The following is a 57671-nucleotide window of genomic DNA, read 5'->3' as shown; positions in this document are numbered from 1 at the left end:
TGGTCGCCGCGACCGATCGGGGCGCGACCGTCGGATTCGCCGGCATCGTGCGCGACCACGATCACGGGCAGGCGGTCGCCGACCTCGAATACGTCGGGCATCCGAGTGCGCAGAACTTCTTGCGTGCCGCCGTCGCGGCCGTCGCGGCCGAGTATCCCGCCTGCGCGATCGTCGCCGCGCACCGCGTCGGGCGCCTGGCGATCGGTGATGTCGCACTGGTGGTCGCGGTCGGCGCGGCCCATCGGGTGGACGCCTTTGCCGGCTGCGCGGCCGCCGTCGACCGGATCAAGGCCGAGGTCCCGGTGTGGAAGCGGCAGACCTTCGTCGACGGCACGTCCGAATGGGTCGCCTGCGCGACGAGCGCGCCCGCGGCCTATTCGCGGTAGGCGTAGGCGGTCGCCACCTCGTTGACCACGTCGACCCCGTCGACGCTGATCACCAGGCCGGCCGGACCGATCCGGTAGCGGGTGCCGTCCGCCGGATTGACCACCTCGTAGACCCCGTTGCCCAGGGCGACCGGGTCGTTCAGCTGGATGTCCGCGCCGTCCGACAGACGCATGCCGTTGTAGTAGCGGGCGCCGTCCGCGTTCTGACAGATCAGGTACCGGGACGAGTCGGTGGTGCCGATCGCCTGCGCGAACTCCGAGCCGAGGCACAGCGGGCCGAGCCCGTCGGTGAATCCACGTTCGCCTGCGGCGGGTACCGCGGCGTTGAGCGGCGGCGGCTCGTTCACCGACGCGGCGGTGGTCGTGGACGTGGAGCCGGTGGTCGTGGACGATGTGGGCCCGGTGGTGTCGGCCGGGTCGATCGTCGCCGACGCCGCGGAGCCGACGTTGATGGTCGCGGCGATCGCCGTCGTCGTCCCGGTGCCGTTCGACCCGTCCGTCCCGATGATGCCGCCGGCCCAGAGCCCGGCACCCACCGCGACGGCGAGCACCGCGACGCCCCCCGCCCCGATCGCCACCGCGCGACCACTCGATCGCCGCGGTGGCGTCGGTGGTCCGCCGTACAACGACGAATAGCCCACCGTGGCCGGACCCGCGCCGTCGGACCCCGGGCCCATCGGTCGGCGGAGCGTCGCGCGCGCGGGTGTGCCGAGCGCTTCGCGGGCCGCACGGGCGAACGCCCCGGCGCTGGGATAGCGAGCCGCGGGGTCCTTGGCCATCGCCCGGGCGATCACGTCGTCCAGGCCGATCGGCAGCTGTGGGACCCGATCGGTCGGCCGCGGCGGCGGTTCGTAGATATGGGCCCGCAGCAGGGCCGGGGTGCTGTCCTGTGGAAACGCCGGCGCCCCGGTGAGGCATTCGACCAGCAGGCAGCCGAGCGAGTAGACGTCGGTCGCCGGGGTGGCCGGCCGATCGTCGAACCGCTCCGGGGCCATCGACGCGACCGAGCCGATCGCGCTGCCCACCGACGTCAGCCCGCCCCGGTCGGTCAGTTGCACGATCCCGAAGTCGACCAGATAGGCGAAGTCGTCGTCGGTGAGCAGGACGTTCTCCGGTTTGATGTCCCGGTGGATCAGGCCCTCCGCGTGGGCGGCGTCCAGGGCCGAAGCCACCTGGGTCACGATGGCGACCGCACGCTCGGGCAGCAGACGGTGCTCGTGGCGCAGCACCGAGCGGATATCCCGACCCCGGACCAGGCGCATGTCGATGTAGAGGGTGCCGTCGATCGCACCCCAGTCGTGGATCGGGATGACGTGCGGCTCGTTGAGTCGGGCCGCGGCGTGGGATTCGCGGCGGAACCGCTCCCGGAAGGCGGCGTCGGCGGCCAGTTGGGCGTCGAGCAGCTTCAGCGCGACCACCCGGTCCTTCTGCCGGTCGTACGCCTCGAAGACCTGGCCCATCCCGCCCTTGCCCAACGACGATCGCAGTTCGTAGGGACCGAAGACGTCGCCGACCGACCAGTGCCTGTCCATCCGCCGCACCACCTCTCCCGGGCGATCACGCTCCCGCCCCTGTCCCTGCATACCCGCGTGACACTGCATGTACGCGTGACACCGCATCCACGCCTCGCCGTCTGCCGACCCCGGTAGGAACCGTCAGCGGAGGCGTTCGGCGTCGCGGGCCAATTCCAGCAGGCTCTCGCACAACTCCGCGGTGTCGGTGATCGGCGCCCCCTCGAGCAGGGCGGACCGCACGTCCTCGGCGGCGCAGCGCACCAGATAGGCCCGATCGACCACCGCGGAAGCCTCGCCGGCCGACAACACGACGCTGCCCACCGGCAGCGCCGCGCTCTCCACCGCCGAACGGTGTTCGTAGGCGCGCTGACGGCAGGCCCGACGACAGTAGAGGCGGCGACGGCCCACCCCGGAGGAGCCGACGGGCCGCCCGCACCACAGGCAGGGCTGGTCGCGAACGTCGGGCACCGAATCAGCGTACGGGCCGGACCGATATCATCGTGCGCGGTGTCGCGATGACACGCGGTGGCGGCCGACCCGGGGCGGATGCTCGGGAACGAATCCCGGCTCGCCGCCGTTGAACCCATAGCGCGGTGATCCAGCGGTCGACGTCCGAGGACGCGGGCGCGCAGCGGGTCACCCGGTTCGCGACGTATGGAAGGTGGAGAGACGCGCCATGGCAGATCGAGTACTTCGGGGCAGCCGGCTCGGAGCGGTGAGTTACGAGACGGATCGTGACCACGACCTGGCTCCGCGGCGGATGGCGCGGTACCGCACCGACAACGGTGAGGAATTCGACGTGCCCTTCGCCGACGAGGCTGAGATCCCCGGTACGTGGCTGTGCCGCAACGGCCTCGAGGGCACGCTGATCGACGGAGCGGCGCCGGAGACCAAGAAGGTCAAGCCGCCGCGTACCCACTGGGACATGCTGCTCGAGCGCCGCTCGGTCGACGAGCTCGAGGAGCTGCTCAAGGAGCGCCTCGACCTGCTCAAGGCACGTCGGCGCGGCGCCGGGGTCTGACCCGGCAGCCACCCCCGGAACGCATATCGGGCCCGCTTCCCTTACGGGAGGCGGGCCCGAGGCGTATCCGCGGGTCGGGCGGTCAGCCCTGACGCACCGGGTTGCCGTCCTTGCGGTCGAGTCCCAGCCGGGACCGGAAACCCCACACGGTGACCTTCACCAGCGCCTCGCGCACGATGTCGCCGCTCATCTTGGACTCGCCGATCTGCCGCTCGACGAAGGTGATCGGCACCTCGCGCACGTCGAAGCCGGCGCGAACGGTCCGCCACTTGAGGTCGACCTGGAAGCAGTACCCCTGCGACTCGACACTGTCGATGTCGATCGTCTCGAGCGCCGTGCGACGGAAGGCGTTGTAGCCGCCGGTGATGTCGCGCAGGCTGCTGCCGAGCGCGAGGCGGGAGTAGATGTTGCCGCCTCGGGAGAGGATCTCGCGCCGCTTGGGCCAGTTGACCGTCGACCCGCCGGGCACATAGCGCGACCCGCAGACCAGGTCGGCGCCGTCGTTGAGCGCGTCGAGCAGGCGATGCAGCTGTTCGGGGGCGTGCGAGCCGTCGGCGTCCATCTCGACCAGCACGTCGTAGCCGTTGTCGAGACCCCAGTGGAAGCCCGCGATGTACGCGCCGCCCAGCCCGTTCTTCTCGGTGCGGTGCATCACGTGGATCCGGTCGGCGGCATCCTCGGCGGCCAGACGGTCGGCGATGTCACCGGTGCCGTCGGGGCTGTTGTCGTCGACCACCAGGACGTGCGCCTCCGGCTGCGCGGCCTGCAGCCGGGAGATGATCGTCGTGATGTTCTCCGCCTCGTTGTACGTCGGGATGATCACGAGTACGCGGAACGGGTACGACGGGTTGGTCATTCGGGTCCTTCCTCCCGGCCCGCTGTGGGCCGGTCGACGACGGCGGTCTCGCGGGGCGCGGCCGAGCGCCGTTGCCGACCCCCCACCACCAGGCCCGCGGCGACGGCGACCACCCCTGCGGCGATCAACACAACCTCGCCCGCGATACCAACGTGAGTTGCCAGAGTAGTACGTGTCGCGAGGGGAACCGATTCCACCAGCGTGGCGGTGGTGAAATAGTCCGATTCGGCGATGATCGAGCCGTCCGGGTCGATGATCGCGCTGCGACCGGCCGTCGCCGGGACCACGACCGTGCGACCGAACTCGACCGCCCGGACCTGCGACATCGCGATTTGCTGTTCGGACATCGCCACCCCGAAGGTGGCGGTATTGGCCGGTACGTAGATCAGCTGGGCGCCCTCGCGGACCGGCTCGGTCAACGCGCGGTCGAAGGCGACCTCGTAGCAGGTCGCCACGGCGATCGGCACCGAGCGACCGTCCGCGATGTCGGCGTGCACCAGTCCGAGCGTGTCGCCGGGGACGAAGCTGCCGGCCATACCGGCCAGCGGTGTCAGCGCCTCGAAGAAGCTCCGCCAGGGCAGGTACTCCCCGAACGGCTGCAGGATGCGCTTGTCGTAGCGCTCGACCGGGCCGCTACCGGCATCCCAGACCAGCGTCGCGTTCGACCCGGTCCCGTCGCCGTTGTTGACCACCGCTCCGAGCAGCAGCGGCGTGTCGATCGTCGCGGCGGCGCGGTCGATCGCCTCCGCCGCCGAGGCGGACCGGTAGGGGTCGATATCCGAGGCGTTCTCGGGCCAGAAGACGATGTCCGGGCGGGCGACGGAACCCGCCGCGACCTCGGCGGCCAGTCCGACCGTGGCGCGGGCGTGATTGTCCAGAACCGCCTGGCGTTGGGCGTTGAAGTCGAGGCCGAGGCGCGGCACATTGCCCTGAATCGCGGCGATGGTCACCGAGTCGTCGGCGGCGGGTCGCCCGACCGCACCGACGCCGACCGCCGCCACGACGACGCCCACCCAGACCGCCAGGACGCCGATCGCGGTACCGCGAACCCACCGACCGCGGCGAACGTCTCCCCCGCCGGCGGGATCGTCGGCTCCGGCGACCGCGGTGGCATCGTCCGGTTCGGCCGGGAGGCCGGTGCCCCGGCTGCCGGCGCCCCACCGGCTACCGGGGTTCACCAGGCGCACCACCAGGACGCCGAGGACCGCTCCGAGCAGGGCGACCGCGAAGGTCAAGCCCGGCGCGCCGATCAGCGATACCAGCGGCAGCAGCGGCGAGTCGGCCTGGCCGAACGCCAACCGCCCCCACGGGAAGCCGCCGAACGGGAAGGACGAGCGCAGCCACTCGACGGAGGTGAAGGCCGCCGCGATCCACAGTGCGGCGAGCGGCAGCCGGGCGACGATGCGCGCGCCGACGGCGAAGAGCCCGAAGAACAGCGCCTCGATCGCGCAGAGCGCGACCCACGGCACCGTCCCGACCGGGATACCCACCCACGACAGCAGGGGCAGCAGGAAGGCCATCCCGAACAGGAAGCCGAGCCCGAACGCGCCCCGGCCGCGCGGCGCCCGCACCGCCAGGGCGACGATCGCCGCGATGGCGATCGGGGCGAGCCACCAGCCGAGCGCGACCGGGGGGAACGACAGGTAGAGCACCAGCCCGGCGAGGATCGCGAGCGCGCTCGTGACCGCCAGGCGGATCAGACCCGATCGGGTCGGCAACGTCGGAAGGCTTCGGGTGCCGGGTACCGCCGCGGTGCCGGTCATCGGGAGTACACGACCTCGCCGCGGTGGACGGTCCGCAGGCAGACCGGCTCCGGGGCGTCCGCGTCGAGCTCCGGCAGGCCCGGCACCCGCGAGCGCGGGTCGGTCGACCACCGTTGGACCGAGTCGGCGGTCGCGGCGACCACCAGGTCTCCGACATCCCAGATCGCGTAGGAGGCGGGGGCGCCGGGGACCAGGGTGCCGGCGACGCCGTCGCGCACTCCCCCGGCCCGCCAGGCCCCGCGGGTGGCCGCTGCGAACGCCGCCCGCGGGGAGATCCCGAATCCGTCGGTGTGGTGATGGACCGCCGCGCGCACGATCCGCCACGGGTCCGGCGGGGTCACCGGGGCGTCCGAGCCGAAGGCCAACGAGACGCCGGCGGCCGCCATCCGGGCGAAGGGGTTCATCGTCGCGGCTCGTTCGGCGCCGAGGCGCTCGGCGTACATGCCGTCCGGTCCGCCCCACAGCTCGTCGAAGATCGGCTGCACGCTGGTGATGACCCCGAGCCGGGCGCAGAGCTCGATCGTCTCGGTGTCGAGCATCTCGGCGTGTTCGATGCGGTGCCCGAGGGCGGCGACCGCGGTGCCACCGAGCTCGTCGGCGACCGCGCGCAGCCCGGCGGCGACGGTGTCGAGGGCCTGGTCGCCGATCGCATGGAACCCGGCCTGGACGCCGGCGAGGGTGCAGGCCCGCAGGTGCGCGGTGACCGTGTCGACGTCGAGGAAGCGGATACCGCGGCCGCCGGCGCAGTAGTCGTCGCGCAGGGCGGCGGTGCGGGAGCCGATCGAGCCGTCGATGAACAGGTCGCCCGCCAGGGCGTGGGCGCCGAGGTCGGCGATCAGGGCGGTGGCGGCGTCGGCGGAGTCGACCGCCTCACCCCAGTTGAGTCGCCGCTCGACCCCGTGCTCGAGGGCGAGCAGTTCGAGGGCGTCGGTGCGGCCGCCGATCTGGGGGCCGCCGCATTCGTGCACCGCGACGATCCCGCGGGCGGCGAAGTCGTCGAGGGCCCGGCGGCGGGCCCGATCGCGTCCCGCGCGGCCGAGCCGCTCGCGGGCGATGGTCCGCACCAGGTGATGGTCGTCACCGATCACCGGCCCGTTGGGCTCCGCGAGACCGGCGTCCCGATAGAGCCCGGAGTCGGCGACCGCGGAGTGGGCGTCGATGCGGGCGAGGTAGATCGCCCGCCCGCCGCCGATCGCGTCGAGTTCGGCCGACGTCGGCGCGATCGGCTGCGGCCAGCCGGATTCGTCCCAGCCCTGACCCCAGACGATCGGGTCGTCGCTCGCCGCACAGGCGGCCCGGACCAGGTCGAGGCATTCCTCGCGGGTGCGGGCCAGGCTCAGGTCGAGCCCGAGCCGCGAGAGCCCGTGGTCGGTGGTGTGGACGTGGGCGTCGACGAAGGCGGGGGCGACGAAGGCGCCGTCCAGGTCGATCTCGCGGGCGGTGGGATGCAGGGCCCGACCGACCCGGTCGGAACCGATCCAGGTGACCAGGCCGTTCTCGACCACCATCGCGGTGGCATCGGGGGTGGTCGGTGAGTAGATCCGACCGGCGAGCAGCAAGTGCGGTCCGGGATCGCCGGCCGTCTCCAATTCTCCCACCCCACAAGTGTGATGACCGGCGGCGCAACCGTGGTATCCGGCCCCGGCGTCGCCACTTCCGGCGGGCGTCCGGGCACCCACCGGCGGACCGAACGGTGTGTTCGGACGCGGCCCGGGCGCCGGTTGCACGCCCCGTCCACTACCGGTCGACTAGGTTTGGTGTGGTGAACGACTCTGTGGACGGCCGAGGCCCGGAGAGCACGCGGGAGGTCGACGCAGACTTCCTCGCGCTCCCGCTCGCCGCCCTGGCCGACGCCGCGCTGTCGACCGCTCGCGGGGCGGGTGCCACGCACGCCGACCTGCGGGTCCATCGGCTGCGCTCCCAATCGCTGGCGCTGCAGGACGGCGCGGTGCAATCGTCGGTCGAGGGCGACGTGCTCGGCCTGGCCGTGCGGGTGCTCTACGACGACACCTGGGGGTTCGCCTCGACCCCGCAACTCGATCCCGGTGCGGCCGTCGCCGCCGCCCGGCGGGCGATCCAGGTCGCGGGGACCCTGCGTGAGCTCAATCGGGATCCGGTGCGGTTGGCCGACGAGGACGTCCACCCGAACGCCACCTGGGTCTCGCCGTACCGCATCGATCCGTTCGACGTACCGGCCGCCGAGCGGATCGAACTGCTCGCCGACCTGTCCGGGCGGCTGTTGGCGGCGCCGGGTATCGATCACGTGCGCGCCCACGTGGTCGCGGTCAAGGAGCAGACCTTCTACGCGGACACCGCCGGATCGTCGATCGTGCAGCAGCGCGTCCGGATCCAGCCCGCGTTCGAGGCGACCGCCGTCGATGCCGACGCCGGCAGCTTCGAAACGATGCGGACCCTCGCGCCGCCGGTCGGCCGCGGCTGGGAGTACCTGGTCGATCCGATCAGCGGCGCGCAGGGCGGTTGGGATTGGAACGACGAGATCGCCCGCATCCCCGACTGGTTGGCCGAGAAGATCGCCGCGCCGTCGGTGATCGCGGGCCCGACCGACCTGGTGATCGACCCGACCAACCTGTGGCTGACCATCCACGAGTCGATCGGCCACGCCACCGAATACGATCGGGCGATCGGCTACGAATCCGCCTACGCGGGAACGTCCTTCGCGACCCCGGACAAGCTCAACACGCTGCGTTACGGCACGCCGATCATGAACGTCACCGCCGACCGCACCGAGCCGAACGGCCTGGCCAGCGTCGGCTGGGACGACGAGGGGGTCGGCAGTACTCGGTGGGATCTGGTGCGCGACGGCATCCTGGTCGGCTACCAGCTCGATCGCTCGTTCGCTCCGAAGCTCGGCCTCGACCGCTCCAATGGCTGCGCCTACGCCGACTCGCCGCACCACGTGCCGCTGCAGCGGATGGCGAACGTCTCGCTGCAACCCGACCCGGAGTCGGACCGCACCACCGACGATCTGATCGCCCGGGTGGAGAGCGGCATCTACATCGTCGGCGACAAGTCCTGGTCGATCGATATGCAGCGCTACAACTTCCAGTTCACCGGCCAGCGGTTCTTCCGCATCGAGAACGGACGGCTGGTCGGGCAGGTGCGCGACGTGGCCTACCAGGCGACCACCACCGACTTCTGGGGGTCGATGGAGGCGGTCGGCGGGAAGTCGACCTGGCGTCTCGGTGGCGCCTTCAACTGCGGCAAGGCGCAACCCGGCCAGATCGCGGCGGTCAGTCACGGCAGCCCGTCCGCACTCTTCCGCGGCGTGCAGGTACTCAACACCCGATCGGAGGCCGGCCGGTGATCAGCGCGGACCGCGTGGTCGACATGGCGCTGCAGGCGCGGACCGTCGACGCGTTGATCGTCATCGTCACCGATCGCGGCGACGCCTCGCTGCGGTGGGCGGGAAACTCGATGACCACCAACGGTGTCACCCAATCGCGCGGGTGGTCGGTGATCGCGCTGATCGACGACGCCGAGGGCGTGCGCGTCGGGACGGTCGCGTCGTCGACGGTCGACGCGGATTCGATTCCCGATGTGGTGCGCGCCGCGGAGGAGGCCGCGAAGTCGGCGCCGCCCGCCCGCGATGTCGCGCCCCTGATCGAGAACGCCGGGGTACCCGACGACTGGGCGGAACCGGCGCCGTTGACCGATGTGCAGGTGTTCGCGCCGATCGTCGGTGACCTCGCCGCCGGCTTCGACGGGGCCGACCGGCTCTACGGTTTCGCCCACCATCGGGTGGAGACCATCCTGGTCGGCACCTCGACCGGGCTGCGGCGGCGCCATACCGTGCCGACGGCGACGATCGAGATCAACGGCAAGCGCGGCGATCTCGCCACCGGCCCCAGCGCCTGGGTCGGGGCGCGCGGCACCGACTTCGGCGCGGTCGCGATACCGGAGATGCTCGCGGACCTCAACACTCGCCTCGACTGGGCTAACCGCCGGGTCGACCTGCCCGCCGAACGCTACGAGACATTGCTGCCGCCGTCGGCGGTCGCGGATCTGATGATCGCGCTGTACTGGTCGTTGGACGGTCGCGGCGCGCAGGAGGGGCGCACCGCCCTGTCCCGGGCGGGCGGTACCCGCGTCGGCGAGAAGTTGACCGATCTGCCGGTGACGCTCTACTCCGATCCGCGGGAGACGGGCCTGGAAACCCTGCCGTTCGTGGTCGCGTCGAGTTCGTCGGATTCGGTGTCGATCTTCGACAACGGGATGCCGCTCGAGCGCACCGACTGGATACGCGGGGGCTCGATCAACTCGCTGGTCTATCCGCGGGCGGCGGCCGAGGAGTTCGGCGTCCGGGCGGCCGGTGCGATCGACAATCTTGTGCTGACCGGCGGTTCCGGTGGTGCGAACCTCGCGGAGATGGTCGCGGGCACCGAGCGGGGGCTGCTGCTGACCACGCTGTGGTACATCCGGGAGGTCGACCCCGCCACCCTGCTGCTGACCGGGTTGACCCGCGACGGTGTCTATCTGGTCGAGGACGGCGAGGTCACCGCGGCGGTCAACAACTTCCGGTTCAACGAGTCGCCGTTGGATCTGCTGCGCCGCGCGACCGAGGTCGGGGCGACCGAGCCGACCCTGCCGCGCGAGCAGGGCGACTGGTTCACCCGAGCCGCCATGCCCGCCCTGCGGATTCCCGACTTCCACATGTCCTCGGTCAGCCAGGCACAGTAGCGCTCCCTCATTGGGGAGTTCCATGGTCATCCAGCGGCTTTCACACTCCCCAGTCAGGGGGTCGCGGGCGGAGCGACGGGGGTCGCGGCGATGGTCAGCCGGGCCCGGAAGCGGGGCGGCTCAGGACAGGCCCTTCTCCGCGTCGGCGATCGCCGCGAACTCCTCGTCGGCGCTCGCGAAGACCAGGCGGCGGCGACTGTAGGCGCCGAAATAGGCCATGAACAGCGCGAAGACGATCAGGCAGCCGCCGGCGGCCCGGACGTCGACCAGGAAGGTGGCGATCACCGCCAGCACCGCGATCGTCAGAGCGAAGCCCGTGGTCACCACACCGCCCGGGGTCCGATAGGGCCGGTCCATCTCCGGTTCGCGCACCCGCAGGACGATATGGCTGAGCATCATCAGCACGTAACTCAGCGCCGCGCCGAAGACGGCCATATTGAGCAGCATCGCGCCCTGGCCGGTCAGCGACAGCAGGAAGCCGATGATGCCGGGCACGATGAGCGCCAGGGTCGGGGCCTTGCGGGAGTTGGTCACCGACAACGATTTCGGCAGGTAGCCGGCCCGCGACAGGGCGAAGAGCTGCCGCGAGTAGGCGTAGATGATCGAGAAGAAGCTCGCGATCAGCCCGGCCAGGCCGATGTAGTTGACCACCGTATGCGCGCCGCCGTCGCCGAGCGCCTCCACCAGCGGATTGCCGGATTCCTTCATCGCGTCGGCGCCGCCGACCCCCGGCACCAGCAGCAGCACCAGCACGCAGGTAACCACGAGTACCGACATCGCCGCGATGATGCCGCGCGGCACATTGTGGGCCGGATCCTTCGCTTCCTCCGCCGCGAGCGGTACCCCCTCGACCGCCAGGAAGAACCAGATGGCGAAGGGAATCGCCGCCCAGATGCCGAGATAGCCGTAGGGCAGCCAGGGTCCGGCGCCCGCCGCGTCGGTCGGGGTGATGTCGGTGAGATTGGCGACCGAGAAGTCACCGATCGCGGCCAGCGCGAAGATGATCAGTCCGACCAGGGCTATCGCGGTGATCACGAACATCACCTTGAGCGCCTCGCCGACGCCGGCCAGATGGATGCCGATGAACAGGGCGTAGGCGGCGAGGTAGACCCACCAGCCGTCGGTGATGCCGAACAGGCCCAGCGATTCGACGTAGGCGCCGATGAAAGTGGCGATCGCGGCCGGGGCGATCGCATATTCGATGAGTACCGCGGTGCCCGTTGCCATTCCGCCCCAGGTGCCCAGAGCGCGCCGGGCGAAGGTATAGCCGCCGCCGGTCGCCGGTAGCGCCGAGGACATCTCGGCCATCCCCAGCACCATCGCGACGTACATCGCGGCGATGATCACCGCCGCGATCGCCAGCCCGCCGAATCCGCCCTCGGCCAGGCCGAAGTTCCAGCCGGAGTAGTCGCCGCTGATCACATAGCTGACCCCGAGGCCGGCCAACAGCACCCAGCCCGCCGTCCCGGTCTTGAGTTGGCGTTTCGAGAGGTAGTCGGCGTCGTCGGTCCCCTGCACGTGGCCGGCGCCGGATTCGGTATCGCTCATCGGAACGCCCTTCGATCGAACAGGTGCTGCGTCGTGCGCTATTCATACTCCTGTTCGGACCGGTGGACGTGATTTGTCGGAATATTGTGGGCCGTCGCCCGATCCGGGCTAACGACGACGGCCGAGAATGCGCAGAATGACCGATTCCAGGGGCAACAGCAGCAGCCACAGCGCGCCCGGCTGGGGAACGGCGATCACCAGGATGAGGATCACCGCGAGCAGGATCGCGCCCAACCAGCGCGCCACCGGATCGACCGGACCCGTGTCGAGCAGCCCGGCCCGCTCCAGCAGGGTCTCCTGCAGGCGCACCACCACCCCGGCGACCAGGATCGTGCCGACGTAGATCGCCAGGGCGAGACGGTCGTTCCCGGTGCCGACGATGTCGAGGACCGTGGCCACGGGCAGGACGACCACCGCCGCCAACCACAACAGGTCCAGCCGCAGCACCGCGGCGGTATAGCCCGTGGCGTAGGCCATCATCCGGTGGTGGGCGCGCCAGAGGACCGCGATCACCACGAAGCTCAACGCCGCCGAGATCAGCGAGTCGAGGGACTCGGACAGGAAGTCGGCCGCGCTCGGGACGTCCATCGCCCGGTCGACGATCGGCAGCACCACCAGCGTGATGGCGATCGCGACCACCGCATCACCGAAGGCGACGAGCCGGTCGAGCGCCTTCTCGTCGCCGTTGTCGCGGTGGTCGCGGATGTCCCCGGCCGACATCAGCCGGCCACAGGGGTGATCGAGCCCTTCAGCCGCCAGAATCCCTTGGAGGCAAGGTCGGTGATATTGGTGTACGCGACGCCCGAGGCGAAGTCGTCGACGTGGGTGACGGTGTTGCCGGTGGCCGGTTCGACCCAGGTGATCATGAAGACGCCGGGACGGATCGGTGTCAGCGCGATATCGAAGTCGTTGACGGTGCCGGTGGGGTAACCCGGATCGGCGAGCACGGTGACCTGCAGATGCTCGGAATCGACGAAGTGCAGGCGGTACTTCGCCTGATCACCGAAGTCGAAGTCGAACTCCCGGCCGACCGGGTCGGTGCTCTCGGACATGTGGAACTCCTCTGCCGTAGCGGACGGGATCAGCCGGCGACGATGGCGATGCCGACCGTCCCGGCCGGTCCCCGGCGAAGTCGGCTGCCCAGCAGCGTCAATCGGCCGATGATGCCGTACTTGGCGGCGATCGCGTCGCGGACGCGGGCGGTGTCGGCGGCGTCGAGGATCGTCGCGGTGCCCTCGAGGACCGGGCCGTGCAGCTTGGTACCGCGCGCATCGGAGCCTTGGACGGTCACGCGAGGGGTATTGCGGATGCGCTTGACCTTCCAGCTGTCGGCGACCGTCCACACCGCGACTCCCCCGTCGAAGGGGGCCACCCAGATCGGGGTCGGCTTGGCCCGCCCGTCCTTGGTGAACGTCGTGAGCATCACGTACTTCTCGTCACCGATATCCGACACTGACCCTCTCCCCCTTCCGACGGTCCCCGGTCCGATCGCGGGGACATCCCATCGTTGCCCACCGACACCGGAACCGTCTCGGCGGGGTCCGCGCCGAGCCGGACGCCGGTCAGGACTCGCCGCGCGCCTCGATATCGCCCTCGGCCTCGAGATAGACACCGCGCAGATCGTCGAGGATCGCCTCGTCGGGCTTGGCCCACATGCCGCGGTCGACCGCTTCGAGCAGACGCTGCGCGATGCCGTGCAGCGCCCACGGATTCGACTGCGCCATGAAGGCGCGGTTGGCCGCGTCGAGCACGTACTCCTGCGTGATCCGCTCGTACATCCAGTCGTCGACGACCCCGGTGGTCGCGTCGTAGCCGAAGAGGTAGTCGACGGTGGCAGCCATCTCGAAGGCACCCTTGTAGCCGTGCCGGCGCATCGCGTCGAGCCAGCGCGGGTTGACCACCCGGGCGCGGAAGACGCGGGAGGTCTCCTCGTGCAGGGTTCGGGTGCGCACCGATTCCGGGCGGGTGCTGTCGCCGATGTACGCCTCGGGCGAGGCGCCGGTCAATGCGCGGACGGTGGCGACCATGCCGCCGTGGTACTGGAAGTAGTCGTCGGAGTCGGCGATGTCGTGTTCGCGGGTGTCGGTGTTCTTCGCCGCCACCGCGATCCGCTTGTAGGCCGACCGCATATCGTCCGCGGCGGCGGTGCCATCGAGGCCGCGGCCGTAGGCGTAGCCACCCCATTCGGTGTAGACGGCGGCGAGATCCTCATCGCTGCGCCACGATCCGCTGTCCATCAGCTGCAGCAGACCGGCCCCGTAGGTGCCCGGCTTCGAACCGAAGATTCGGGTGCGGGCGCGGCGATCGTCACCGTGTTCGGCGAGGTCGGCGGTGACGTGGGCGCGCAGGTAGTTGTCCTCGGGAGATTCGTCGAGTCCGGCGACCAGGGCGACCGCGTCGTCGAGCAGGGTCACCACGTGGGGGAAGGCGTCCCGGAAGAAGCCGCTGATCCGCAGCACGACGTCGATGCGCGGTCGGCCGAGTTCGGCGAGCGGGATCACCTCGAGCGACTTCACCCGCCGCGATGCCTCGTCCCACACCGGTGAGACGCCGAGCAGGGCGAGCACCTCGGCGATGTCGTCGCCGGCGGTGCGCATCGCCGAGGTGCCCCACATCGACAGGCCGACCGAGCTCGGGTAGCTGCCGTGCTCGGCGTGGTACCGCTCGAGCAGCGAATCGGCCAGCGCCCGACCGGTTTCCCAGGCGAGCATCGACGGGATCGCCTTCGGGTCGACCGAGTAGAAGTTGCGACCGGTGGGCAGCACGTTGATCAGCCCGCGCAGCGGCGAGCCGCTGGGCCCGGCGGGCACGAATCCTCCCGCGAGGGCGTGCACGATGTGGCCGATCTCGTCGCCGGTGCGCCGCAGCCGCGGCACCACCTCGGCGCAGGCGAAGCGCAGCACATCGGCCACCGCCGCCGGGTGGTCGGCGGCGATCCCGTCGACCGCGTCGGCGGCGAAGTCCGCCGCGTGCAGCTGCGCGACCAGTTCGCGGGCCACCGCGTCGATGCGGTCGGTGTTCGCGCGGGAGTCGTCGTTCTCCTTCAGACCCAATGCTTCCCGCAGCCCGGGCAGGGCGGTCTCGCCGCCCCACATCTGCCGGGCCAGCAGCATCGCGAGCACCAGGTCGATCTCGGCGTCGTCGACCGGCGGGCGGCCCAATATGTGCAGGCCGTCGCGGATCTGGACGTCCTTGATCTCGCAGAGCCAGCCGTCGACGTGCAGCAACATGTCGTCGAAGACCTCCTCGTCCGGCCGGTCGGCCAGGCCCAGGTCGGCGTCCATCTTCGCCGCGGTCATCAACGTCCAGATCTGCTGGCGGATCGCGGGCAGCTTCGCCGGGTCGAGTGCGGCGATCGTCGAATGTTCGTCGAGGAGCTGCTCGAGCCGGGAGATGTCGCCGTAGGACTCGGCGCGCGCCATCGGCGGCACCAGGTGATCGACCAGCACCGCGTGCGCGCGCCGCTTCGCCTGGGTGCCCTCCCCCGGGTCGTTGACCAGGAAGGGGTAGATCAGCGGCAGGTCGCCGATCGCCGCGTCGGTACCGCAGTCCGCGGACATGCCGAGCGTCTTGCCCGGCAGCCACTCGAGGTTGCCGTGCTTGCCGAGGTGGATCACCGCGTCGGCGCCGAATCCGCCGTCGGCGACCGACTCGGAGAGCCAGCGGTAGACCGCCAGGTAGTGGTGGCTCGGCGGCAGGTCGGGGTCGTGATAGATCGCGATCGGGTTCTCCCCGAAGCCGCGCGGCGGCTGCACCAGGATCACCAGGTTGCCGAACGTCATGGCGGCGATGACGATCTCGCCGTCCGGGTCGGCGGAGCGGTCGACGAACAGTTCGCCCGGTGCCGCGCCCCAATGCTCGATCACCGCCTCGCGCAGGCCCGGCGAGAGCGTGTCGAACCAGGCGCGGTAGCGGGCGGCGGGCATCCGGATCGGGTTGCCCTCGAACTGCTTGTCGGTCAACCAGTCCGGGTCCTGCCCACCGGCGGCGATCAGGGCGTGGATCAGCGCATCGCCGTCGCGCTCCTCGAGCCCGGGGATCGGGTGGTCCGGGCCGCCGAAGGTATAGCCGGCGTCGCGCAGGGTGTGCAGCAGGTCGATGGCGCTGGCGGGGGTGTCGAGCCCGACCGCGTTGCCGATGCGGGCGTGCTTGGTCGGGTAGGCCGAGAGCACCAGGGCGATCCGCTTGTCGGCGGCGGGAATCGACCGCAGCCGGGCGTGCCGCACCGCGATACCGGCGAGCCGGGCGGCGCGCTCCGGGTCGGCAACGTAGGTAGCGAGCCCGTCGGCGTCGAATTCCTTGAACGAGAACGGGACGGTGATGATGCGGCCGTCGAACTCCGGCACCGCGACCTGGGTGGCGACGTCGAGCGGCGAGAGCCCGTCGTCGGAGCCGAGCCACTGCTCGCGCGATCCGGTCGAACAGAGCCCCTGCAGGATCGGCACGTCCAGGGCGGCCAGCGCCGCGACATCCCAGGCCTCGTCGTCACCGCCGGCCGACACCTCCGCCGGGGTGGCGCCGCCGGCGGCGAGCACCGTGGTGATCAGCGCGTCCGCGGTCCCCAGGTGGGCGAGCAGCTCAGGCGACGCGGTGCGCAGCGAGGCGCAGAACACCGGCAGCGGACGGGCCCCGGCGGCGACGAGGGCATCGCAGAGGGCGTGGACGTAGCCGGTATTGCCGGCGAGGTGTTGGGCGCGGTAGTAGACGACCGCCACGGTCGGGGCGTCGGCGGCGACGGTGTCCGTGCGCTCCGCGGCCCCCCACAGCGGGGTGGTCACCGGCGGTTCGAAGCCCTCGCCGGTCAACAGGATCGTGTCCGACAGGAAGCGGGCGACCTGCGCCAGATTGGTCGGCCCACCCTCGGCGAAGTAGCGGTGCGCCTCGGCGGCGATATTGCCCGGAACGGTGGAGCGCTGCATCATCTCGGGGTCCGGGGTCTGTTCCCCGCCGAGCAGAACGACCGGCAGCCCGGAGCCGAGGACCGCGGCGATCCCGTCCTCCCAGGCGCGCACCCCGCCGAGGATGCGCACCACCACCAGGTCGGTGTCGGCCAGCAGGACGGGCAGGTCCTCCTCGACCAGCAGCCGCGCCGGGTTGGCGGTGCGATAAGAGGCACCCGAGGCCCGGGCGCTGAGCAGGTCGGTATCCGACGTGGACAGCAAGGTAATCACGGCGACAACGCCTTTCTCGGGTTTCGCGCCCGATCGGTCGGCACCCGGGCCGCGTGCAGGTCCGACTCTCCCCGGTCTTTCGGGGATCACGGTGGCGCGACCGCACCGGATTTGCACCGGTTTCCGCACTCCACAGCCCTGGTCGATGGAATCGTATCGGCGACGCACTCATGTCGGTCCCCGCACCACCGGTTCACATCCGTAGCCTGGGCTGGTGACCATCGGTGTGGGAGGTGCCGAGGACGGCGAGCACCGCCACGTGGGCCCGGCCCACCGCCGGCGGACCGATGACGCCTGCCCCGGAGTTCTGCGGCTGCATACGGCGGCCGACGGTCCGCTGGCCCGTATCCGGCTGCCCGGCGGGATGCTGCGTCCCAGCCAGCTCGAAGCCCTGGCGACCGCCGCGGAGACCATCGGCGACGGCAGCATCGAGATCACCTCGCGCGGCAATGTGCAGCTGCGCGGGGTTCGCGACGCGGACGCCCTCGCCGTCCTGCTCGCCGACGCCGACCTGCTGCCCGCGCCCCGCCACGATCGGGTCCGCAATATCCTCGCGTCCCCGCATTCGGGACGTATCGGTGGCCATACCGACGTCCGCGCCCTGGTCGACGACCTGCACGCGGCGTTGACGGGCCGCGACGGCACCGCGGAGTTGCCCGGCCGGGTGCTCTTCGCCCTCGACGACGGCAGCGGGGACCTCAGTCATCGCCGCGCGGACTTCGGCGCCCACTTCGTCGGCCCCGATCGGGCCGCCATCCTGATCGACGGCGCGGACACCGGGGTGCGCGTGGCCCGCGATCGGGTCCCCGACGTGCTGGTCGACCTCGCGGAGACCTTCGCCCGCATCCGCGGCGACGCCTGGCGGGTGCGCGATCTGCCCGACGGCGGCGCCGGTCTGGTGGCCGCGGCCGGTCTCGTTCCCGATCCGGACGCCGCGACGCCGGAGGATCTGCCCGGCGCACCGACCTCGATCGGCTGGTTCGATCAGGACGACGGCGCGGTGACCCTGGCCGCCGCGACGCCGCTGGGCGTGCTGCCGGCCCGCACCGCCCACTTTCTGGCCGCGATCGACCACCCGATCGTGCTGACCCCCGACCGCTTCATCCTGGTGACCGACCTCGACGAGGGCACCGCGGAGACCGTGGTGCGGGTGCTGGCCCCGATGGGACTGATCTTCGACGCGGCCTCGCCGTGGGCCGAGGTGACCTCCTGTACCGGAGCACCGGGGTGCGAACATGCACGCGCCGACGTGCGGGGCGATCTGGTCGACGCGGTTCGCGACGACGCCCTGCCGACCACCGGCAGACAACACTGGGTGGGCTGCGACCGCGCCTGCGGGACCCCGCAGGGCGCCGACATCGTGGTGGCCACCGACGACGGATACCGAGTTGCCGATGGGTGAGATACACACGGTGACCGCGGGCGACCCGCGGTCACCGCAGCAGTCGCCGACCCCGGAGCCCGGCGACGCCGACGCGGCGCCCGCGGTCTCCCGAGTGACCACGATGCGACGCAACCGCGGACCGCTGCTGATCTCCGTCGACGACCGCCAGATCCCCGTCTACGGCAGCCTGCTGCAGCCGATGCTCAAGCGGACCCGCGACATCCTGCAGGTCTTCTTCTCGCTGGCAACCGTGGTCGCCGTGGTTGTTGTCGGCGAGATCATCACCGACAACAACTGGGACAGCGGTCTGCAGTCGGCGCTGGCGACCCTGCTCGATTTCGTTCCGCCGGACCTGTCGACGTCGATCTACCTCGTCTACGGTCTGGCGATCTTCGCGTTCCCGTTCGCGATCCTGGTCGAACTGGTGATCACCCGACAGTGGAAGCTGCTCGCCGGGTACGCCGCCGCGGCGGCGCTCGCCGGGTTGGCGTTGTCGTTCACCCAGGCCGGTTTCGTGCCGCCGAACTGGTCGTACGGCGAGGAGGTGCAGCTCAACACCTTCCTGTCGCAATTCCTCGACGACGCCCGCTGGATCGCGATCGTCACCGCGATCCTGACCGTGGCCGGACCCTGGCTGACCGTGCGCTGGCGGCGGATCTGGTGGACGCTGCTGTTCGCCTTCTTCCCGATCCACCTCGTCGTCAGCTCGGTGATCCCGGCCCGGTCGATGTTCGGGATGGCGGCCGGGTGGCTGATCGGCTCGATCATCGTGCTGCTGGTCGGCACACCGGCCCTCGAGGTGCCGTTGGCCACCGCGGCGCGGGTTCTCGGTGAGCACGGCTATCGGGTGCTGGATCTGCGGGTGCTCACCCCGGCGGGCTCCGGCCCGCTGCGCATGTCCGCGCGGGTCGCCCACCGCGAGTCGGATGCCGAGACCGCCGCCCGCGGTGCCCAGGCGTTGGTGACGGTGCCGGTCCCCCGCGTCGGCGGGATCGACGACACACCCGAGCCGCTCGACCCGGAGACCGATACCCGCCCGGCCGATGTGATCCTCGAGCTCTACGGCATGCATCAGAGCAGCCGCGGCGGGCTGCACCAGCTGTGGCGCTGGGTGACGATGCGCAGTTCGGAGAACGTGTCGATCTTCGCGTCGTTGCATCGCAGCGTCGAGCACCGGGCGCTGATGGCGATGGCCGCGGACCGGGTTGCCGTCGCCGCCAGCACCCCGTTGGTCTACGCGGAGATCGACCGCGGCTGGCAGCTGTTCGCCCACTCGGTGGAACGCGGCACTCCGCTGCTGCTGACCGATCCGAACGAGACCGATCCGGACGCGATCTGGCGCTCCCTCGACGTGCTGCACGACCATCAGATCTGCCACGGCGATCTGCGCGGTACCGAGATCCGGGTCGACGACGGGGTCGCCCTGTTCGCCGGCTTCGGATTCGCCGAGTTGGGCACCACCCGCGCCCGCGTCGACTCCGATACCGCTCAACTGTTGTTGACGACGTCCGCCCTCTTCGGTCCGGAACGAGCGGTGCGCTCGGCCCTCGCCGCGGTCGGGCGGGAACAGGTCATCAGTGCGTGCGGTCGATTGACCCGCAGCGCGCAACCCCGTCAGATGCGCACCTCGATCCCCGGGTCGATCCAGCTGATGGAGCAGATCCGCAACGAGGCCGCGGAGCAGACCGGCACCGACGACATTCGCCTGGCCCGCGTCACCCGCATCGGCCGCAACCAGATCGTGCAGCTGGTCCTGCTGGTGGGTCTGGTCTACGTCGGCTACCCGTACCTCGCCCAAGCCCCGCTGTTCGTCGACGAATTGCGCTCCGCCAACTGGGGATGGGCGGCGGCCGGTCTGGCGTTCGCCTCGATGCGATACGTCGGCGCGGCGGCGGCGCTGCGGGCCTGCGCGGGCTCCCCGGTCAGCTGGCGGGACCTGCTGACCATGCAGGTCGCCAACGTCTTCACCGCCACGACCACGCCGGCCGGGGTCGGCGGTCTGGCCCTGAGCGTGCGATTCCTGCAGAAGACCGGACTGGGCGCGGTGCGAGCCACCGCGGCGGTCACCCTGCAGCAGACCGTCCAGCTCACGACGCACCTGATCCTGGTGATCGTGTTCAGCCTGATGGCCGGCCGCAACGCCGAGCTGAGCCGCTTCATGCCCAGCTCCGCGGTCCTGTGGATCGTCGTCGTCTCCCTGGCCGCCGCGGTCTGCCTGGCATTTGCCATCCCGATGATCCGGCGGTGGCTGATCAACGAACTCGGTCCGCAGCTCGCCGGGGTCGGCAACGAACTGGTCGCGCTCGCCCGCGACCCGGCCCGCCTGCTGACGATCGTCTTCGGCTGCGCGGTCACCACCGTGGGAGCCGGTCTGGCCCTGTGGGCCGCGGTCAAGGCCTTCTCCGGTTCGGTCGACTTCGTCGCGGTCACGATCGTCACGATGGTCGGCGGCACCCTGGCCTCGGCCGCCCCGACCCCCGGCGGTGTCGGCGCGGTCGAAGCCGCCCTGATGGGTGGTCTGACCGCCTTCGGGGCCACCGCGGCGATCGCGGTGCCCGCGGTGCTGCTCTACCGCGTGACCACCACCTGGCTGCCGGTGGCGATCGGCTGGCCGCTGCTGCGGAACCTGCAACGACGCGACCTGGTCTGACCGCATATACGGCTTCCACCGAGGTCTCGACGCAGACGCGATCCGGACGGGTCACACCAGCACACCGCGGATAGCGACATCGACAGCCGCTTCGGCCAGCGGCAGGATCCGATCGCCGGGGAGATGGTGCAACGGTCCGTGCAAGGCCATCTCGGCGAAGCCGTGCACCATCGACCAGCAGGACCAGCCCGCCGACGAACGCGCTTCCGGTCGCACCAGACCTGCGTGCACCATCAGGTCGAGGGCGTCGGTCAGCGCCCGATACGGCGGGATATCGGCAAGCTCGTCGATCCCGGGCGCCTCGTCGCCGAAGAAGCAGACCGAGAACCAGCCGGGTTCGGCAAGCGCAAAGCCGATGTACCCCAGCCCCACCGAGCGCAGCCGTTCGACCGGGCCCTGCGTGTCGAGCAGCGGCATGGCGTCGGCCATGCGTTGCTCGATGGCGGCGGACACCGCCCGAAGCAGCGCCCGCCGATCCGGAAAGTGCCGGTATGCGGCGTTCGGGCTGACGCCTACCCGGCGGGTCACATCGCGCACCGTCAACGCTGCCCGCCCTCCGCTGCGAGTGGCTTCCAGGCCCGCGTCAATCAGCGCCTGCGCGAGGTCTCCATGGTGGTACGCCATCGGTTCTTGTGTCCTTCCACACACATGTGTACGGTGTGAACATATCAAATGTGCACGCCGTGAACATCTCCGCCGAAACCCACGAACACCAGCCACGACGAGGAGCGAGGATGAACCCCCTACCCCCGGTCGTCGACCCGCAGACCTGGCAACACGAACTCGAGGCCCTGCGCCGGCGCGAAAAGGCCGCCACCCGAGAGTTGGACGCAATCGCCGCCGCGCGACGGCGGCTGCCCGCGGTCCGACTGCCCGAGTACACGCTGATCGGCGAGGACGGTGCCCGAGTGCCCCTGGCGGATATCTTCGATGGCAGCAGCCAGTTGATCACCTATCACCACATGTGGACCGACGGCGAGCCCTGGCAGTGTTCGGGCTGCACCGGATTCACCTCGCAGTTCACGCGACTCGACGCGCTCGACGCCTGGGACGCGCGCTTCGTGATCGTCACCAATGGTCCGATGGAAGAGGTTCTCGCCTACCAGCGCCGCGTCGGCAACACGATGGCCTGGTATTCGACGGGCGGCGGCAGCTTCGGCAGCGATATGGGCGCCGGGCCGGGCGAGGGGTTCGCGATCAATACCTTCGTCCGCGACGGCGACACTGTGTATCGCATCTGGCAGACCAACGGACGCGGCACCGAGCAACTCGGCTTCCTGTTCGGTCTGCTCGACGTGCTGCCCTACGGGCGCCAGGAGCAATGGCAGGACGTGCCCAACGGCTGGCCGCAGTCGCCGACCTACAGCAAGTGGGCCACCTCGCAGGAGATCGCAGCCCGATACGGATCCTGACGCCCACCCCCGGACCCTTACGCGCGCCGCCGGCTCGTGTTCGGGCCCGGCTAGGGTGTCCGACGTGCACGACTACCTCCGCACCGGAGCGGACATCTACCGGGAATCGTTTGCGATCATTCGCGCCGAGGCCGACCTCGACCGGTTCGACGCCGACACCGAGCGGGTGGTGGTCCGGATGATTCACGCCGCCGGCGATGTCGACCTGGTCGACGCGGTCCGGCATACCCCGGACGCGGCACGGCGGGGGCGGGCGGCGCTCGCCGCGGGTGCGCCGATCCTGTGTGATGCGACGATGCTCGCCGCGGGCATCACGCCGGCTCGGCTGCCCGCGGACAATCCGGTGATCTGCACGCTCAAGACGCCGGGGATCGCCGAACTGGCGCAGCGGGCCGCCACCACCCGTTCGGCGGCGGCGGTCGACCTGTGGGGCGACCGCATCGACGGCGCGGTCGTCGCGATCGGCAATGCCCCGACCGCACTGTTCCGGCTCCTGGAGCTGATCGAAGCGGGTGGGCCGCGGCCGGCGGTCATCGTCGGCGGGCCGGTCGGATTCGTCGGCGCCGCGGAGTCCAAGCAGGCGCTGATCGACGCGCCCGAGGGTCTCGACTACATCGTGGTGACCGGGCGACGCGGTGGCAGCGCCATCTCGGCCGCCGCGGTCAACGCCCTGGCGAGCGTCGCCGAATGACCGGGATCCTGTGGGGCATCGGGATCGGCCCGGGCGACCCCGAGTTGGTGACCGTCCGCGCCGCGCGACTGATCGGCGAGGTCGACGTGATCGCGTATCACAGCGCCCGGCACGGCCGCAGCATCTCGCGGGCCACCGCGGCGCCGTATCTGCGCGGGGATCAGATCGAGGAACACCTGGTCTATCCGCTGACCACCGAGACCACCGACCATCCGGGAGGCTACGACGGCGCGCTGGCCGATTTCTACACCGCGGCCGCCGAACGGCTCGCCGGACACCTGGCCGCCGGGCGATCGGTCGGCCTGCTCGCCGCCGGGGACCCGACGTTCTACAGCTCCTATATGCATCTGCATCGGCGCCTCGCCAACCGTTTCGAGGCGCGGATCGTCCCCGGCGTGACGTCGGTATCGGCGGCGTCCGCCGCGGTCGGTGACGAGCTGGTGACCGGCGAGGAGACCCTGACCGTGTTGCCCGGCACCCTCGACGTCGCCGAGCTGACCGCGCGGCTGCGGGAGTCCGATGCCGCGGCGATCGTCAAGCTCGGCCGGACCTTCGCCGGGGTGCGCCGAGCCCTCGAGCAGTCCGGGCGGCTCGATACCGCCCACTACGTCGAGCGGGCCAGCAGCGACCGGCAACGCGTCGAGCCCGCCGAGACGGTCGACCCGACCGGCGTCCCCTACTTCTCGCTGGTGGTCTCCCCACCCCGGCGCGCCGAAGACCTGCCGGCGACCGACACCCCGGCCGGGGAGGTCGTGGTGATCGGCCTCGGCCCCGGCCCGGACGGGCTGCTCACCCCGGAGGCGGCCGCCGAACTGCGCGCGGCGACCGACCTGGTCGGCTACACCACCTACATCGATCGGGTTCCCGCGCGCGCCGGGCAACGCCGACACGCCAGCGACAACCGCGTCGAATCCGAACGGGCCGCGATGGCGCTCGACCTCGCGGCCGAGGGACGACGGGTCGCGGTGGTGTCCTCCGGTGACCCCGGGGTGTTCGCGATGGCGTCGGCGGTGCTCGAGGTGGCCGCCGAACCGGCCTGGTCGCACGTCCCGGTGCGGGTGATCCCCGGCGTCACCGCAGCCAACGCGGTCGCCGCCCGGATCGGCGCTCCCCTGGGGCACGACTACGCGGTGATCTCGCTGTCCGACCGGCTCAAGCCGTGGGAGGTGATCGCCGGGCGCCTCGCCGCCGCCGCGGCGGCCGACCTGGCGATCGCGATCTACAACCCCGGATCGGCCTCGCGCACCTGGCAGGTCGACGCGATGCGCGACGTGCTGCTCGCATACCGCTCCCCCGACACCCCGGTGGTGATCGGCCGGGCGGTGGGCAGCGAGCAGGAACGGGTGTGGACCGTGCGCCTGGCCGACCTCGCCGGCTCCGACATCGACATGCGCTGCCTGCTGATCGTCGGCTCCTCGAGCAGCGTGCTGGTCGAGCGGGACGCCGGTCGCATCGTGTACACCCCGCGCCGGCACACCCCGCAGACCGCTCAGGGTGTCGGCGTGGCCGAGTCGAGCAGCTGATCGATCGCTTCGCGAGGGTCGGTGACCGTGACGACCCCGGCGACCGGCACATCGGGAGCGAGCGGGTCCATGCCGGCCGGGTCGGCGTCGGTCGGGTCGGTGCCGGCCGGGTCGGCGTCGGTCGGGTCGGCGTCGGTCGGGTCGGGGGTGGGCCGGTCGATCACCACCACGGTCGCACCGATCGTGCGGGCGGCGTCGAGTTTCGCCGCGGCCGCCGGTCCCCCGCTGTTCTTGGTGACCAGCACGTCCACACCCCGGGCGCGCATCAGCTCGAGTTCGTCGGCGAGGGTGAACGGTCCGCGGGCCAGCACGATCTCGTGCCGCGCGGGCAGCGGGCCGGTCGGGGCGTCGACGCTGCGGATGACGAACCGGTGCCGGTCGATCGGGGCGAAGGCGTCGAGCGATCCACGCCCGATCGTCAGCAGTACCGTTCCGGCGGGCAGGTCCGCCACCAGTGCGGCGGCCCGTTCGGGCGACGCGGCGGTCAGCCACCGATCGGACGGTTCGGGCGCCCAGCGGGGCCGGGTGAGGACCACCAGCGGTACCCCGGCAGCCCGGCAGGCGAGTCGGGCGTTGGCGGAGATGCGAGCGGCGAAGGGATGGGTGGCGTCCAGGACGCGGTCGATCCGCTCGGCGAGCAGATAGTCGCGCAGGCCGTCGGCCCCACCGAAGCCGCCGATCCGCAGCTCGCCGGCCGGTCGGATCGGGTGGTCGGTGCGCCCGGCCAACGAGGTGATCACCCGAACGCCGGGCCGCTCGACGAGCACCTGCGCGGTCGTGCGGGCCTCGATCGTTCCGCCGAGGATCAGAATCCGGGTCACGACGATCGCCACTTCCGTTCGCGGGCCGCCGAATACAGGTAGCTGTCCGGGAACTCCTCGGCCGCGAGCGAACGGCCGATGAAGATCACCGCGGTCTTGGTGATGCCGGCCGCGACGGTATCGGCGGCGATCCGTTCCAGCGGGGCCCGCAGGACGCGTTCCCCCGGTTGGCTGGCGAAGGCGACCACCGCGGCCGGGCAGTCGCCGCCGAGCACCCCGATCACCTCGGCGACCACCTCGGTGATCCGGTGGGCACCCAGGTGCACCGCCAACAGCGCGCCGGTGCGGGCGAAGTCGACCAGACGCTCCCCCGACGGCAGCGGCGTCGAGACGGTCGATACCCGGGTCAGCACGACGCTCTGCGTCACCGCCGGCACCGTCAGTTCGGTGTCCAACGCCGCTGCGGCGGCGGCAAACGCCGGGACTCCCGGCACCATCCGGAACGGGATGTCGAGCGCGCGCAGGCGTCGGGCCTGTTCGGCGACGGCGCTGTAGAGCGACGGGTCCCCCGAGTGCAGGCGCACCACGTCGTGCCCGGCGGCATGGGCGGCGGCCAGTTGGTCGATGATCGCGTCCAGGGTCAGATGCGCGGTATCGACCAGCCGGGCGTCCGGCGGGCAATGGGCGAGAACCTCTGCGGGAACCAGGCTTCCGGCGTAGACGCAGACCGGCGTACGGCGCAGCAGCTCGACCGCCCGCAAGGTCAGCAGGTCCGGCGCCCCCGGGCCCGCACCGACGAAGTGGACGGTCATCGCGGCGTCCCGTCGCCGTCGGCGATGTCCTTGTCGACCGTCCACTGGACCACCGGCAACTGCGGTCGCCAGGTGGTGAAGCCGCCGAGCGGCTCGGCGCGGGAGATCTCGAAACGTCGCAGTCGGCCGCCGATCCGGTGGAACCACTCGACCAGGACGGCCTCCGACTCGAGGGTCACCGCATTGGCGACCAGCCGGCCGCCGGGTCGCAGCCGCCGCCAGCAGTGGTCGAGCAGGCCGGCCCGCGAGACGCCGCCGCCGACGAAGATCGCGTCGGGGGCGGTGTCGACGTCGCCGAAGCTCTCCGGCGCGGCCCCGAGGATCGGCGATCCGGGGACGCCGAGCTCGATCAGGTTGCGCCGGATCATGTCCCGGCGTTCCTCGACCCGCTCGAAGATCACCGCTCGGGCGGTCGATTCGGCGCGCAACCACTCGATCGCGATGCTGCCCGAGCCGCCGCCGACGTCCCAGAGCAGTTCGCCCGGTCGCGGCGCGAGGGCGCAGACCGTCAGGGCGCGGATCTCCTTCTTCGTCAACTGTCCGTCGGACTCGTAGCGGCGGTCGTCGAGGCCGGGCAGCCGTGAATCGCCGACCGGCCCGCGGCAGTCGATCGCGACGATCGTCAACGCATCCGGTATCGGGTCGGTCCATTCGTCGGCGGTCGACCGGTGGATCGTCTCGCGGTCCGGGTCGCCGAGGCGGCGCAGGATGGTCAGCTGCGAGCCGCCGAACCCGCGGTCGGACAGCAGCCGGGCGACATCCGTGGCCGAGGACGCCTGTTCACCGAGGACCAGCAGCCGACGCCGATCGCCGAGATGCGGCAGCAGGACGGTGAGCGGCCGGTTGACCAGCGAGACCACCGGGAGGTCGGCGAGCGGCCAGCCCAGCCGGGCGCACGCCAACGCCACCGACGACGGATGGGTCAACACCCGCAGGCGTTCGGGGCCGATCAGGCGGGCCAGGGTGGCGCCGATCCCGTGGAACATCGGATCGCCGCTGGCCAGCACGCAGAGCCCGGCGGGCGCCAACTCCTCGATCGTCGCGGCGAGCCGGTCGAGCAGCGGCGTCGGCAGCGCGACCCGCCGCCCCGTCGGTACGGCGGGGATGGCGTCGAGGTGGCGGGGCGCGCCGAGGATCACCCCGGCGTCGCGCAGCGCGTCGCGGGCGGCGTCGGTCAGCCCCGACCAACCGTCCGCACCGATTCCGACCACCGTGACGATCGGCTGCGTGGCGCCGGCCTCGGTCGCGGTGGCGGGTGCGGGACCCGTCATCGGGCCCGGCGCGGGGGCGCGTCCGGGCTCATGGCGGCGGGTCTCACCTCCGCGGAGCTCATCGCGGCCCGGCTCACCTCGGCCGGGCTCATCGCGGCATCCGACGCCAGATCGGCCGGGGCACCCAGCGGGCGATCGCGAAGGCCACCTGTAACTGCGCCGGAATCCACACCTCGGCGCGACCGCGCGCGAGGGCCGCGACCACCCCGTCGGCGACCTGATCGGGGGTACTCGCCATCGGCGCCGGGTCCATCCCCTCGGTCATCCTGCCGATCACGAATCCGGGCCGCACGACCAGCAGCGAGGTCGCGGTGCCATGCAGCGCGTCGGTCAGCCCGGCGGCAAAGCCGTCGAGGCCGGCCTTCGCGGAGCCGTAGACGTAGTTGGCGCGCCGTACCCGCACCCCGGCGACCGAGGTGAACACGACGATGCGGCGGGCCCGCACCGGATGGGACTGCGGATGCAGGGCCCCGGCGGTCAGCAGGGTCAACAGGGCGGCCTGGGCGACGAAGTCGGTGTGCAGGACCGCAACTGCGGCCTCCGGGTCGACCTCGGCCCGCTGTTGGGAGCCCAGGATGCCGAAGGCGAGGATCGCCAGATCGATCGGACCGAACCGGGAGATCACCTCGTCGAGGACCTTCGCCTGGCCGGGCAGGTCGTCGGCGTCGAAGGCGACCGTGTGGACCTCGCCCGCCCCGGCCGCGGTGATCGCGGCGACCTCCGCGGTCAGCTCATCCGGTCGGCGGGCCGCCAGGACGATGCGTCGGCCGGGCGCCAGCCGTTCGACCAGCGCGATGCCGATCTCGCTGCGCCCACCGAACAACACGACACAACCCGGGTCCTCGCTCGCCGTCACCGCAACAGTATTGCCCGGGGCCGATCTCGTACGGTGAACCCATGGCCCGCACCGCCGCCGATCTCACCGACGCCGCAACCACCTTCCTCACCGAACGCCATCTCGCCACGCTTGCCACCGTCCGCGCCGACGGCAGCCCGCACGTGGTGGCGGTCGGCTTCACCTGGGATCCGGAGACCGGGACCGCCCGGGTGATCACCTCCGACGGTTCGGCGAAGGTCCGCAACGCCGAGCGTCGGGGCCGTGGCGCCCTGACCCAGATCGACGGCGCCCGGTGGCTGACCCTCGAGGGGCCCGCCCGGGTGTTGCGCGACGCCGACGCCGTCCGGGACGCCGAGCAGCGCTACGAGCGCCGCTACCGTCCGCCGCGGGTCAACCCGCGGCGGGTGGTGATCGAGGTGCAGGTCGAGCGGGTGCTGGGCTCCTCGACGCTCCTGGGAACCGCCGCCACCCCCTAGAGGACCGTCAGCCCGTGCGGTCGGAGGTTGACCGACTCGCAACCGTCCGCGGTGACCACGACGATGTCCTCGATGCGGGCACCCCAGCGACCGGTGTGATAGATCCCGGGCTCGACCGAGAACGCCATCCCGGCCTCCAGCGGCAGCTCGTTGCCGCCGACGATGTACGGCTCCTCGTGGACCGACAGGCCGATCCCGTGCCCGGTGCGGTGGATGAAGACCTCCCCGAGGCCCGCGGCGACCAGCGGCTCGCGGGCGGCGGCGTCGACCGATTCCGCCGTGACGCCCGGCCGCACCGAGGCCACCGACGCCGCCTGCGCGCGTTCGAGTTCCGCGATCTGGGCGGCGACCGCGGGGTCGGGCTCGCCGATGCTGTATGTGCGGGTGCAGTCGGAGTTGTAGCCGCTGGGCAGCGGGCCACCGATATCGATCACGACGATGTCGCCGTCCTCGACAACCCGATCGGACACGTCGTGGTGCGGATCGGCGCCATTGGGCCCGGAGCCCACGATCACGAAAGCGGCGGAGGCGTGGCCCTCGGCGAGGATCGCGGCGGAGATGTCCGCGGCGATCTCCCGTTCGGTGCGACCGGCCCGCAGCCAGGTCCCCATCCGAGCGTGGACCCGGTCGATCGCGGCGCCGGCCCGGCGGAGCTGTTCGATCTCGCTGGGGTCCTTGAGCATCCGCAGCTGTCGCAGGATCGGCGTCGCGAGCACCACCGGGGCGCCCAATCGGTCCGCCAGCGGGACCAGATGCAACGCGGGCATCGCATCGACCACCGCCGCCGACGCCGGGCCGCCGACCGCCTCGACCACCAGCGCGTAGGGATCGGCCGCGTCGGTCCAGTCGGCGACCGGTAGACCCAGATCGGTGATGACACTGCCGCGCCAGGAGGCCAGTTCCAGTCGCGGGACCACCAGGGTCGCGGGTTGACCGTCGGCCGGGATCACCAGGCAGGTCAGCCGCTCGTGGGACTCCGCCCGGGAGCCGACCAGATACCGCATATCCGGGCCGGGGGTCACCAGCAGCGCGGCGACGCCGGCGTCGGCCGCGAGCTTCGCGGCGCGGGACAGACGCTCCCCGTACACGGTGGACTCGAAACGATCATCGGGTGCGGAAACAACGGAGCCGGCGGTATCCATGGTGGCGACCATAGACCCGCCGGCGCCGATGCTCGACCCGTGGTTGTGTCCGTTCGTCTCGATCCCGCCGACTACGGCTGGCTGACCGAGTAGGTGCCGTCCTCGTTGAGCACCCGAATCTCGACGCTGGTGGTGCGGCCGTCGAAGTCGACATCGCACAGGAAGGTCGAGCCGACCACCACTTCCTGGCCGGAGGGGCAGGACACCCGGTTGACCTGCTGGGCGCCGTAGTCCTCGGTGAGGATCCGGCTGACACCGTCCTGGACCGCCGCCTGGTCGAAGGTCTTGGTGCCGGAGTTCTGCTGGAACAGAATGCCGCCGATGACACCCAGGATGATCACGACGGCGAGGCCGCCGATGACCAGCGGGTTCTTCGACTTGCCGGACGCCGAGCCGCTCGGCGGGTTGCCCCACTGGCCGCCCGGAGGCTGGTAGCCGGCGCCGGGCTGCCCGGCGGGGGCGCCGTATACCGGCGCACCGTAGGGGGCTCCGGGGGTGGAGTCCGCGATCGGGGTCTGCGGGGGCTGCTGACCGTAGCCCGGCTGCCCCGGCTGCCCCGGCTGCTGCCCATAGCCCGGCTGGCTCGGCGCCTGCCCGTAGTTCGGCTGACCGGGCTGCTGACCGTACGCCGGACGGCCGGGCTGCTGGCCGTAGCCCGGCTGCCCCGGCTGTTGTCCATAGTTGGGCTGACCGGGCTGACTCGGCTGGCCGTAGTTCGGCTGACCGGGCTGCTGGCCGTAGTTCGGCTGGCCGGGCTGTTGCCCGTAGTTCGGCTGCTGGCCGTATCCCTGCTGGCCCTGCTGGCCCGGCTGCTGCCCATAGGACGGCTGACCGGGCGCACTCGGCTGCTGCCCGTAGGAGGGCCGGCTCGGCGCCTGCCCGTAGTTCTGGCCGGGCTGCTGACCGTAGGACGGCTGGGACGGTGCCTGTCCGTAGGACGGCTGGCCCGGCTGCTGGCCGTAGCTCGGCTGCTGCCCGTAGTTCGGACGGCCGGGCTGCTGACCGTAGTTCGGCTGCTGACCGTAGGACGGCTGCTCACCGTAGGGGCGCCCGGCGTATCCGGGCGGGTTGCCGGAGCCCTGGCCCGCCGCCGGCGACGGGTTCACCACACGGGTGGTCTCGTTGTCCTCGGCGGAACCGAACCCGGACGCACCCGCGGGCCTGTCCGATTCCTTCTTGGTGAGATCAGGGGAATCCGACCGATGCGGATCGTCTCCCGCTCCCGGTCCGGCGGGATTGCCGGGGTCAGTCATCGTTGCTCCAGTTTCGCCAAAGTGTTCTGTCATCGGCGGTCCGACTCGGTCGGTCGCAACGACCGGCGGCATCCCCCACCTCGGTATTGAAGCAGGTGCGGTCACCGGGACGACAGGTCGGTCCTACGCTATTCGGGCAAAAAACCCTGTTGGCTTCCCGAACACCCGCATCCGGAACATGACCAACGTCACTCATGCGGAGTCGACCGCAACGATTCCGCGGCGGATCGCGCCGATCGCATCGGTCGCCGCGGCGGACAGATCGGAGTCGTCGGAGGCGTTCCGGAGTTGCTCGAGCAGGTCGATCACCTGTCGACACCATCGGACGAAGTCCCCACCGGACAGCGAGCCGTCGCCGGCACCCGCCGCCAATACCTCGTCGAGCGGGCGGCGACGTGCCCACGCGGAGATCGCCGCCACGAAGCCGACATCCGGGGGCCGCGTCGTCGGCAATCGCAGGCGCACCTCGTCGCGGCGCAGTTCCTGCCAGAGCCGAGTCGTCGCGGCCAGGCTCTCGGACAATTCCTCGGAGATCGGACCGGTGGTGGCCAAGCCCTCGGTGCGTGCCTCGTAGAGCACGGCCGAGGCAACTGCGGCGAGATCCGCGGGCTCGAGGCCGCGCCAGATCCCGGCGCGCAGACATTCGGCGATCAACAGGTCCGACTCGCTGTAGATGCCGGCGAGCATGCGCCCATCCGCGGTGGTGCGCGGGCCTCCCGGATCGTCCTCACCGGACAGGAAGCCCCGTTCGGTCAGCAGTTCGACGATGCGATCGAAGGTGCGGCTGAGCGAGTCGGTCGTCGCGGACGCCTTCCGGCGCATCGACGCGGTCTCCTCGACCAGGGTGCTGTAGCGCTGGGCGGCGCGGATGATCGTGTCGCGGTCGGGCCGGTCGTGGACCGGATGCGAGCGGATCACCCGACGCAGCGCGGCGATCTCGCTGTCGTCTGCCGCGGTCGATCCGCGTCGCCGCGGCCGACCCGGCGGGAGGATTCCGGTATTGCGGATCGTCGAGGCGATATCGCGACGCACCCGCGGGTTGCGGTACTGCACCTGCTTCGGCAGGCGGATCCGACCGAGCACCTCCGCCGCGACCGGTACATCGGCGACCGAGATGCGGCCGGCCCAATGCCCGATCGTCACGACCACCGGATGCGGGTCCGCACTGCCGTCCGGTTCGACGATCACCGCCAGCCCGGCGCGCCGGCCGGAAGGGATGCCGATCACGTCGCCCCGTCGCAGGTCGCTCAGCGCACGGGCGGCCTCCTCGCGACGATGGGCGCGGCCGCTGCGTTCGAGGTCGCGTTCGCGGCCGGTCAACCGATCGAGCAGCGCCGCGTATTCGAGCACGTCGGCGTCGATCTCGACCAGTTCCTCCCGCAGTTCGGCGATCGCGACGTCGTTGCGGTCCGCGCCGCGCACCAGCCCGACGACCGAACGGTCGGCCTGGAACTGTGCGAACGATCGGTCGAGAACGGCGCGGGCGTCGGCGACACCCATATGTTCGACGAGGTTGACCGTCATGTTGTACGAGGCCCGGAACGAACTGCGCAGCGGGAAGGTACGGGTCGAGGCCAGCCCGGCCACGTCCTCCGGGGAGATATCCGGCTCCCAGACGACCACCGCGTGACCCTCGACGTCGATCCCGCGTCGCCCGGCGCGACCGGTCAGCTGGGTGTACTCCCCCGCCGTCAGCTTGGCGTGCGTCTCGCCGTTGTACTTGACCATCCGCTCGAGCACGACCGTGCGGGCGGGCATGTTAATGCCGAGCGCCAACGTCTCGGTGGCGAAGACCGCACGGATCAGGCCCGCCGCGAAGAGTTCCTCGACGGTATGTCGGAACGCCGGGAGCAGGCCGGCGTGGTGGGCGGCGAATCCGCGCAGGACGCCCTCGCGCCATTCCCAGAACCCGAGGACCTCGAGGTCCGCACGGGGAATTCCGGAGGTATGGCGATCGATGACCTCCTCGACCCGGGCGCGCACCTCCGGCGGCGTCAGCACCAGCGGCGACCGCAGGCATTGGGCGACGGCGCCGTCGCAACCGGCCCGGCTGAAGATGAAGTCGATCGCCGGCAGCAGGCCGTCCGCGTCGAGCAGGGTGAGCATGTCGGGGCGCGAAACGCGGCGGCGGTTGCGCCCGCCCCCGTGGCGTCCGCGGCCACCGCGATCGCCGTCCTCGTCGGCGACCAACCGTTGGGCGATCGCCCGATCGAGTTGTGGATCGACCCGCGCGGTGCGGGAGTCGGCTGCCTTGCCCCGGCCGCCGCCCTCGCCGCCCTTGCCCCGGCCGCGTCGGCCGGTACCCGCGGACGACTTCGCGCCGGGGCTCTCCGGCCCGGCGAACAGATCGAACAGCCGCCGACCGACCAGCATGTGCTGCCACAGCGGCACCGGCCGGGTGTCGTCGACGATGACCTCGGTATCGCCGCGAACGGTCTGGATCCAGGCGCCGAACTCCTCGGCGTTCGACACCGTCGCCGACAGGCTGATCAGCGACACGCGCGGCGGCAGGTGCAGGATCACCTCCTCCCAGACGGCGCCGCGGAAGCGGTCGGCCAGGAAGTGCACCTCGTCCATCACCACATGGCTCAGGCCGCGCAGCGTCGACGACCCGGCGTAGAGCATGTTGCGCAGAACCTCGGTGGTCATCACGACCACCGGGGCCTCCGGGTTGACGCTCGTGTCCCCGGTGAGCAGGCCGACCTTGTCCGATCCGTAGCGGCGGACCAGGTCGCCGTACTTCTGGTTGCTCAGCGCCTTGATCGGGGTGGTGTAGAAGCATTTGGCGCCGGCGGCGAGAGCCAAGTGCACCCCGAACTCGCCGACGATCGTCTTGCCCGCCCCGGTCGGGGCGCAGACGAGCACGCCGGACCCGTTTTCCAGGGCGCGGCAGGCCTCGATCTGGAAGGGGTCGAGCGGAAAGGGCAACTGCCGGGCGAAGGCGGTCAGTTCGGGACCGGCTTCCGGCGGAATCGCAACCGTCACGCGTCGATCATGACCGAGGATGCGTCGAATCGATGCGATCCGCCGGATCCACGGGTGTCACCGGGTCGATCGGCGAGACCTCGTCGTCGGCGAGATCGTCGAAGGCTCCCGGCCGACGGGCCACCGCGCGGTCGTGCAGGCGAGCGATCTGGATGGCCACTTCCAACAGCAGGCTCAGCGCCAACGCCAGGGCCGTCATCGTGAAGGGATCCTGCCCGGGTGTGGCGACGGCGGCGAAGACGAACAGCGCGAAGATCAGCCCGCGCCGCCAGCTCTTGAGCCGCTCGTAGGGCAGGATGCCGACGAGATTGAGCGCCACGACCAGCAACGGCAGTTCGAAGCTGACGCCGAAGATGATCAACAGGTTGATGACGAAGCCGAAGTACTCGGTACCGCTGAGCGCGGTGATCTGGACGTTGTCGCCGATCGTGAGCAGGAAGCCCAAGGCCTTGGCGACGACGTAGTAGGCGAGCACGGCGCCCGCGACGAACAGCACCGCGCCGGCGGTGACGAAGCCGACCGCGTAGCGGCGCTCGTTCTTGTACAGGCCCGGCGTGATGAACGCCCAGATCTGGTAGAGCCAGATCGGGCAGGCCAGCACGACGGCGGCGGTCAGACCGACCTTCAAGCGCAGCATGAACTGCTCGAAGGGACCCGTCGCCAGGAGGCGGCAGGCGTCGTCGGCCGACAGCACCGCCCGCGACTCGGGCGGCAGCGAACAGTACGGACCGCGCAGAATCTCACCGAGCGACGGCACCCCGAGGAACCCGTAGGCGTACCAAAGGAATCCGAACACGGTGGTGACCGTGATCGCCCCGAGGGAGATCAGCAGTCGCCAACGCAGTTCGCGCAGGTGGTCGACCAGCGGCATCGTGCCTTCGGGATTGACCCGACTGCGCCGTCTCCGAGGGTCGAACGGAATACGCACCCGTCGATCAGGCGGAGCGACGTTCGGGGTCGGACGTCACGGCCGAGGTATTCGGCGGAGCGGCTTCGGCGGTGCGCGGCGGATCGATCGCGGTGGACGGGGCCGCGGCGGGAGCATCAGCGGCCGGCGCGTCCCGACGATCGTCATTGCGCAGGTCCTGGACCTCGGACTTGAAGATCCGCAGCGAACGTCCCAGGCCGCGAGCGGCGTCGGGAAGCCGCTTGTATCCGAACAGAATGATGAATGCCAGGATGACGATGGCCCAGTGCCACGGGCTCAGGGATCCCATATCACTACCTCCACAGGTGAGTTCACCAGAGACTCTAGCGGTCGTCGGCAGCCTACGCCGACGAGCTTGCCGGCCGGTAACGAGAAAGCGGCGGCCATCAGTCGTCCAACGCGGCGTAGGCCGCCAGGGCGTCGCCCGCCCGCCGATCGACCGCATCGCGCAGCGACTCCGGTTCCACGACGGTGATCCCACCGCCGAAACCGAGGATCAGCCGCACCATCCAGTCCTGAGTCGCATAGCGCATCGTCACCTCGAACCGGCCCGAACCGTCGTCAACTTCGCGTTCGGTCGGTGTCATCGGGTAATGATCGAGTACCCAGGTCAGGTTCCCGGCGATCTCGAGCCGCGCCAGCGGGAGCGCCGGATCATCGCGGAAGAGTTCGAGGGAATCCTCGGAACCGGGCGTGTCGGCCGGGGGCCGGGCGGGTTCGTCGAGCCGTTCGGCGGTTTCGATCCTGTCGAACCGAAAGAGCCGAACCCCCTCGGCGGAGCGGCACCACGCCCGCAGATAGGTGTGATCGTCGACGACGATGATGTCGAGCGGATCGACCACCCGATCGGAGACGGCGTCGCGGGAGGCGCTGTAGTAGCGCAATCGGATCGCCCGCCGCGACGCGACCGCACCGCGGACCGTGCGGACCGCCTCCGATTCGGTGCCCTCGATCTCCGCGATCGCCTCGAGACCCCGCACGGTGCCGGCCGCCTGCTCGATCTTGGCGATCGCCCGCTGCGCCGCGCCCGGGTCGACGGTGCCCGGCAGATCGATCAGCGATCGCAACGCCACCAGGGTGGCGGTCGCCTCGGTGCCGGTCAGCCGCAACGGTCGGTCGATCCCGGCATTGAAGGTCACGGTGATGCTGTCCTCGGAGAAGGACAGGTCGATCAGATCGCCCGGACCGTATCCGGGCAGACCGCACATCCACAGCTGGTTGAGATCCGACATCAGTTGGCCGGTCGTCACACCGAGTTCGGCGGCGGCCGCGGCGGCGGAGATCCCCGGGTTCTCCTGGAAGTACGGCACCAGGTTCAGCAGCCGCACCAGGCGTTGGGACAGTCGTGTGCTCATGCGCGGGATCCGATCGCTCGCTGCAACCGTTCACGGACCTCGGTCCGCAGGTCCTCCGGGCCGATCACCAACGCGTCGGGACCGTATCCGCAGATCAGTCGGGCCACCCAGTTGGGGGAACGCACCGAGAACTCCACCACGCTCCCCCGTCGTCCGCCGACCGTCCGCTCCTCGACGACGGTGCCGAGCCTCCGCAGTTCGACCGCCCGGTCATCGGCGACCCAGACCCGGGCGGTCCCCACCGGACCGGACCGGGGCATCCCGGTCGCCGCGGCGACGATCTGCTGCAGATTGGCTTCGGCCGGCTTCTGGACGGCGCCGAGAGGACCGAAGGGGCGCACATCGTCCTCGATCCGGGAGATGCGGAAGGTGCGCACCGCCTCCCGGTCGTGATCGAAGCCGACGAGGTACCACCGACCGTTCGCGGTGACCACTCCCCACGGATCGACCGTTCGGGTCGTCGGCTGCGCCGTGCGCTCCGGGCGATGACCGAACCGGACGGCGCGACCGGATTCGATCGCCGCGAGCAGGGCGCCGAGCGCCGGTTCCGAGGCGCGGGTGCGCACGGGCATCGGGCCGACATTCGCCGGCCCGGCCTCGGTGTCGACCTGCACCCCGGCGGCTCGCAGCTTCAGCAGGGCGCTGTGCACCGCGGCGCTCAGTTGCGGGGACTCCCACAGTTGGGCCGCGACGGCGACGGCGGCGGCCTCGTCCGAGTCGAGGTCGATCGCCGGCAGGAAATACGCGCCGCGGTCGATCCGGTAGCCCTCGACCGAGGAGAACTGCGAGGTCGGTCCGGTCTCCAAAGGGATGCCGAGATCGCGCAGTTCGTTCTTGTCCCGCTCGAACATGCGCGCGAACGCCTCGTCGTTGGGACTGTCGGAGTAGCCGGCGACCGAGGAGCGGATCCGCTCGGCCGACACGTATTGACGGGTCGACAACAGGCAGATCACCAGGTTCATCAGCCGTTCGACTTTGGAGATCGCCACGGCGGAAGCCTAACGGGCGGTCGGCGGACGCGTCGCGCGCGGCACGCCGCCGACCGGGCCCGACCTACATCGAAGCGATCAAACGTTCGACCCGCTCGTCGATCGAGCGGAACGGGTCCTTGCACAGGACGGTCCGCTGCGCCTGATCGTTGAGTTTGAGATGTACCCAGTCGACCGTGAAGTCGCGACCGGCGGCCTGGGCGGCGGCGATGAACTCGCCGCGCAGCCGCGCCCGGGTGGTCTGCGGAGGTGTCCGCACAGCCTCCTCGATCTGGTCGTCCTCGGTGACCCGCTTGGCCAGACCCTTGCGCTGCAGCAGGTCGAAGACGCCACGGCCGCGCTTGATGTCGTGGTACGCCAGATCGAGCTGGGAGATCTTCGCATCCGACAGTTCCAGGCCGTGCCGATCCTGGTAACGCTGGAAGAGCTTGCGCTTGATCACCCAGTCGATCTCGGTGTCGACCTTGGCGAAGTCCTGCGCCTCGACCGCGTCCAGGGTGCGACCCCACAGGTCGACGACCTGTTCGAGCTGGGCATTGGGCTCGCGGTTGCGCAGATGTTCGACCGCGCGCGAGTAATACTCGCGCTGGATGTCGAGCGCTCCGGCCTGACGCCCGCCCGCCAACCGCACCGGCCGGCGGCCGGTGACGTCGTGGCTGACCTCGCGGATCGCCCGGATCGGATTGTCGAGCGCGAAGTCCCGGAAGGACACGCCGGCCTCGATCATCTCGAGGACCAGCGACGCGGTGCCCACCTTGAGCATCGTGGTCGCCTCGCACATATTCGAGTCGCCGACGATCACGTGCAGCCGGCGGTACTTCTCGGCGTCGGCGTGTGGCTCGTCACGGGTGTTGATGATCGGCCGCGACCGCGTCGTGGCGGACGAGACGCCCTCCCAGATGTGCTCGGCGCGCTGGGACAGGCAGAAGGTCGCCGCCTTCGGGGTCTGCAGGATCTTGCCGGCGCCGCAGATCAGCTGACGGGTCACCAGGAAGGGCAGTAGCACGTCCGAGATGCGGGAGAACTCGCCGGCCCGAACCACCAGATAGTTCTCGTGGCAGCCGTAGGAGTTGCCCGCGGAATCGGTGTTGTTCTTGAACAGGTAGATGTCGCCGCCGATGCCCTCCTCGGCGAGACGCTGTTCGGCGTCGATCAGCAGCTCTTCGAGGACTCGTTCACCGGCCCGATCGTGGGTGACCAGCTGAACGAGGCTGTCGCATTCCGCCGTCGCGTACTCCGGGTGCGACCCCACATCGAGGTAGAGCCGGGCGCCGTTGCGCAGGAATACGTTGGAGCTGCGGCCCCAGGACACCACTCGCCGGAACAAGTACCGCGCCACCTCGTCGGGACTGAGCCGACGGTGCCCGTGAAAGGTGCAGGTCACACCGTACTCGGTCTCTATCCCCATTATTCTTCGCTGCACAATTCGACAGTACCGCGCCCGGGGACGGCGCACCCGGAACCGACGGCGCGCATGGCGCCGCCGGCCCGGAATCAGGCGTCCGGGGTGGTGGTCTCCCCGGATTCGGCAGTGTCCTCGGCGGCCGGAGCGGCAGCACCGACGGCCGCCGCCGCGGCGAGCAATTCCTGGAGCGCAGCACCGCGAAAGCGGCGGAAGGCGCGCCGCGGACGGGACTGCTCGAGAACCGCGACCTCGAGCGAACTGACCTCGAGGGTTCGGGCCGTGTCGGTCCCGGTCATGCCGTTGGCGGGTGCCGCCGCACCGAGGGCGGTCACAGCAATCGAGACCGCGGAGGTCAGATCGAGATCGGACCGATACGACTGCTTGAGCGATTCCACGATCGGCTCGGCGGTACCGCCCATCACGATGAACTCCGACTCGTCGACGATCGAACCGTCGAACGTGATGCGGTAGAGCTGCGACTCGGGCGGCTCACCCGGCCGGCCGACCTCGGCGACGCATATCTCGACCTCGTAGGGCTTGAGCTGCTCGGTGAAGATCGCGCCCAGGGTCTGCGCGTAGATCTTGGCCAGCGACCGCCCGGTCACATCCGCACGGTCGTACGTATAGCCCTTGACATCCGCGTGCACGATGCCGCGCGCCCGCAAATTTTCGAACTCGTTGTACTTGCCGACCCCGGCGAAGCCGATGCGGTCGTAGAGCTCACTGACCTTGTGCAGTGCGCTCGACCGATTCTCCGCGACAAACAGCACCCCACCCGCATAGGTGAGGACCACGACGCTGCGGCCCCGCGCGATGCCCTTGCGGGCGAGTTCGGACCGATCCCGCATCAACTGTTCGGGAGATGCGTAATACGGCATCGTCATGCGCGCTGTGCTCCATTCTCGACTCCGGCTCCATTCTCGACTCCGGAGGCCACCCGGGTGCGGTGTGCGATCAGATCGGCCGCGATCCGCCCGATCCGGTCGTTCTCGATCTCGCGGGCACCCTCGGAATCGATCGCGATCACCAACGGGTAGATACCGCGGGTCAGATCGGGCCCGCCGGTGGCGGTGTCGTCGTCGGCGGCGTCGTAGAGCGCCTCCACGGCGATCTGCACCGCACGCTCCTCCGCGAGGCCGACCGAGTAGGTCTTCTTCAGCGAGGAGCGGGCGAACAGCGAGCCGGACCCGATCGCGTGGTAGCCGGCGTTCTCGACGGAGATCGCACCGACCGGGTCGAACGAGACGATGCGCCCGGCGGTGGCCGGCCCGGCGGCGTCGAGGTCGTAGCCGACGAACAGCGGCAGCGCGACCATGCCCTGCAGCGCGGCGCCGAGATTGGACCGGACCATCGAGGCGAGCTTGTTGGCCTTGCCCTTGAAGGTCAGGGGCACGCCCTCGATCTTCTCGTAATGCTCGAGCTCGACGGTGAACAGGCGGACCATCTCGATCGCGATACCGGCGGTGCCGGCGATACCGGCCGCGGAGTAGTCGTCGGTGATGAAGACCTTGCGGATATCGCGGGTGGCGATCAGGTTGCCCTGGGTCGAGCGGCGGTCCCCCGCCAGCAGGACGCCGTCGCCGTAGGTCAGGGCGACGATCGTCGTGCCGTGCGGTGCGACGTCGGAGGGCTCGACGATCGGATGATCGCCGACGGCTCCTGCGGACCGATCACCGAAGACCCGAGCGGTCGGCAGCAGTTCGGGCGCGAACTGCCGCAGATGCTCGGTGAACGACGAGGACGGCGAAGCCGGGGGAAGAATCCCCCCGGCCCGGCCACTCGTGGTGTTGTCGAAACGACCGTCTCCGATCACTGGCCACCCTTCTGCACGTATGCCCGCACGAAGTCCTCGGCGTTCTCTTCCAACACGTCGTCGATCTCGTCGAGCAGGTCGTCGGTGTCGTCGGCAAGCTTCTCCCGACGTTCCTGGCCCGCGGCACCGTCGACTGCGGGATCGTCGTCGTCGCCACCGCCGGACCGCTTGGTCTGTTCCTGTGCCATCGCCGAAACTCCTTCATCGCGAGCGAATGGTCGAACCTTAACCCTACCGAGGACATCCGACTCGCCGCAGGAAAGAGCGGCCGGACACTCCCCATTCCGCACTCGAATGCCGTCCGATGGGACGGGCCCGGCGTCCCGGCGCCGGACCCGCCGACGTCGTCAGGTGGTGAGCGCGTCGACCAATTCCGCGGCGGAATCGACCGAGTCCAGAAGTGCACCCACGTGCGCCTTGGTCCCCCGCAACGGCTCCAGGGTGGGGATCCGTACCAGCGATTCCCCGCCGAGATCGAAGATCACCGAGTCCCAACTCGCGGCGGCGATATCGTGACCGAACCGACGCAGACATTCGCCGCGGAAGTAGGCGCGGGTCTCGAACGGCGGCGTGCCGATCGCGTCGAGCACCTGCTGCTCGTCGACCAGACGCTGCATCGAACCGCGCGCGACGAGCCGGTTGTAGAGGCCCTTGTCCAGCCGCACGTCCGAGTACTGCAGGTCGACCAGATGCAGGCGCGGGGCGGACCAGGCCAGGCCCTCGCGATCCCGGAAGCCCTCCAGCAGGCGCAGCTTCGCCGGCCAGTCCAACAGGTCGGCGCATTCGAGCGGGTCGCGCTCGAGCAGATCGAGGACGTGCGCCCACTTCTCGAGCACGTCGAGCGCCTGCGGGTCCGGGTCGGTCCGCTGCTCGACGAACTTGGCCGCCCGCTCGTGGTACTCCCGCTGGATCGCCAGGGCCGTCATCTCACGACCGTCCGCGAGGGCGACCGTCGTGCGCAGCGTCGGATCGTGACTGATCGCATGCACCGCGGAGACCGGTCGGGCCAGCTGCAGGTCCGACAGGTCGACCCCGCCCTCGATCAGGTCGAGCACCAGGCAGCTGGCACCGACCTTGAGGTAGGTGGCCATCTCGGCGAGGTTCGCGTCGCCCAGGATCACGTGCAGGCGCCGGTACTTGTCCGCGTCGGCGTGCGGCTCGTCGCGGGTGTTGATGATGCCGCGCTTGAGCGTGGTCTCCAGGCCGACCTCGACCTCGATGTAGTCGGCGCGCTGCGAGAGCTGGAAGCCGGGCTCGTCACCGGAGGGGCCGATGCCGACCCGGCCGGACCCGCAGAAGACCTGCCGGGTGACGAAGAACGGCGTCAGACCCACGATGATCTGCGAGAACGGCGTCTCGCGGGAGGTCAGGTAGTTCTCGTGGGTGCCGTAGGAGGCGCCCTTGCCGTCGACGTTGTTCTTGTACAGCTGCAGGCGCGGGGCGCCGGGCACCGAGGAGGCGTGCCGCGCGGCGGCCTCCATCACCCGTTCGCCGGCCTTGTCCCAGATGACCGCCGACAGCGGATCGGCCACCTCCGGTGCGGAGTACTCCGGGTGCGCGTGATCGACGTAGAGCCGCGCACCGTTGGTCAGGATCATGTTCGCCGCGCCGACCTCGTCGGCGTCGATCACCGGGGCGGGCCCGCTGAACCGACCGAGGTCGAAGCCGCGCGCATCGCGCAGCGGGGACTCGACCTCGTAGTCCCAACGGGTGCGCTTGGCGCGGGGTACGGAGGCGGCCGCGGCGTAGGCCAGCACCGCCTGGGTGGAGGTCAGGATCGGATTGGCGGTGGGGTCGCTCGGTGAGGAGATTCCGTATTCGACCTCGATGCCGATGATCCGCTGCATGATGACAACCCTATCGCTCGCTCCGGAGCCGCCCGATCGCCCGGTCGGCCCTATCTGCCGGGCACACACCGACGCCGCCCACCCGGGGGTGAACGGCGCCGGCAGGTGTGTCCGCGGGTACCCCGTCTAGAGGTACTGACCCGTATTGCTCTCGGTGTCGATCGCCCGCGAAGCGCTGGCGTTCTTACCGGTGACCAGGGTACGGATGTAGACGATCCGCTCACCCTTCTTACCCGAGATGCGCGCCCAGTCGTCCGGGTTGGTCGTATTGGGCAGGTCCTCGTTCTCGGCGAATTCGTCGACGATCGAGTCGTACAGGTGCTGGATCCGCAGACCCGGGGCACCGGTGTCGAGCACCGACTTGATCGCGTACTTCTTCGCCCGGTCGACGATGTTCTGGATCATCGCGCCGGAGTTGAAGTCCTTGAAGTACAGGACCTCCTTGTCACCGTTGGCGTAGGTGACCTCCAGGAAGCGGTTGTCGTCGTTCTCCGCGTACATCCGCTCGACGACCCCGTCGATCATCGCCCGCAGGCACAGTCCGCGATCCCCACCGAACTCGGCGACGTCGTCGGCGTGCAGCGGCAGTTCGTCGACCAGGTACTTCGAGAAGATGTCCTGCGCCGACTCGGCGTCGGGCCGCTCGATCTTGATCTTGACGTCCAGGCGGCCGGGCCGCAGGATCGCCGGGTCGATCATGTCCTCGCGGTTGGAGGCGCCGATCACGATGACGTTCTCGAGGCCCTCGACACCGTCGATCTCGGCCAGCAGCTGCGGCACGACGGTCGTCTCGACGTCGGAGGAGACGCCCGAACCGCGGGTGCGGAAGATCGAGTCCATCTCGTCGAAGAAGACGATCACCGGGGTGCCCTCGGACGCCTTCTCGCGGGCCCGCTGGAAGATCAGGCGGATATGCCGCTCGGTCTCGCCGACGAACTTGTTGAGCAGCTCCGGACCCTTGATGTTCAGGAAGAACGACTTCGCCTCGCGCGAATCCTGTCCCCTGGCCTCGGCGATCTTGCGCGCCAACGAGTTGGCCACCGCCTTGGCGATCAGCGTCTTGCCGCACCCGGGAGGCCCGTAGAGCAGCACACCCTTGGGCGGGCGCAGCGCGTACTCGCGGAAGAGGTCCTTGTGCAGGAAGGGCAGCTCGACCGCGTCGCGGATCTGCTCGATCTGCCGGCCGAGTCCACCGATGTCCTCGTAGCCGACATCGGGGACCTCCTCGAGGACGAGGTCCTCGACCTCGGCCTTGGGGACCCGCTCGAAGGCGTAACCGGCCTTGGTGTCGACCAGCAGGGAGTCGCCCGGGCGCAGCTTCTGCAGCGTGCCGTCCTCGTTGGGCGTGCCCTCACCGGCCATCTCGATCAGCGGCTGCGCGAGCCAGACGACCCGCTCCTCGTCGGCGTGGCCGACGACGAGGGCCCGCTGGCGATCGTCGAGCACCTCGCGCAGGGAGCACAGTTCGCCCACCTGCTCGTAGGTGCCGGCTTCGACGATCGTCAGCGCCTCGTTGAGCCGGACCGTGTGGCCCGGTCGCAGCGACTCGATCTCGATATTCGGCGAGCAGGCCAGGCGCATCTTGCGACCGGAGGTGAAGACGTCGACCGTCTCGTCGGGGTAGACCGAGATCAGCACGCCGTATCCACTCGGCGGCTGGCCGAGGCGATCGACTTCCTCACGCAGCGCAACCAGTTGACGGCGCGCTTCCTTGAGCGTTTCCATCAGCTTCGTATTGCGGAGGGTCAAGGAGTCGATGCGGGCCTGCAGGTTGCCCACCTGTTCCGGCGACTCCGCGAGCTGCCGACGCAGTGCGGCCGCCTCGGCACGCAGTGCGTTGAGTTCGGCTCGCGCGGCTGCCGTTTCCGGATTGTCGTTGGGGCTCATGAGCGACTCCTTCCGGGTCCGATTGCTCAACGCTACCGGTCAATCCCGACTGATGTGGGTTCAGCTAAACCGGCGAGCCCCCTTTGGCGGGTCGCCGTTGCGGTCGCGGAGTGACCGTTCCGTCCGCCAACCGGCGGGCGCCGACGAGGAACGCGGTATGGGCCTGCATGCGGTGATCGGGGCGAACAGCCAGGCCAACGACGTGCCAACCGCGCACGAGGGATTCCCAGGCGCGCGGTTCGGTCCAGCACGTTTGTTCGCGCAGAGCTTCGACGACGCGAGACAGCTGTGTGACCGTAGCGACATAGACAATTAACACGCCGCCCGGGCGCAATACCCGGGCCACCGTCTCGAGGACCTCCCAGGGCGACAGCATGTCGAGGATGACCCGGTCGACCGGCGGACCTGCGTAATCGCTGACGTTGCCGATCGTCAGATCCCAGTTGTCGGGGGCCTGCCCGAAGAAGCGTTCGACATTGCGCACGGCGTGCTCGGCGTGGTCGTCGCGGATCTCGTAGGAGATCACCGATCCGGTGGGGCCGACCGCCCGCAGCAGCGAACAGGTCAACGCTCCCGAGCCGGCGCCGGCCTCCAGAACCCGCGCTCCCGGGTGGATATCCCCCTCGTGGACGATCTGGGCCGCGTCCTTCGGGTAGATCACCGCCGCGCCGCGCGGCATCGACAGGACGTAGTCGCTCAGCAGCGGTCGCAGTGCAAGGTATTCCGTCCCATTGGCGGAAACGACCACCGAGCCCTCCGATCGTCCGATCAGATTGTCGTGGTCTATCGCGCCGCGGTGGGTGAAGAACTGCTTGCCGGCCTCGAGGATCACCGTGTGCTTGCGCCCCTTGGGGTCGGTCAGCTGCACCCGATCGCCCTCGCGGAAGGCACCGGGGGGCGGCACGGGGTCGACCGTCTCCGCCGCGGCCGCGGTGTCGGTCGGTTCGGTCGAGGGAGCGGTGTCGTGGGTCACGGACGCCTTTCGGGAGAGTTGATCACGCCGTCGACACTCTGTCGGCCCGTGCTCGGCTGATAGAAACGTACCCGGGGACAACTGGGTACGTGCCCGGGGCGGCCGGCCGGTCACGCCGCGGCACGGCGGGCTGGAACGGAAGGTGCCGACGATGGCCGACGAGACAGATTTCGGGGCGGGCCCCTACTACCGGCTGCCGGGTGTCGCCCGGCTCGCGGACGAGGGCACCTCCGTGGCCGATGGCGTCGATGGCACCGATGCGGCCGAGCGGTTCGTCTCTACCAGCAGTACCGAGGGCCCCTGGTCGCACACCATGCAGCACGGCTCGCCGCCGGCGGCGCTGCTGACCCGGGCGCTGGAACGCTGCGAGCCGCAACCGGGTACCCGGCTCGCACGGATCGCGGTCGAACTGCTCGGCCCGGTGCCGGTGGACGAGGTCACCGTCCGGGCCCGAGTCGATCGGCCGGGTCGGCGCATCGAACTGATCACCGCGGAACTCGAGGCGCGCACCCCGCGCGGGGTGCGCACGGTCGCGCGTGCGCACGGCTGGCGGATCGCGGTCAACGATTCGACCGCGATCGCCACCGAGGAGCCGGTCATGCCGCCGCGCTCGGACGACGAGACGCGGTTCGCCCCGGAGTTCTTCGGGAACGGCTTCGTCGAGTCGGTCGAGGTGCGCGCCGCCCGCGGCGACGTCGATGCGCCGACCGGTCCGCGGCGGCGCTGGGTGCGCACCGCCCATCCGCTGGTCGAGGGACAGCCCGATTCCCCGGCGGTCGTGCTGGTGCTGGCGTCCGACCTCGCCAACGGCGTCGGCGCCCGCACCGATCCGCGCGCCTGGACCTTCCTGAACACCGACCTGACCCTGCACATCACCCGGTTGCCCGAGGGCGAATGGATCGGGGTCGAGGCGGAAACCTCGATCGGTCCCGACGGCATCGGTGTCTGCCGGGCGAATCTGTACGACGAGCGGGGCCGGGTCGCCAGCAGCGCGCAGATCCTGGAGGTGCGGCCGGTCGACGCCCATTAGGCGCCGCCGGCCGCACCGGGTCCAAACGGTCAGAAGCGTCCGGCTCGAATCTCGAAGGCGACGATCGAGCGGGCGCCCAGGGCGGTGAGGGTGTCCATCACCGAGTTGTAGTCCGCCCGCAAAACCATTACCCGCACGGCGACCCACTCATTGTCCGCCAACGACGAGACGGTCGGCGAATCGATCCCCGGGGTGACCTCGAAGGCGCGGTCGAGCGCCGAGCGGGGGCAGTTGTAGTCGATCATCAGGTACTTCTGGGCGACGACGACGCCGTTGAGCCGCGCGGCGAGCTGGCCGCGCAGTTCGCAGTTGACGTCGGAGCCGGTCGCCTCGATCAGCACCGCCTCCGACTGGCATACCGCCTCACCGAAGGCCTCGAGGTTGTGCGCCCGCAGGGTGCGGCCGGAACCGACGACATCGGCGATCGCGTCGGCCACGCCGAGCTGGATCGAGATCTCCACGGCGCCGTCGAGCCGGATGACCTGCTTGGCCTCGATCCCGCGGCGGGCGAGATCGTCGCGCACCAGGTGCGGGTAGGCGGTGGCGATGCGCTTTCCGGACAGGTCGTCGAGCGTCCAGCCCTGACCGGCGGGGCCGGCATAGCGGAAGCTCGATCGGCCGAAGCCGAGCGCCAGACGCTCGGAGACCGGGGCGCCGGAATCGAGGGCCAGGTCGCGGCCGGTGATGCCGAGGTCGAGTTCACCGGAACCGACGTAGACGGCGATGTCCTTGGGGCGCAGGAAGAAGAACTCCACCGAATTGGCAGTGTCGAGGACGGTCAGTTCCTTGGCGTCGGTGCGCCGGCGGTAACCCGCCTCGGCCAGCATCTCGACGGCGGTTTCGGACAGAGCGCCCTTGTTGGGTATGGCTACGCGCAGCATGTGCTCGCGATCCTCTCGGGTGACAGGTGGGAACGGTCTTCGGATGTCCGGAATCGGCAACGGCAGGCTTGCGCCATCGCCGGCCGGATCGCGGTCGGCCCGTTCACAGATGTCGGTATACGTCCTGCAAGGTCAGGCCGCGGCCGACCATCACCACCTGCACCCAGTAGAGCAACTGGGAGATCTCTTCGGCGAGAGCGTCGTCGGACTGGTATTCGGCGGCCAGCCAGACCTCACCGGCCTCCTCGAGGATCTTCTTGCCCTGTGCGTGCACGCCGGCGTCGAGCGCTGCGACGGTGCCCGAACCCTCGGGGCGCGACGCGGCGCGTTCCCGAAGCTCGGTGAACAGGGAGTCGAAGGTCTTCACGGCGTCCGATTCTTTCATGCGCGGTCGCGGTATCAGAAACCGGTGGTCGTGCGTGCCTCTCGGCGGGTGACCCCGCGGGCGGCGTGCAGGTCCGCCAGGCTGATGCCCACGAGGCTCTCGGTGAAGGTCCGGGCGGCGGTCGCCTCGACCTCGGCGGCGGACGGAACCACCAGTACCGCGCAGCCGGCGGCCTCGGCGGCGCTCGCACCGGTCGGCGAATCCTCGACGGCCAGGCAGTCGCGCGGATCGACGCCCAGGAGCGCGGCGGCGCGCAGATAGGGGTCCGGCGCGGGCTTGGGGTTGACCACCTCGTCACCGCAGACGGTGACGGTGAAGAAGTTGCGCCCGATCGTGTCCAGGGCGATCTCGGTCAGCGAGCGAACGGTGTTGGTCACCAGGGCGCTCGGCAGGCCGGAGTCGACCACCAGTGCCAGGGTGTCCCGAGCGCCGGGCAACCACGGCAGATCCTCGCGGAAGAGGCCGGCGACCCGGGCGACCACCCAGCTCTCCGCCTCGGCGAAGGCGGCGGGGGTCGGCTCGGTTCCGGTGTGCGCGAACAGCTTCGAGAGCGCACCGTGGGCGGAGTTGCCCAGGGTGGCCTGCCGCACCTCGTCGGTCAGCGGGCGGCCCAGTTGGAGGGACAGTTCGTACATGGCGATATCCCAGAGTTTTTCCGAGTCGAGCAGGGTGCCGTCCATGTCGAACAGCACCGCCGCCGGGCCGGGGGTGGTGGCCGGCGCACTCGTCATCGCCCGAGGGGAAGAGGTCATGGCTCGAAGTATGACCGTCGACCCGTCGTGAACGAGACCACACCTCCCCCGCGATATCCGAAAACGGGCATCAGCCCTCCGATTCGGCCGGCTTCACGAAGGGGAACGCCAACGTATTGCGGATCGTCGCGCCGGTCAGCATCATCACCAGTCGATCGACGCCGATGCCGAGGCCGCCGGTCGGGGCCATCGCGTATTCGAGGGCGGTCAGGAAGGCCTCGTCGACCTCCATCGCCTCCGGGTCGCCGGCCGCTGCCTTGAGAGATTGCTCGACCAGGCGCTCACGTTGGTCGACCGGGTCGATCAATTCGCTGTAGGCGGTACCGATCTCGGCGCCGAAGGCCACCAGGTCCCAGCGTTCGGAGAGCGCCGGGTCGGTGCGATGCCGCCGGGTCAGCGGCGAGGTCTCCAGTGGGAAGTCGGTGTAGAAGGTCGGCAGCGTGGTCTGCTTCTCGACCAGCGCGTCGTAGATCTCCAGGACGATCTCGCCGGCGGTCATCGCGGCGGTATGGCGCACACCGTGTCGATCTGCGGCCGCGCGCACCTCCTCGATCGAGGAGGCGGACGTCAGCGTGACCCCGGTCGCCTGCGAGGCGGCCTCGTGCACCGTGACGACCCGCCATTCGTCGTCGAGTCGGATCCTCTCGGTCGACCCGTCGGAATGGGTGTGCACCACAACCGGTTCGCCGTTGACCGCGGTGGCGACCTCGAGGATGAGGGCGCGGGTCAGGATGCGCATCGAGACGTAGTCGCCGTAGGCCGCGTAGGCCTCGACGGAGGTGAACTCGGGGTTGTGGGTGGCGTCGGCGCCCTCGTTGCGGAAGTTGCGGTTGAGTTCGAAGACGCGATCCATACCGCCCACGCAGAGCCGCTTGAGGAACAGTTCCGGGGCGATCCGCAGATACAGATCGGCGTCGTAGGCGTTGATATGCGTCCGGAAGGGGCGCGCGGTCGCGCCGCCGTGGACCGCCTGCAGCATCGGCGTTTCCACCTCGACGTAACCCTCCGAGGCGAAGTATCGCCGGATCGCGGCGATCGCCCGCGACCGCGCCAGCAGCATCTCCATCGAGTCGCGGTTGACGATCAGGTCGAGGTGACGCTGTCGGACGCGCACCTCGGGATCGGTGAAGCCGACCCGTTGATCGGGGATGGGTCGCAGGCACTTCGACGCCATGCACCACGTCGTCACCAGCACCGACAGTTCACCGCGGCGACTGTGGCCGATCGTGCCGGTCACCGAGACCCGATCGCCGAGGTCGACCGCGCGGCGCCACAACGACATCAGCGACTCGGGCGTCGTATCGGCCGACAACAGCGCCTGGATCTCGCTGCCCTGTTCCTCGAGGACGGCGAAGACCACCCCGCCGAGGTCGCGGACCGCCCGGACGCGCCCCACCACGCATACGGGGGTGCCTACCGGGGACACGACCGCCGCGCCGATGGAGCCGGACCGCGGCACGGCGACCGGATAGGGGTCCATCCCCGCGGCGGTCAGGACCGCGAGCTTGTCGTGCCGCACCTGCTGCTGTTCGGTGAGCCGACGGATGGGGCGCGCCGGCGTCAGCAACGCGGTGTCCTGTTCGAGGACCAGGTCGGCGAACGGTCGCGCCGGCCCACCGTTCGGATCGTCGACCGGGTCCTCTCCGCCGCGGGTCACCCGCGGGCTGCGGCCCGGCAGGAAGCCCTCGGCGATGCCGGCGGCGATGCCGACCCGCGGCAGTGCGGACGTCGAGTCGTAGCAGACGAATCGCGGTTCCCACCGCGGCAGGTACTTCGCGTTGGCGCGGTAGAGCGAGTCGAGTTGCCAGAACCGGTTGGCGACGCCGAGGATCTTCTCGGCCGCGAGGACCAGGGGTCCGGCGCCGACCTGTTCGGCTTCGAAGAAGACCGAGCGGAAAACCGCGAAGTTGAGCGAGATCCGCCGCACCCCGAGGTCGGGGGCCACCTCGACCAGGGCGGCGACGATCGCCTCGTTGACGCCGTTGACCGCGTCGGGTGCCCGACGCATCAGGTCGAGCGACAATCCGCGCGTCCCCCACGGCACGAAGGACTGCAGGGCGCGCGGATGGCCGTCGGCGTCGGTGGCGATCACCGCGACGCAGCGGCCGTCGGCCCGGTCCCCGATGCGACCCAGAGCCATCGAGAATCCCCGGTCGGGTTCGTCGCCGCGCCAGGCGTCCGCGAGGCGGCCGAGGGTGGCGATCTCGTCGGCGGACATGTCGGCGTGCCTGCGGATGGTGATCGTGTAGCCGGCGTCGCGGACCCGGGTGACCGCCCGTTTGACCGGGCGCATCGCGCGGCCCTCGAGGGTGAAGTCCTCGACGTCCAGGATCGCCTCGTCGCCGAGCGGGCGGGCCCGCAGTCCGGCCGCCACGTAGGCCTTGGCACCGCTCTCGGAGGCCGCGAGCACCGCGGGCTGCCAGGCATGCTGGTGGGCGCGCCGCAGCCAGGCGTCGATGGCGCCCGGCCAGGCGGCGGGCGGCCCGAGCGGGTCACCGGAGGCCAGCACGACCTGACCGACGACCCGATAGGTGACCGCGGCCGCGCCGTCGGGGGCGAAGGCGACCGACTTGTCGCGGCGGGTGGCGAAGTACGAGAGCGAGTCCTGGTCGCCGGTGGCGGCGATCAGGGCCCGCACCCGCAGTTCGTCGTCGGGTCCGAGCAGCTCCGACGATCGGGCCGAGCGCAGGTAGATCGCGATCGCCGCCAGCAGCGCCAGGGCGGCCAGAACGCCGCCGATGAAACCGACCGGGGCGCCGCCCGCGTGTCCGCCGTCGCTGCCGAAGGGCAGGCTGATCCCGATGGTGCGGCGGACCGCCCACCACGCGCGCTCGCCCGGCCCGTGCAGCGTTCCGCCGCCGACCAGCGAGAGCAGGAAGGTCGTCGCGACGGCGCCGAACACCCCGACGACCAGCAGCCCCAGGGCGGCGACCAGCGAACCCTGCCGGGTGCGGGCGGGGAAGGCGGCCCGATTGCGCAGCAGGATGACCAGCACGAAGCAGGAACCGATCAGCGTGATGCCGCCGGTGACCAGATCGCCGTCCGAGATCGGGTCGGGGCCGTCGCGCAGGTCGGGCACCGCCAGCGCCGCCAGGATCGCGACCGCGTAAGCCGCGACGCTCGCCGAGGCGACGATCACCGCGACCAACCAGGCGACCCGCAGTCGGCGGCGCAGGGCGCCGGCGAAAAGGAACAGCAGCAGGGCGGTGAAGACGCTGGCCCCGACCGGCACGGCGATCACGGCGAAGATGTCGTCGACCCACTCGTGCAAGCGGGTCTGATGCAGCGGAATCGACAGCAACGACCACCACGCGCCGAGGCCGACGGCACGGGCGGCGAGCCGGGGCAGGCCGATATCTCCGGGTGCGGGCTCGATCCGGTCACCGCTGCTCACGAATGGCGACCCTACGCCCTCGGTACCGGGACTCCCCCGCAACTCGGCGCCCCGGCCGTTACGCGCCGAGTGCCGGTCCGATCGTCGCCCACGAATCGGCCAATTCGCGGTCGAAGAGGTTCCATGTATGGGCGCCGGTCGGGTACCGGTCGTACCGGTGTGCGATGCCCAGATCGGTCAGACGCTGCGCGAACGTGGCCGTGCACAGATCCGACGCCGCCTCGACGGTGCCGCCGCCGACCGCGACCGGTACGAGGAATTCCGGCGGTACCCGATCGATCGGTCCCGGCACCCCGGACGCCGACGCGAGGTGGATGGCGGTCCCGGCGAGATTGCCGGCCAGGACCATCGGGTCATGGGCCGCCCAGCGCGGATCGCCGGGCGGACCCCACATGTTGAAGGCGTTGGCGCCGCCGGAGACGGTGACCGCGGTGATCTGCGCGGTGCCCAGTGGGCCGCTCGCCACGGGGCAGCCGCTGTAGGAGGCCGCGGCGGCGTAGCGGCCGGGGAAGCGGGCTGCGAGGGTGATCGCCGGACCGGCCGACATCGAGACCCCGCCGATCGCGTTTCGTCCGGTGGTGCCGAGGGCCGCGTCGATCACCGGCGGCAGTTCGTGGACGAGGTAGGTCTCCCAGCGCGGTTGCCCGATCACCGGATCCGGGTGGTCCCAGTCGGTGTAGTTGCTGAACTGGCCGCCGAGCGGGGTGACCACGTTGACCTGTTTGTCGGCGAAGAAGCGGGCGTAGGAGGAGCTGTTGCGCCAGCTGACTCCGTCGACTCCGCCCTGAACCCCGTTGAGCAGGTAGTAGGTCGGTGCCGGTCCCCCGGTCGGGCGCAGGACCGTATTGGTGACCGTCCGCCCGAGGGCCGGCGAGTAGACGTCGATCTCGGACATCCGGTCGGTGATCGCCCGGATACCGACGACGCGCGCCGACTCCTGCGCCTCGGCGGAGGTGACACCCACGCCGGCGGTCAGGAGCAGGGCGGCGGTCGCGACCGCCGCCGTGCGGCGAAGGAACCCCAGTGCTGTAACCATCGGGGCCATTGTGACGAACCCGGAACGAACCGGAGCGACATTCCGGATATATCCGGAATGTCGCTCCGGTTCGGATGATGCTCCGGGACGGAAGGGCCGTGGCTACGACCCGACGATCAGGGAACCTCGGTCACGATGGTCTCGTCCACGTCGCGCACGGTCTTGTCGTGCATGTGCTTGTCCTTGGTCTCGATGATCAAGTACGTGCACAGGACACTCACCGCCGACAGGCCGGCGAGCATGACGCCTACCCAGAAGGAACCGTGCGACGCGATCAGCGGGGCGGCGATCAGCGGCGGAATCGCGCCGCCGAAGATGCCGGCCAGGTTGTATCCGAGTCCGGCACCGGTGTAGCGGTAACGGGCCTCGAACAGTTCCGGCAACAGCGCACCCGCCGGACCGTAGGCGATACCGAAGATCAGCATCGTGATCGTCAGGCCGAGGATGAACGGCAACCGTCCACCGAGGTTGAGCAGCGGGAACAGCACGAGTGCCCACGGAACCGCGATGGCGCAGGACACCATGATCACCTTCCGCCGCCCCACCCTGTCCGACCACATCGCCGACGCGGCGATCGACAGGCCGAAGAAGACGGCCGCGAACATGCCGGCCGACAACACGAAGGTGCGGGAGAGCTCGAGCGTCCTGGTCGCGTAGTTCGTCAGGAACGCGGTGCCCATGTAGAACAGCGAGAACAGCGACGCCAGCGAACCACCGGCGATCAGGATTTCCTTCCACTGGTAGCGGATCGCGTCCAGGAAGGGCAGCGCCGGCTCGTTGGCCGGCCGCTCGACCCGCTTCGCCTGAGCCTCCCGGAAAACCGGGGTCTCGGCGACCGCGAGCCGCACCCACAAGCCGACCGCCACCAGGACGAACGACAGGATGAACGGAATGCGCCAGCCGTACTCGATGAAGGCCGGGCTGGTCTCGCCGAGCGTGACGGTGGCGATCAGGAACGTCATGCTGGACAGGAAGAAGGCGAAGGCCGGGCCCAACTGCGGGAACATCGCGTAGAGGCCGCGCTTGCCCGGCGGGGCGTATTCGGCGGTCAGCAGCGTCGCGCCGGCCCATTCGCCGCCGACCGCGAAACCCTGGAAGAACCTCAGGACCACCAGCAGGATGGGCGCGAGTATGCCGATGCCGCCTTCGAACATGCCGAAGACCCCGGTTTCGTAGCCGGGCAGCAAGCCGATCAGGACGGTGGCAACACCCATGATCAGCAGCGTCCACACCAGGGTGCGCTTGCGACCGATGCGGTCACCGAAGTGGCCGAACAGGATCGCGCCCACCGGGCGGGCGAAGAAGGCGACAGCGAAGGTGGCGAACGAGGCGATCGTTCCCGTCACCTCGTCGGCCGCCGGGAAGAAGATTGTCGGGAAGACGAGGGCTGCTGCCGTCCCGTAGATGAAGAAGTCGTAGAACTCGATGGTCGTGCCGATAGAGCTGGCCGCAGCGACCCGCTTGAGGCTGGTCTTCTTGGCGTAAGCCGGATCGGTTGGTGGTGGAGCGGGCGATGCGGTCACAGCGATCCCCTCGGTCGGTCCGGGCCTCCGACGGCCCGGCTTCTGTCCGGCTCCCCGCCGAAATACGAAGGCGAGCCAGGGAATATGTCGCTGGTCACATTAGTCCGGTTCGGGGAGACAGTTCACATATTCCGGACGAACCGCCGAAACTGACACCCTCCGATCAGGCAGGTTTGGCGTCGAAAAACGCCGTCGCCACCTGCCCGCCGGCCGATCGGCCGGCCCGAGCGACCGAAAGCCGGCGGAGGCCCATCTCACAAAATTCGCCTCCACCTGCGTCGATAGCGTCGTGATCCCGGGCGTGCGGGAGTCGGCATCACCTCGGCGCAGCGCTCGCCGCGCACGTCCGCGACCTCGGAAAATGGGTGTCGGATCGGCGTGCACGCGGCCCGCCTTTCGTAGGGCCGGGCCTACCGATTTGGACGACCGAACCCTCGGATATGCCGTCTAATCGGCGAATACAGCCGGATTGGACCCAACCCCCGCACAGCTGCGGCCTATCGAGGGGATCGACCACAATCCTCACCGCTGACGGACGGTCGGTTTTGCCGGGGCGGCCGGGCGGGGCGATGCGATCGACCGCGCGGACGTGAATAATGCCTGGGGGAGGTTTGGTACCCGACGGTCGGTCGGGTCGACGAGGGGGCTGGGTGTGGACGGCGCGCCATTCGGACGGTATCGCCTGATCGAGGTGATCGGTCAGGGCTCGGTGGGCGAGGTGTATCGCGCCTTCGACACCGAGACCCGCCGTGACGTGGCGGTCAAGGTGCTCTCCGGCCATGTCGCCGCCGACGAGACCTTCCGCGAACGATTCCGCCGCGAGGCCCTCGTCACCGCCAAGCTGCGCGACCCCCACGTCATTCCGATCCACGCCTTCGGCGAGATCGACGGGCGGCTCTACCTCGATATGCGCCTCATCGACGGCTCGGACTTGCGCATGCGCATCCACACCGAGCCGGGCGGTATCCCTCCGGCGGTGGCGGTCTCCTATATCGAGCAGATGGCGGGCGCCCTGGACGCTGCGCACGCCCACGGATTGCTGCATCGCGACGTCAAGCCGTCGAATATGCTCATCAGCTCCCGCGACTTCGTGTACCTCATCGACTTCGGCATCGCGCGCGGTATCACCGACGCCTCGCTGACCAATGTCGGGACAACCGTCGGGACGATGGCCTATATGGCGCCGGAGCGGTTCGGTAACGAGGGCGCCGGCCCGTCGTCCGATATCTACTCGCTGACCTGCGTGCTCTACGAATGCCTGACCGGGCAGCCGCCGTTCCCCGGCCAGACCCTCGAGCAGCAGGTGGCGGCCCATCTGACCGCCGACCGGCCCCGCCCGACCGATGTGCGCCCGGAGTTGCCCGCCGGCTTCGACGCGGTGATCGCCCGCGGCATGGCCCGCGACCCCGAGGACCGCTTCGCCGACGCGGGCGAGCTGGCCGCGGCCGCCCGCCGAGCCCTCGCCACCGCCCCCGATCCCGCCGCCCTCGCCCGGGCCGCGGCGACCCGATCGGACACCGACCTCGCGACGCCGACCGCTACGGTCGCCACACCGCTGCGAGCGACTCCGGTGCCCTTCGCCGCCGGCGAATGGTCGGTACGTACCCGCCACTCCGAGGACTCGAACGGGGCCGGACATCTCGACACCGCCGAGGGGGTCACGCTGCCGACCGGCCGGACGACGCCGGAGCGGACCGGCCGCCGTCGACGCCGAATCCTCGTGACCGCCGGAGCACTCGCGGTCGTGGGCGCCACCGCGACCGCGACCGGGGCCGCCGTCCTGCAGAGCACCTCGACCGAGACCCGCACCGCGGCGGCGACCGCCGCACCCGCCGCCGAGGCCGTCGAGCCCACCCCGGAGATCGCGGCCGTTCCGGCGCCCGCCCCGACAACGGCGCCGCCGACCACCGTGGCCACCACCACGCCCGCGCCGACGACCACCGCACCCACCACGACCACACCCACCACGACCGCTGCGGTCGGCACACCGAGCTTCGAGCAGATGAGCACCTTCGTCCGCGGCTACTACAACCTGCTCCCCCAGCAACCCGACAGCGCCTGGAACGACCTCGGCTCGACCTACGCGGCCGCCACCGGCCGCTCCGGCTTCGACAGCTTCTGGGCCACGATCGACTCCGTCACCGTGACCTCGGTGCGCCCCCGGGATGCGTCGTCGGTCGTGGTGGGGTTGACCTACCGCACCACCACGGGCGCCGTCGACACCGAAAGCCGCTGGGTCAGCGTCGAGGTCGACGACGGCGGGGCCATGCGCATCGCCAACTCCAACCGTCTCTGATCGCGCGGGCTCCCGGTACAGCCCGACCTCCCGGGGCTCGGACGCCCGTCACCGCCGCAGCGCCCCGGGAGACCGGGCTCATGCGGTTGGCACCCTGTCGGCCGAGCGGATACGCGGACGGACCGTCATCCGGATGGGGCCCGGCGGTCGCAACGACATGACCGGCTTCGGCTTCACGACCCCGCCCCGAACCAGCTCGAGACGGTAGCGCTGCAGGATCGTCGCCAACACGATCCGGGCCTCCATGACGGTGAATCCGGCACCGATGCACCTGCGCTGGCCGGCCCCGAACGGGATGTACGCGGACGGTGCGTAGTCGGGTTTGCCGAGGAACCGCTCCGGCGAAAACACCTCGGGATGCGGCCAATGCTTCGGGTGCCTGTGCACCAGGTACGGGCTGATCACCACGTAGTCACCGGTCCGAATTCGGTACCCGCCGAGCGTGGTGTCCGCGGTCGCCTGGCGGGTGAGCGCCCACACCGGCGGATACAGGCGCATCGCCTCGTGGAATACGGCCGTGACATAGGGCAGTCGAGTCAGGTGTCGAGGCCCGACCTGCTCGGCCCCGACCACCTCGTCCACCTCGGCGACCATGCGCTCGAAGATCGGGTCGACAGCTTCCCCGGTGTACCGGCCCGCGGATCGTAGAAGTCGTCGATGGGAAACCTGTCCGGCGGGACCTCGGTGATTTCGTCACGGCCGGAGCGCACCATTTCCCATAGCTCGTCCCCGTTGGCTGCACCGGGAAAGCGGCAGCCAATTCCTACAATTGCCACTTCCTCGGCGTCGGCCTTGTTCTCCCTCGGATCGGTCGCATCGCGCGCGTCACCCACAGTTGACCCCCTCCACACCTGAATTCTCGTTCGAAACGTCGACGGATAGGCCTCGAACTCACTGGGATAGTCTCGAGTTCACAGAGATTCGGAATCGGTACCCCCGCCCTCGGGCGGTGCGGCCGTACCTCTCCCGACAGTACCCGGGCTCCCCGCGATCCGAAACACCCAACGGGGTGTGAACAGCTA

49 protein-coding genes and 1 riboswitch (1 of these 50 running past the window's edge) are annotated in these 57671 nt (G+C 70.3%); of the genes, 12 read left to right on the top strand and 37 right to left on the bottom strand.

Annotated elements, in window-relative coordinates; translation table 11 throughout:
- Positions 1-386, top strand: partial view of a molybdenum cofactor biosynthesis protein MoaE gene (locus tag MB1_RS10195; protein WP_157084001.1) — the 3' portion only. It extends 118 nt beyond the left edge of the window; only the last 386 of its 504 coding nucleotides appear in the window; its start codon lies off the left edge, out of view; its stop codon occupies positions 384-386.
- Here the strand turns inward: MB1_RS10195 and MB1_RS10190 are convergent.
- Both MB1_RS10190 and MB1_RS10185 read right to left on the bottom strand, forming a co-directional pair.
- Positions 374-1918 carry a serine/threonine-protein kinase gene (locus tag MB1_RS10190; RefSeq protein ID WP_066906409.1) on the bottom strand — a complete coding sequence of 515 codons (1545 nt, stop codon included), beginning with the start codon at positions 1916-1918 and terminating at the stop codon, positions 374-376. The two genes, MB1_RS10195 and MB1_RS10190, sit on opposite strands and share 13 nt — an antisense overlap.
- A 123-nt stretch (positions 1919-2041) precedes the next feature.
- On the bottom strand, positions 2042-2368 hold the full coding sequence (locus tag MB1_RS10185; RefSeq protein ID WP_066906407.1) for a hypothetical protein: 327 nt from the start codon (positions 2366-2368) through the stop codon (positions 2042-2044).
- Positions 2369-2576: 208 nt separating this feature from the next.
- On the opposite strand from MB1_RS10185, the gene MB1_RS10180 reads away from it, so the two are divergent.
- Entirely contained in the window at positions 2577-2921 is a 345-nt protein-coding gene (locus MB1_RS10180) for an RNA polymerase-binding protein RbpA (RefSeq protein WP_066906403.1), read from the top strand.
- Positions 2922-3003: 82 nt separating this feature from the next.
- Here MB1_RS10180 and MB1_RS10175 read toward each other — a convergent pair whose 3' ends face one another.
- From MB1_RS10175 to MB1_RS10165, 3 genes are read right to left on the bottom strand one after another with little or no spacing between them, the layout of a single operon-like run.
- On the bottom strand, positions 3004-3777 hold the full coding sequence (locus MB1_RS10175; protein ID WP_066906401.1) for a polyprenol monophosphomannose synthase: 774 nt from the start codon (positions 3775-3777) through the stop codon (positions 3004-3006).
- A complete protein-coding gene (gene lnt / locus MB1_RS10170; RefSeq protein ID WP_084351388.1) occupies positions 3774-5540 on the bottom strand; it encodes an apolipoprotein N-acyltransferase in 1767 nt (588 codons plus the stop codon). Before lnt ends, MB1_RS10175 begins: the two co-directional genes overlap by 4 nt.
- The gene (locus MB1_RS10165) at positions 5537-7138 is read right to left on the bottom strand and encodes an amidohydrolase (RefSeq protein WP_245650121.1); all 1602 of its coding nucleotides are present in this window, start codon (positions 7136-7138) and stop codon (positions 5537-5539) included. The genes lnt and MB1_RS10165 overlap by 4 nt, the downstream gene beginning before the upstream one ends.
- Positions 7139-7302: 164 nt before the next feature.
- On the opposite strand from MB1_RS10165, the gene MB1_RS10160 reads away from it, so the two are divergent.
- Together MB1_RS10160 and MB1_RS10155 are read left to right on the top strand one after the other, a co-directional pair.
- Entirely contained in the window at positions 7303-8865 is a 1563-nt protein-coding gene (locus MB1_RS10160; RefSeq protein WP_084351521.1) for a TldD/PmbA family protein, read from the top strand.
- Positions 8862-10238, top strand: a complete 1377-nt coding sequence (locus MB1_RS10155) for a metallopeptidase TldD-related protein (RefSeq protein ID WP_066906397.1) — start codon at positions 8862-8864, stop codon at positions 10236-10238. The genes MB1_RS10160 and MB1_RS10155 overlap by 4 nt, the downstream gene beginning before the upstream one ends.
- 120 nt (positions 10239-10358) lie before the next feature.
- On the opposite strand, the gene eat is transcribed toward MB1_RS10155, so the two are convergent.
- The 5 genes from eat to cobN form a co-directional block, all read right to left on the bottom strand.
- Positions 10359-11786 carry an ethanolamine permease gene (gene eat / locus MB1_RS10150; protein WP_066906395.1) on the bottom strand — a complete coding sequence of 476 codons (1428 nt, stop codon included), beginning with the start codon at positions 11784-11786 and terminating at the stop codon, positions 10359-10361.
- 108 nt (positions 11787-11894) lie between these two features.
- The gene (locus MB1_RS10145; RefSeq protein WP_066906393.1) at positions 11895-12506 is read right to left on the bottom strand and encodes a TMEM175 family protein; all 612 of its coding nucleotides are present in this window, start codon (positions 12504-12506) and stop codon (positions 11895-11897) included.
- A complete protein-coding gene (locus tag MB1_RS10140) occupies positions 12506-12838 on the bottom strand; it encodes a MoaF-related domain-containing protein (RefSeq protein ID WP_066906391.1) in 333 nt (110 codons plus the stop codon). Before MB1_RS10140 ends, MB1_RS10145 begins: the two co-directional genes overlap by 1 nt.
- Before the next feature lie 29 nt (positions 12839-12867).
- On the bottom strand, positions 12868-13239 hold the full coding sequence (locus MB1_RS10135; RefSeq protein ID WP_084351385.1) for a PPOX class F420-dependent oxidoreductase: 372 nt from the start codon (positions 13237-13239) through the stop codon (positions 12868-12870).
- 109 nt (positions 13240-13348) lie between these two features.
- Positions 13349-16957 carry a cobaltochelatase subunit CobN gene (gene cobN / locus MB1_RS10130; protein ID WP_066906389.1) on the bottom strand — a complete coding sequence of 1203 codons (3609 nt, stop codon included), beginning with the start codon at positions 16955-16957 and terminating at the stop codon, positions 13349-13351.
- Between the two features lie 46 nt (positions 16958-17003).
- A riboswitch (cobalamin riboswitch) is annotated at positions 17004-17128 on the bottom strand.
- A 43-nt stretch (positions 17129-17171) separates the two neighbouring features.
- Here cobN and cobG point away from each other — a divergent pair.
- Together cobG and MB1_RS10120 are read left to right on the top strand one after the other, a co-directional pair.
- Complete coding sequence (gene cobG / locus MB1_RS10125; RefSeq protein ID WP_369406856.1) at positions 17172-18359, top strand: precorrin-3B synthase; 1188 nt, start codon at positions 17172-17174, stop codon at positions 18357-18359.
- A 130-nt stretch (positions 18360-18489) separates the two neighbouring features.
- The gene (locus MB1_RS10120; protein ID WP_066906826.1) at positions 18490-20991 is read left to right on the top strand and encodes a lysylphosphatidylglycerol synthase transmembrane domain-containing protein; all 2502 of its coding nucleotides are present in this window, start codon (positions 18490-18492) and stop codon (positions 20989-20991) included.
- Between the two features lie 51 nt (positions 20992-21042).
- Here MB1_RS10120 and MB1_RS10115 read toward each other — a convergent pair whose 3' ends face one another.
- Positions 21043-21615 (bottom strand): TetR/AcrR family transcriptional regulator, encoded by a 573-nt coding sequence (locus tag MB1_RS10115; RefSeq protein WP_066906387.1) that lies wholly within the window; start codon positions 21613-21615, stop codon positions 21043-21045.
- 110 nt (positions 21616-21725) lie between these two features.
- Here MB1_RS10115 and MB1_RS10110 point away from each other — a divergent pair, with 110 nt between their 5' ends.
- From MB1_RS10110 to cobJ, 3 genes are all read left to right on the top strand, one after another.
- Complete coding sequence (locus tag MB1_RS10110) at positions 21726-22403, top strand: DUF899 family protein (RefSeq protein WP_066906385.1); 678 nt, start codon at positions 21726-21728, stop codon at positions 22401-22403.
- A 64-nt stretch (positions 22404-22467) separates the two neighbouring features.
- Positions 22468-23094: a precorrin-8X methylmutase gene (locus MB1_RS10105; RefSeq protein WP_066906824.1), complete on the top strand. Its 627-nt coding sequence runs from the start codon at positions 22468-22470 to the stop codon at positions 23092-23094.
- The gene (gene cobJ, locus MB1_RS10100) at positions 23091-24617 is read left to right on the top strand and encodes a precorrin-3B C(17)-methyltransferase (protein ID WP_066906383.1); all 1527 of its coding nucleotides are present in this window, start codon (positions 23091-23093) and stop codon (positions 24615-24617) included. The genes MB1_RS10105 and cobJ overlap by 4 nt, the downstream gene beginning before the upstream one ends.
- On the opposite strand, the gene MB1_RS10095 is transcribed toward cobJ, so the two are convergent.
- The 4 genes from MB1_RS10095 to MB1_RS10080 form a co-directional block, all read right to left on the bottom strand.
- Positions 24584-25438 (bottom strand): cobalt-precorrin-6A reductase, encoded by an 855-nt coding sequence (locus MB1_RS10095; protein ID WP_084351518.1) that lies wholly within the window; start codon positions 25436-25438, stop codon positions 24584-24586. The genes cobJ and MB1_RS10095 overlap by 34 nt on opposite strands.
- Positions 25435-26190 carry a precorrin-4 C(11)-methyltransferase gene (gene cobM, locus MB1_RS10090; protein ID WP_066906379.1) on the bottom strand — a complete coding sequence of 252 codons (756 nt, stop codon included), beginning with the start codon at positions 26188-26190 and terminating at the stop codon, positions 25435-25437. Before cobM ends, MB1_RS10095 begins: the two co-directional genes overlap by 4 nt.
- Positions 26187-27461, bottom strand: coding sequence for a bifunctional cobalt-precorrin-7 (C(5))-methyltransferase/cobalt-precorrin-6B (C(15))-methyltransferase (locus MB1_RS10085; protein ID WP_066906377.1), 1275 nt, complete (start codon positions 27459-27461; stop codon positions 26187-26189). Before MB1_RS10085 ends, cobM begins: the two co-directional genes overlap by 4 nt.
- A gap of 88 nt (positions 27462-27549) precedes the next feature.
- Positions 27550-28317, bottom strand: coding sequence for an SDR family NAD(P)-dependent oxidoreductase (locus tag MB1_RS10080; RefSeq protein ID WP_066906375.1), 768 nt, complete (start codon positions 28315-28317; stop codon positions 27550-27552).
- A gap of 41 nt (positions 28318-28358) precedes the next feature.
- On the opposite strand from MB1_RS10080, the gene MB1_RS10075 reads away from it, so the two are divergent.
- The gene (locus MB1_RS10075) at positions 28359-28775 is read left to right on the top strand and encodes a TIGR03618 family F420-dependent PPOX class oxidoreductase (RefSeq protein WP_066906373.1); all 417 of its coding nucleotides are present in this window, start codon (positions 28359-28361) and stop codon (positions 28773-28775) included.
- On the opposite strand, the gene MB1_RS10070 is transcribed toward MB1_RS10075, so the two are convergent.
- The 14 genes from MB1_RS10070 to MB1_RS10005 form a co-directional block, all read right to left on the bottom strand.
- Entirely contained in the window at positions 28772-29917 is a 1146-nt protein-coding gene (locus tag MB1_RS10070; protein ID WP_066906822.1) for a M24 family metallopeptidase, read from the bottom strand. The two genes, MB1_RS10075 and MB1_RS10070, sit on opposite strands and share 4 nt — an antisense overlap.
- A gap of 71 nt (positions 29918-29988) precedes the next feature.
- Positions 29989-31170: a DUF4333 domain-containing protein gene (locus tag MB1_RS26805; RefSeq protein WP_066906371.1), complete on the bottom strand. Its 1182-nt coding sequence runs from the start codon at positions 31168-31170 to the stop codon at positions 29989-29991.
- A gap of 192 nt (positions 31171-31362) precedes the next feature.
- Positions 31363-34155, bottom strand: coding sequence for a DEAD/DEAH box helicase (locus MB1_RS10060; RefSeq protein WP_245650120.1), 2793 nt, complete (start codon positions 34153-34155; stop codon positions 31363-31365).
- A 7-nt stretch (positions 34156-34162) separates the two neighbouring features.
- Entirely contained in the window at positions 34163-35083 is a 921-nt protein-coding gene (gene tatC / locus MB1_RS10055) for a twin-arginine translocase subunit TatC (protein ID WP_066906369.1), read from the bottom strand.
- 7 nt (positions 35084-35090) lie between these two features.
- Positions 35091-35372, bottom strand: coding sequence for a Sec-independent protein translocase subunit TatA (tatA, locus tag MB1_RS10050; protein WP_066906367.1), 282 nt, complete (start codon positions 35370-35372; stop codon positions 35091-35093).
- Positions 35373-35469: 97 nt separating this feature from the next.
- Positions 35470-36438, bottom strand: coding sequence for a helix-turn-helix transcriptional regulator (locus MB1_RS10045; RefSeq protein ID WP_066906365.1), 969 nt, complete (start codon positions 36436-36438; stop codon positions 35470-35472).
- Entirely contained in the window at positions 36435-37427 is a 993-nt protein-coding gene (locus MB1_RS10040; RefSeq protein WP_066906364.1) for a helix-turn-helix transcriptional regulator, read from the bottom strand. Before MB1_RS10040 ends, MB1_RS10045 begins: the two co-directional genes overlap by 4 nt.
- Before the next feature lie 64 nt (positions 37428-37491).
- Positions 37492-38850, bottom strand: a complete 1359-nt coding sequence (gene pafA / locus MB1_RS10035; protein WP_174531950.1) for a Pup--protein ligase — start codon at positions 38848-38850, stop codon at positions 37492-37494.
- A gap of 71 nt (positions 38851-38921) precedes the next feature.
- Entirely contained in the window at positions 38922-39716 is a 795-nt protein-coding gene (gene prcA, locus MB1_RS10030; RefSeq protein WP_066906360.1) for a proteasome subunit alpha, read from the bottom strand.
- Positions 39713-40594 carry a proteasome subunit beta gene (gene prcB / locus MB1_RS10025; protein WP_066906818.1) on the bottom strand — a complete coding sequence of 294 codons (882 nt, stop codon included), beginning with the start codon at positions 40592-40594 and terminating at the stop codon, positions 39713-39715. The genes prcA and prcB overlap by 4 nt, the downstream gene beginning before the upstream one ends.
- Before the next feature lie 47 nt (positions 40595-40641).
- Entirely contained in the window at positions 40642-40833 is a 192-nt protein-coding gene (locus MB1_RS10020; RefSeq protein WP_066906358.1) for a ubiquitin-like protein Pup, read from the bottom strand.
- Positions 40834-40992: 159 nt separating this feature from the next.
- On the bottom strand, positions 40993-42492 hold the full coding sequence (dop, locus tag MB1_RS10015) for a depupylase/deamidase Dop (protein ID WP_066906356.1): 1500 nt from the start codon (positions 42490-42492) through the stop codon (positions 40993-40995).
- A 126-nt stretch (positions 42493-42618) separates the two neighbouring features.
- Entirely contained in the window at positions 42619-44379 is a 1761-nt protein-coding gene (gene arc / locus MB1_RS10010) for a proteasome ATPase (protein ID WP_066906354.1), read from the bottom strand.
- A 64-nt stretch (positions 44380-44443) separates the two neighbouring features.
- On the bottom strand, positions 44444-45283 hold the full coding sequence (locus MB1_RS10005) for a tRNA (adenine-N1)-methyltransferase (RefSeq protein WP_066906816.1): 840 nt from the start codon (positions 45281-45283) through the stop codon (positions 44444-44446).
- A gap of 220 nt (positions 45284-45503) precedes the next feature.
- Between MB1_RS10005 and MB1_RS10000 the strand changes: the two genes are divergently transcribed.
- Positions 45504-46382: a thioesterase family protein gene (locus MB1_RS10000; protein WP_066906352.1), complete on the top strand. Its 879-nt coding sequence runs from the start codon at positions 45504-45506 to the stop codon at positions 46380-46382.
- Between the two features lie 29 nt (positions 46383-46411).
- On the opposite strand, the gene hisG is transcribed toward MB1_RS10000, so the two are convergent.
- The 6 genes from hisG to MB1_RS09970 all read right to left on the bottom strand — a co-directional run bounded on the left by hisG (position 46412) and on the right by MB1_RS09970 (position 54353).
- Positions 46412-47263: an ATP phosphoribosyltransferase gene (gene hisG, locus MB1_RS09995; protein ID WP_066906350.1), complete on the bottom strand. Its 852-nt coding sequence runs from the start codon at positions 47261-47263 to the stop codon at positions 46412-46414.
- Positions 47264-47366: 103 nt separating this feature from the next.
- Positions 47367-47648: a phosphoribosyl-ATP diphosphatase gene (locus MB1_RS09990; RefSeq protein ID WP_174531947.1), complete on the bottom strand. Its 282-nt coding sequence runs from the start codon at positions 47646-47648 to the stop codon at positions 47367-47369.
- A gap of 14 nt (positions 47649-47662) precedes the next feature.
- Positions 47663-48400 (bottom strand): HAD family hydrolase, encoded by a 738-nt coding sequence (locus tag MB1_RS09985; protein WP_245650119.1) that lies wholly within the window; start codon positions 48398-48400, stop codon positions 47663-47665.
- A gap of 70 nt (positions 48401-48470) precedes the next feature.
- Positions 48471-51794, bottom strand: coding sequence for a bifunctional lysylphosphatidylglycerol synthetase/lysine--tRNA ligase LysX (lysX, locus tag MB1_RS09980; protein WP_066906346.1), 3324 nt, complete (start codon positions 51792-51794; stop codon positions 48471-48473).
- 58 nt (positions 51795-51852) lie between these two features.
- A complete protein-coding gene (locus tag MB1_RS09975) occupies positions 51853-52830 on the bottom strand; it encodes an alpha/beta hydrolase (RefSeq protein WP_066906812.1) in 978 nt (325 codons plus the stop codon).
- A gap of 116 nt (positions 52831-52946) precedes the next feature.
- Positions 52947-54353, bottom strand: a complete 1407-nt coding sequence (locus MB1_RS09970; protein WP_066906344.1) for an MFS transporter — start codon at positions 54351-54353, stop codon at positions 52947-52949.
- A gap of 652 nt (positions 54354-55005) precedes the next feature.
- Here MB1_RS09970 and MB1_RS26235 point away from each other — a divergent pair.
- Positions 55006-56649 carry a serine/threonine-protein kinase gene (locus MB1_RS26235; protein ID WP_066906342.1) on the top strand — a complete coding sequence of 548 codons (1644 nt, stop codon included), beginning with the start codon at positions 55006-55008 and terminating at the stop codon, positions 56647-56649.
- A 78-nt stretch (positions 56650-56727) separates the two neighbouring features.
- On the opposite strand, the gene MB1_RS09960 is transcribed toward MB1_RS26235, so the two are convergent.
- Both MB1_RS09960 and MB1_RS26930 read right to left on the bottom strand, forming a co-directional pair.
- Positions 56728-57243, bottom strand: coding sequence for a cytochrome P450 (locus tag MB1_RS09960; protein ID WP_066906339.1), 516 nt, complete (start codon positions 57241-57243; stop codon positions 56728-56730).
- The gene (locus MB1_RS26930; RefSeq protein ID WP_369406861.1) at positions 57186-57425 is read right to left on the bottom strand and encodes a beta-ketoacyl synthase N-terminal-like domain-containing protein; all 240 of its coding nucleotides are present in this window, start codon (positions 57423-57425) and stop codon (positions 57186-57188) included. Before MB1_RS26930 ends, MB1_RS09960 begins: the two co-directional genes overlap by 58 nt.
- Positions 57426-57671 lie beyond the last annotated feature (246 nt).

Origin of the sequence: Millisia brevis NBRC 105863 (genome assembly GCF_001552615.1) — a bacterium.
Lineage (GTDB): Bacteria > Actinomycetota > Actinomycetes > Mycobacteriales > Mycobacteriaceae > Millisia > Millisia brevis.
This window is presented reverse-complemented; position numbering and strand designations above follow the sequence as displayed.

Excerpts from the sequence above, each read along its gene's own strand:
- MB1_RS09960 (WP_066906339.1), bottom strand. The coding sequence starts at position 57,243 with ATGGTCGCCGAGGTGGACGAGGTGGTCGGGGCCGAGCAGGTCGGGCCT.
- tatA (WP_066906367.1), bottom strand. The coding sequence starts at position 35,372 with ATGGGATCCCTGAGCCCGTGGCACTGGGCCATCGTCATCCTGGCATTC.
- MB1_RS10020 (WP_066906358.1), bottom strand. The coding sequence starts at position 40,833 with ATGGCACAGGAACAGACCAAGCGGTCCGGCGGTGGCGACGACGACGAT.
- MB1_RS10075 (WP_066906373.1), top strand. The coding sequence starts at position 28,359 with ATGGCCCGCACCGCCGCCGATCTCACCGACGCCGCAACCACCTTCCTC.
- MB1_RS26805 (WP_066906371.1), bottom strand. The coding sequence starts at position 31,170 with ATGACTGACCCCGGCAATCCCGCCGGACCGGGAGCGGGAGACGATCCG.
- cobM (WP_066906379.1), bottom strand. The coding sequence starts at position 26,190 with ATGACCGTCCACTTCGTCGGTGCGGGCCCGGGGGCGCCGGACCTGCTG.
- MB1_RS10110 (WP_066906385.1), top strand. The coding sequence starts at position 21,726 with ATGAACCCCCTACCCCCGGTCGTCGACCCGCAGACCTGGCAACACGAA.
- dop (WP_066906356.1), bottom strand. The coding sequence starts at position 42,492 with ATGCAGCGGATCATCGGCATCGAGGTCGAATACGGAATCTCCTCACCG.
- hisG (WP_066906350.1), bottom strand. The coding sequence starts at position 47,263 with ATGCTGCGCGTAGCCATACCCAACAAGGGCGCTCTGTCCGAAACCGCC.
- MB1_RS10175 (WP_066906401.1), bottom strand. The coding sequence starts at position 3,777 with ATGACCAACCCGTCGTACCCGTTCCGCGTACTCGTGATCATCCCGACG.
- cobJ (WP_066906383.1), top strand. The coding sequence starts at position 23,091 with ATGACCGGGATCCTGTGGGGCATCGGGATCGGCCCGGGCGACCCCGAG.
- MB1_RS10000 (WP_066906352.1), top strand. The coding sequence starts at position 45,504 with ATGGCCGACGAGACAGATTTCGGGGCGGGCCCCTACTACCGGCTGCCG.
- MB1_RS10140 (WP_066906391.1), bottom strand. The coding sequence starts at position 12,838 with ATGTCCGAGAGCACCGACCCGGTCGGCCGGGAGTTCGACTTCGACTTC.
- lnt (WP_084351388.1), bottom strand. The coding sequence starts at position 5,540 with ATGACCGGCACCGCGGCGGTACCCGGCACCCGAAGCCTTCCGACGTTG.
- MB1_RS10115 (WP_066906387.1), bottom strand. The coding sequence starts at position 21,615 with ATGGCGTACCACCATGGAGACCTCGCGCAGGCGCTGATTGACGCGGGC.
- MB1_RS10045 (WP_066906365.1), bottom strand. The coding sequence starts at position 36,438 with ATGAGCACACGACTGTCCCAACGCCTGGTGCGGCTGCTGAACCTGGTG.
- MB1_RS09985 (WP_245650119.1), bottom strand. The coding sequence starts at position 48,400 with ATGACCTCTTCCCCTCGGGCGATGACGAGTGCGCCGGCCACCACCCCC.
- MB1_RS10070 (WP_066906822.1), bottom strand. The coding sequence starts at position 29,917 with ATGGATACCGCCGGCTCCGTTGTTTCCGCACCCGATGATCGTTTCGAG.
- MB1_RS10145 (WP_066906393.1), bottom strand. The coding sequence starts at position 12,506 with ATGTCGGCCGGGGACATCCGCGACCACCGCGACAACGGCGACGAGAAG.
- eat (WP_066906395.1), bottom strand. The coding sequence starts at position 11,786 with ATGAGCGATACCGAATCCGGCGCCGGCCACGTGCAGGGGACCGACGAC.
- prcA (WP_066906360.1), bottom strand. The coding sequence starts at position 39,716 with ATGACGATGCCGTATTACGCATCTCCCGAACAGTTGATGCGGGATCGG.
- MB1_RS09990 (WP_174531947.1), bottom strand. The coding sequence starts at position 47,648 with ATGAAAGAATCGGACGCCGTGAAGACCTTCGACTCCCTGTTCACCGAG.
- MB1_RS10190 (WP_066906409.1), bottom strand. The coding sequence starts at position 1,918 with ATGGACAGGCACTGGTCGGTCGGCGACGTCTTCGGTCCCTACGAACTG.
- MB1_RS10085 (WP_066906377.1), bottom strand. The coding sequence starts at position 27,461 with ATGACGGGTCCCGCACCCGCCACCGCGACCGAGGCCGGCGCCACGCAG.
- MB1_RS09975 (WP_066906812.1), bottom strand. The coding sequence starts at position 52,830 with ATGGTTACAGCACTGGGGTTCCTTCGCCGCACGGCGGCGGTCGCGACC.
- arc (WP_066906354.1), bottom strand. The coding sequence starts at position 44,379 with ATGAGCCCCAACGACAATCCGGAAACGGCAGCCGCGCGAGCCGAACTC.
- MB1_RS10180 (WP_066906403.1), top strand. The coding sequence starts at position 2,577 with ATGGCAGATCGAGTACTTCGGGGCAGCCGGCTCGGAGCGGTGAGTTAC.